Consider the following 53,695-nt stretch of genomic DNA (forward strand, 5'->3'; position numbering starts at 1 on the left):
CCACGGTGAACAGGTGGCGGACCGCCTCCAGGTCCTGGTAGGCGTAGGTGTGCGGGGCCAGGGACTGCACGCTGCCGCCGCAGGCCCGGGCCCAGGCCGAGAGAATGGTCTCCGGCGGGGTGCCCCGCTTGGCCACGGCCAGGATCTCCACCCGGTTGCAGGTGGACAGGAGCACGGCCTCGGACACGTCCGAGCCGTCGGCCACCAGGCCCATGCTGCACGCGTCGCAGTCCGCCAGGGCGTAGGATTCGCGAATCTCCACGCCCGCGGAGCGGTGGTTCAGTCCGATGAGGTGTATTGTCTGGTCCATGGGGCCCGTCAGAAGTTGTGATGCGATTTGGTGAGGAAGTTCACCCCCACGAGGGAGACCACCGAGAACACGAAGACCATCATGGCCAGGATCGCGGCCTTGCGCCCGCGCCAGCCCATGGCCAGGCGCTGGTGGAAGAGGTAGGCGTAGATGCCCCAGATGATCAGGGTCGCGATCTCCTTGGGGTCGCCGGTGATGAGCCTGCCCCACTGGAAGCGGCCCCACACGAAGCCCGCCAAGAGCCCCAGGGAGTAGAGGGGGAAGCCCCAGAGCACGGCCCATTTGTTGGTCATGTCGAAGGTGTTCAGGCTGGGCAGGTCCTTGCGGAAGCCCTCGATCTTCTCCTTGGCCTTGATTTTCTTGTCGATGTGCACGAACAGCACCCCGGCCACGAAGGCCATGGCCAACAGCGACAGGCTCACGAACAGCGAGCCGATGTGCAGGGTGAAGAACAGGACCGACAGGGTGCCCGGCAGCTTGATCACGCTCAGGGGGATGGACATGGAGGCCAGGTACAGGAGCAGCGCCAGGGGCGCGGCGGCCAGGGCCATGAACTGCAGCCTCTTGCGCCACCAGACGACCAGGAACACGCAGAGCACCACCCAGGCCAGCAGGCTGAAGTACAGCCCGCCCTGGGACAGGGTGGCCTGCTTGCTGGCCGCGAAGGCCAGGACCAGGCGCAGGGTGTGCAGGGCGAAGCCTCCGGCCGTGCATAGGCCGGCCAGGCGCATCAGGCCCTGCCTGCGGCCCACCATCCCCGAGGGGAACAGGGCCGAGGCGGCGAAATACAGCGCCACCACCGCGTACTCAATGAGATTCGTCAATTCCATCCAGCAACTCCGCCGCCTTGGGGGCGAGTTCATGGGGCAGCAACCGGGACAGCTCCCGGATCGCGGCCTCGCGGTCTCCTTGGGCCAGGAATTCCGGCGTGCGGGAGGCCGCCAGGGCGCGGAACAGCTCCGTGTTCCTCTCGGTGGGGTGCCCGAGGCCCAGTACCTCGGGTCTGATACGCTCCATCAGCTGCAAAAACAACCCGTAGTGCGGGCCGAAGTGCTCCTCCAGCTCCATGCGCGCCAGCCTGGCGGCCGCCGGGGAGGCCCCGCCCGTGGACAGGGCCACGGTGAGCGGCCCGCGCGAAAAGGACGCGGGCACGATGAAGGTGCTCTCGCCGGGCGCATCGGCCACGTTCACCAGCACCCCGGCCTCGCGCGCCAACCGGCCTACGCGCTCGTTGACCTCGCGCAGGGGGGTGCAGGCGAAGGCCAGGGCCACGCCCGCGAGGTCGCTAGGCTTAAACTCCCTTCGTTCCAGGCGTAAGTTCTCGTCTTTCAATCGTTTTTTCAGGCTTTCCTGGTCCGGGTTCGGGTCCACCACAAGCACGCTGGACGCCCCGCAGGCCAGCAGGGTGTCGATCTTGCGCAGACCCACGCCGCCCGCGCCCACCACGAGGCAGGACAGGCGCGAGAGGTCGAGAAAAGCCGGATAATGACGCATCCGGGGTACATAACAGAAGCTAACCCGCCGTGCAAAGCTCTCCGTGATGCCCCGAAGGCCGGAAACCTTGCCCAGCCCGGGCTTGTGATGTAGCTTTCCGCGAGACGATCCCCGGCAAACCCAGGTGGTTCCATGACCTCGAACTCGCGCCATCTCGTGATCCAGCTCGCCCGCTTCGGCGACCTGATGCAGACCAAGCGGCTCCTGGCCTCCCTCGCGGCCGAGCCCGGGACCGAGGTGCACCTCGTGGTGGATCGTTCCCTTACGGACCTCGCGGCCCTGGTCTATCCCGGGGTGGCCGTCCACGGCCTCACGGCCCACGCCACGGGCGGGCAGGTCGCGGCCCGGGCCGCGGCGGACAACCTGCCCGTGTTCGCCGAGCTGCGCGCCATCGGTTTCGACCGCGTTTACAATCTCAATTATTCCGGCCTGAATGTGGCCGTGGCCGGGCTCTTCGATCCCGAGCTGGTCTCGGGCTATCGTCTGGAGCGCGGTCAGGAACGGCGCGGCCTGTGGCAGGACATGGCCATGCGCGCCGTGCGCCTGCGCCGGGCGGCCGGGCTGAATCTCGTGGATTTCTGGGGCCTGTTCGCGGACCGGCCCCTGGCCCCGGGCGAGGTCAACCCCGTGGCCCGAAGGGGCGGGCGCGGGGTGGGCGTGGTCCTGGCCGGGCGGCATTCGCGGCGCTCCCTGGGCCCGCAGACCCTGATGCGCCTGGCCGCGGCCGTGCGCCAGGGCACCGGGGCCGAGAGGGTGGTGCTCCTGGGCTCCAAGGCCGAGCGCGCCCTGGCCAAGGACGCCATGGCCGACATGCCCAAGCAACTCAAGCCCATCACCGAGAACCGGGTGGGGGCCACGGACTGGGCCGGGCTCGTCGACGAGCTCACGGGCCTGGACGCCTTGCTGACCCCGGACACGGGCACCATGCATCTGGCCGCGCATCTGGGCGTGCCCGTGCAGGCGTTGTTCCTGTCCTCGGCCTGGTGCTTCGAGACCGGGCCCTACGGCCTGGGCCATCGCGTGTGGCAGGCCGCCGACGCCTGCGCCCCGTGCCTGGAGTCCGCTCCCTGCCCGCACGAGGTGCGCTGCGCCGAGGCCTTCGCCGGGCGCGACCTGATCCTGCATCTGTCCGGGAACACGGCCTTCGAGGCGCCCTCGGGGCTCACGGGCTTCGTCTCGGCCTTCGACGCCCTGGGCCTGACCTTCCGCCCGGTGCTGGGCGAGGACCCCGAGGCCGCCGCGCGCCAGGGCTTCCGCCACCTGCTGGGCGGGCTGTTCGGCCTGTCCATGCCCGGGGCCCCGGACCAGGCCTTGGCCGCCGAATTCCTGCACGAGGCCGACTGGATGCTGGACAGGGGCTTCGTCCCCGCCGCCGACCTGGACATTCTCGACGTTCCCGGGAGGGACACGCATGATTCCTGATTTTGCTGCTTCTTTGTCGTCCGCTCCTGGCGGTGCGCCCGGCGGCCCGCCTGTGCGGCCTTTGCGCGTGCTCGTGGTGCTGCCCATGTACGGCGGGTCCCTGCCCGTGGGCCGCTGGTGCGTGCGCGCCCTGGCCTCCATGGGGCACATGGCCGAGGCCTTCGAGGCCCCGGCCTTCCACCCCGCGTTCACGGCCCTGCGCGACCTGTCCGTGACCTCGGAGCGCGTGTCCCAGCTGGAGAACGGCTTCTTGCAGGTGGTCTCCCAGGCCATCCTGGCCAAGGTCGAGTCCTTCGAGCCGGATCTGGTGCTGGCCCTGGCCCAGGCGCCCCTGTCCAGCCAGGCCCTGCGCACGCTCAGGCGCGACGGCGTGGCCACTGCCATGTGGTTCGTGGAGGACTGGCGCGTGTTCACCTACTGGAAGGCCTACGCGCCCCTGTACGACTATTTCGGCATCATCCAGGAGGACCCGTTCTTCGCGGAGCTGGAGCAGGTGGGCCAGGAGAACGCCCTGTACCTGCCCATGGCCGCGGACCCCGAGTTCCACGCCCCGCGCGAACTGACCAGCGTGGAGCGGCATACCTTCGGTTCGGACCTGTCCTTCATGGGCGCGGGCTATCCCAACCGCCGCAGCGCCTTCCGCCGTCTGATCAGCTACGACTTCAAGATCTGGGGCACGGAATGGGATGGGGACCCGACCCTGGAGCGCCACCTGCAGATGCAGGGCCGGCGCATGAATTCCGAGGAATGCGTCAAGATCTTCAACGCCTCGCGCATCAACCTGAACCTGCACTCCAGCGTTCGCGGCGACGAATTGGTGCCTCGCGGGGATTTCGTGAACCCGCGCACCTTCGAACTGGCCGCCTGCGGCGCGTTCCAGCTCGTGGACCGGCGCGACCTTATGGACGACCTGTTTCATTCCGACGAGTTGGCCACCTTCACCTCCATGGCCGAGCTGACCGAGAAAATTGACTATTTCCTGGCGCATCCCGAGGAGCGCGAGGAGTATTCGCGCCGCGCGCGGGAGCGGGTGCTGGCCGAGCACACCTACGCCCACCGCATGCAGGCCCTCATCGATTTCATCGCCGCGCGCAGGCCCGGCTGGCCCGCGCCCCGGCGCAAGGCCGTGGACGCCATGCGCGATTTCCCGCCGGAGCTCAAGGAACAGGCCCTGGATCTCCTGGAGCGCCTGGGCCTGCCCGCCAACGTGGGCTTCGAGGACCTGGTGCAGGCCGTGCGCGCCCAGAGCGGCACGCTCTCGGAAGTGGAAACCGCCATCCTGTTCCTGGACGAATGGCGCAGGCAGTACGGGGGCAAGTAGAGAGAGACGGGGGGAGAAAGAATCGGGGGAAGGGGAGGCCGGGGGTGTCTTGAGGAACCACCCCCGGCCTCCCCTTCCCCCGACCCCCCATCCCCTCCATCCCCCAAACCTTTTTAAAGTTAGGGATTCCCAAGGGGGGTACCCCCTTGGGCGGGGTGTGGGGCGGAGCCCCGCATTCTTCATGGAGCAAGATATGCCCGACTTCGGACCATTGCCCGAGGATTTCCAGACCCCGTGCGCGGTGCTGGACCGGACGCGGCTGGCCGCGAACATCGCCCGCGTGGCGGATATCGCCAAGGCCCACGGCCTGCGCCTGCGCCCGCACATCAAGACCCACAAGAGCGTGGACATCGCGCGCATGCAGATGGACGCCGGGGCCGACGGGGTCACGGCCTCGCGCGTGGACGAGGCCCTGGTCTTCATGCGCGCGGGCCTGCCCAGCGTGACCGTGGCCTATCCCGTGGTGGGGCAGGGCAAGCTGGACGCGCTCCTGGACGGGGCCGAGGACTACGGCTGCGAGGTGCGGCTCTTGGCCGACTCCCTGGAGGGGGTCCGGGCCCTGGCCGCAGCCGGGGAGCGCCATTGCCGCAACCTTCCGGTGTATTTGAAGATCGATGTGGGCCTGCACCGCTGCGGCCTGGCCGAGGACGACCCGCTGCTGCCCGAGGTGGCCGGGGCCGTGCACAAGGCCCTGCATCTGACCCTGGCGGGCATCCTGTCCCACGCCGGGCATGCCTACGGTGCCGAGGAAGCGGCGGGCGCGGCCCGGGTGGCGAGCGACGAGGCCGCCATCATGGGCCGGGTCAAGGCGCTGCTCGAGGCGCGCGGCCTGCCCGTGCCCGTGGTCAGCGTGGGCTCCACGCCCACGGTGCTGGCCGCCGGGGGATTTCCGGGCATCACCGAGATCCGCCCCGGCAATTACGTGTTCATGGACCGCGCGCCCGTGCGCCTGGGCCTGGCCCGCGAGGACGAGGTGGCCCTCACCGTGCTGGCCACCGTGATCTCGCGCAACAAGGACTGGATCATCTGCGACGCGGGCTCCAAGACCCTGTCCAGCGACGGCGGCCCCCACGGCGCGCAGGCCGCGGACTTCGGCCTGGCCTACGCCCTGGGGCCCGACCTCGAACCCATGGGCGAGCCGTTGTACGTGCGCCGCCTGTCCGAGGAACACGGCTGGATCGAGCGCGCGGGCCGCGATGTGCCCGTGGGCTCGCGCGTGCGCATCCTGCCCAACCACTCCTGCGTGGTGGCCAACCTGGCCCTGGCCCGCGAGGGGCGGCTGGTGTTCGGCGGGTAGGACCGGGACGCGCGGCGCGAGGCGTCGCCACCCCACGGGCGAACGCGCAGGCGCATGAAGCCCGGCGGCGGCTTCGGCGCGCCCGGGATGCAGCCCTACAGCCCCAGGCGCTCCAGGAACCGGAGGATCAACAGATAGAGCGCCGCCAGCGCAGCCACGATGAACCAATGGTCGATTCCCAGCGCGTCCGCCAGCGTGATCTTGCCCAGATCGCCCCACAGGTACACGGTGGACTTGAGGTATGGGTACGTATGCGCGAACAGCGACGCGCCCGCCAGCATGCCGATGATGCCCGGCACGGCGTCCACGCGCCCTTCGCCCAATGCGCCCGCCGATGTGCCCGGGCAATACCCGATCAGTCCCCAGCCCAGCCCGAAAAGGATGCCGCCCAGGATGTTCGGCCCCAGCACGGTGGCCTTGATCGACAGCTTCACCACGCCAAAGTCGTTCAAAAGGTAAATGCCGACCATGGCGACGATGATGTTGGAAAGCATGAATTTCACTATGGTCATGTCCTTGAGCCGCAGGGCGCCGAGCTGCTTGTCGTAGCGCAACACGCGGGCCTTTTGGAGCAGGAAGCCGAAGACTATCCCCGTGACGATTCCGTAGGCGAGCGTCATTGTTCCGTCCTCCCGTACACGATGCGGGCCATGACGATTCCGCCGATGAAAAAGCCGCCCGCCGCAAGGAATCCGCTCACGGACATCTGGGCGAGTCCGGACAGGCCGTGGCCGCTGGGGCAGCCGCCAGCCAACCGCGCACCGTATATCGCGATCACGCCCCCGGCAAAGGCCGTCAGCGCGCGGGGAAGCCAGGCCGTGCCGAAGCGCCTGCTCCACATGTCCGGAACACTTTGCACGCGAAACGAACCATCCGTGCGCGAGGCGATGAAGGCGCCGATGGCGATGCCCACAACGAACATGAACTGCCAGTCCACGGCCAAGGCGTATTTCAGGAAATACGGGGTATCGACCAGGGCCGGGCTGATGCTTTTCTCCGCCATGCCCACGGCTTGGACGAAGGTCGTGGATGCGCCAAGATATTTGCCCGCCACCAAGACGGAAAACACGGCCAGCAAGCCGCTGAGTGCGCCCGCCAAGTACGGGCTCCAAGGCCTTTCGGGTCTGTTCATGGCATCAACCTCCTGAATGGGTTTGTTTTCACGTGGCGCATGCCCCCGGACGCATCGGGAGCGCAGAGTCTGCTTGCTTATAGCGCATCAAGCTGGTTTTGAAAATATTTTTGCACCGCAAGGCGAATGCGCGCGCATAAGTCCGGATTCCCATCCCTCCATCCCCCAACCCTTTTTGCATTGGGGTTATGGATGTTGGCCTCAGACTGTTCCAAGGTGTGCGGATGCACGGCGCAAGCAACATCCAGGACCGACGTGTATTCCAACGCTTTCGCTACACGAGGTTCTGGATTTTTTGCGGCAACGCGGCGGCGTAGCGGACGTGCGCCTTGGGGCAGCCTGAGAGGGATTCCAAAGGGGGTACCCCCCCTTGGCGGGGTGCGGGGCGGAGCCTCGCCTTTATTTGCGCGCCGTGAGAATCGTCACCATCTCGCGCATCTTTTCTTCCAGGCCGTCGATGATCTGGGCCAAGTCCTCGGGTTCGAGGCCCAGGGCCTGCCAGGCCTGCTGGTCCAGGGGCGGGGTCAGGGGGACTTCGCGGTCCGTGACGACCAGGGTCCGGGCCATGATGTCCGCCAGGTGCAGGATGCGCGCGCCGTTGCGGTGCCGGGCTTTTTCGGGGTGGTGGTGGTTGGCCACGGCCTCCACGATCTGGTAGGGGATGTCCCACTTGCGCAGGATCAGGCCCCCGAAGCGCGCGTGGTCGAAGCCCAGGACCTCGCGCTCGGCCTCGTAGGAGACCACCCCGCGCCGCCGGGCGGCCAGGATCTCCACGTGTCCCGGCAATCCCGCGGCGATGGCCAGCTTGCCCGTGTCGTGCAGCAGCCCGGCCAGGAAGTGCCGCTCCGGGTTCTCCAGGCCGCAGAGCCCGGCCAGTTCGCGGGCCAGGATGCCCGTGGCGATGGAGTGCTCCCAGTACACGTCCATGTCGAAGTTTTTGGGTGATATCTCGTTGGCCATGGCCAGGACCATGCGCCCCAGGGCCAGGGCGTGGAGCTGCGAGGTGCCGACCATGGACACGGCCCGGGGGATGGAGTCTATGGCCTGGGGAAAATTGTAGAAAGCGCTGTTGACCACGTGCAGCAGGATGGTCGACAGGCCGGGGTCCAGGGAGATGACGTCGGCCACGTCGCCGGCCGTGGAGCCGGGGTCGCCTGTGACGCGCTCCAGCTTCATGGCTACCTCGGGCATCACGGGCAGGATCACGCTCTCGGCCGCGGCCTTGATGTCCGGCTTTTCCATATCCTGGGGCGGCTGGGCGTCGGGGGGCAGGGGCCTCTCGCGGAACTGGCCGGGGCGCAGGGATATCTCCCGGGCCAGGGCCGGGATGCCCGCATCCAGGAGCAGGGCCGTGAGCGGCGCGCTCAGGTCGTGGCGGGACAGGGTGGCCTTGAGGATGCCTTCGGCTTGTTCCATGGGGTCCAGGACTGCGGGGGGCTCGGTCATGCTCTGCTCCTTGGCTGCGTGCGCGGGCGCGTGCATTGGGATTTGCATCCATCATAGCCGATTCTGTGAAGGAAGCGCAACGCAAGCCCCCGCAGAACCGGAACAGTCCGGCCCCGGTGAAAAGCCCCGCTTGGCGGGGAGAGAACGGAAAACGCCCGCGTTTCCGTCATGCGCGCATGCGCGTGCGCGGGCCGGGAAACGCCGGAAGGGCGGGGAGATATATCAGCGAAGCGATTTTTTTAAGGGCGGGGACGAAAAAACGGGCGGGGTCAGCCCTTGGAACGCAGGCTGCGCCACCAGGCTGCCAGGGCGGGCTCGCGGCCCTGGTCCTTGGCCGCGTAGAAGCGGCGGTTCCTCACCGTGTCGGGCAGGTATTGCTGGGGCGTCCACGCGTCCTCGAAGTCGTGGGGATACTTGTAGCCTTCCTTGTAGCCCCATTCCTGCTGCAGCTTGGTGGAGGCGTTGCGCAGGTGCAGGGGCACCGGGGACACGCCGTTCTGACGCACCTCGGCGGCGGCGCGGCGGTAGGCCATGTAGGTGGAATTGCTCTTGTTCGCCAGGGCTAGGTAGACCGTGGTCTCGGCCATGGGGATGAAGCCTTCGGGCATGCCCACGAATTCCACGGCCTGCTGGCAGGCCACGGCCAGGGGCAGGGCCTGGGGATCGGCCAGGCCCACGTCCTCGCTGGCCGAGAGGATCAGCCGCCGCGTCACGAAGCGCGGGTCCTCGCCGCTTTCCAGCAGACAGGCCAGATAGTACACCGCCGCGTCCGGGTCCGAGCCCCGGATGGACTTGATGAGCGCGCTGGCCAGCTCGTAGTGCGAATCCCCGTCGCGGTCCCCGCGGATGACCACGTCGGGCAGGATGGCCTTGAGATTTTCGGGTTCCTGTTTTTCCTCGGGCAGGGAGGACGCGTATTCCAGGAGGTTCAGCATGGTGCGCGCGTCGCCCTGGCTCACCGTGGCCAGCACGCCCAGGGTCTCCTCGGGCATGTCCTTGTCCAGGGCGCGCAGGCCGCGCCGGGCCACGCGCAGGAGTTCCTCGTGGGTCAGGGACCGCAGCTTGTGCACGTGCAGCCGCGACAGGAGCTGGCGCGTCACCGAGAAGGAGGGGTTCTCCGTGGTGGTGGCCAGCAGCGTGATCTCCCCGGACTCCAGGATGGGCAGGAAGAAGTCCTGCTGGGCCTTGGAAAAGCGGTGCAACTCGTCCAGGATCAGGATCTTGAGGCCTTTGATGCGCTTTCTGAGCTCGGCCAGCCCGGCCTCGGGCGCGCTGACCCGCAGGTAGGGCAGGCCGCTCTTCTTGGCCATGAGCAGGGCCAGGGTGGACTTGCCGCAGCCCGGGGGGCCGAAGAACAGCTGGCTGGGCAGGCGGTCCGTGGCGGCCACGGCCTCCTGCTTGGCCAGGACCTGCTCGTGGCCGATGAAGTCCTCGAAGGTGCGGGGCCGGATGCGGTCCGCCAGGGGCTGGTTGGCCGGGGGCGCGCCGGGGTTGCCGAAGTTCTCAAGCACGGCCGCCTCCCCACCAGAACAGGCCCAGGGCCAAGAGCGCCGCAGTCTCCCAGCGCAGCACCCCGGGGCCCAGGCTTACGGGCGCGAAACCCGCGTCCATGAGGGTCTCGGCCTCGCCCGGGGCGAACCCGCCTTCGGGCCCCAGCACGCAGACCACGTCGTCCGTGGATTCCACCCGGGCGGCCGTGAGCGGCGCTCCGGCCTCGCGGTCCTCGTGCAGCAGGTAGCGGGCCGGGGAGGCCGCGGCCTCGCGGGCCACCTCGGCCGCGCCTCCGGGCATGGTGCGCACCACGGGCAGGCGCGGGTTGCCGCATTGCTTGGCCCCGGCCAGGAGCTTGGCCTCCCAGGTCTCCTTGGGGTCGTCGGGCACGTCGCCCTGGCTGCGCGCGGCCTGCCAGAACCAGAGTTCCGTGGCCGAGAATTCCACGGCTTTTTCCAGGAGCCAGCCCCGGCGCAGGCCCTTGGTCCAGGCCAGGGCCAGGACCACGCGCGGGCGGGGCTCCGGGGCCTCGCGCAGGTCCAGGGGCGTCAGGTCCGCGCGCTGCTTGGACACGGCCTCCACGCGGAACTCCCCGTAGCGGCCGTGGCCGTCCATGCAGCGCACCACAGCGCCCGGGCCCAGGCGCAGCACGCGGGACAGGTGATGGGCCTCGGCCCCGGTCAGGGACCAGGGCTCGCCCCAGGATTCGGTTGGGATGTGAAAGGTCTTCATGCACTCTCCGGGCGGCGGGGCCGCCAGGGCCATTCCTAGCGCGGCGGCGCAAGGAGGGCAACCGTTTCCCGCCCCGACGAAAAGCGCCCCCCGGGCATCCCGGGAGGCGCTGAGTGCTTTCGTGTCGGCGGGGCGCTATAGCTTGATGCGCGCGGTGCCTTCTTTATAAAACGGCAGGTCCGCCTTCCTGGCCTCGAGCTTCTTGGGACCCTTGCCCAGCAGGAAGTCGGTCTGGTCCTTGTATTCGGCGCGCACGTAGGCCAGGGCCACGCTGTGCCCCAGGCTGGGGGCGAAGGAGCCGCTGGTCACGCGGCCCACTTCCTCGCCCGAGGGCAGGAACACGGGGTCGTCGTGGCGCGCGGCGCGGCGGCCGGGCAGGGCCAGGGGCAGCAGGGATTCGCGCTCCAGTGCGGCCTTGTCCTTGCCCACGTAGTCGGCCTTGGATTTGAGGAAGAAGCCCATGCCCGCCTCGGTGGGGGTGTGGTTCTCGTCCAGGTCCTGGCCGTACAGGGCCATGCCCATCTCCAGGCGCAGGGTGTCGCGCGCGCCCAGGCCCGCCGGCTTGACCAGGGGGTTGGCCAGGAGCTTCTCCCACAGGTGCAGGGCCTTCTCCTCGCGCACGTAGAGCTCGTAGCCCAGCTCGCCGGTGTATCCGGTGCGGCTGATGATCAGGGACTCGTCCTCGAACTCGGCCTGGCGGAAGCAGAAGTAGGGCAGGAAGCTCCAATCCTCGCCCATGAAGGAATTCAGGACCTTGCAGGCCTCGGGGCCCTGGAGGTCGATCTTGGCGGTCATCTCGGAGATGTCTTCGAAATACATGTCCTCGGGCAGGTGCGACTTGAGCCAGGCGAAGTCGCTCTTCACGCGAGCGCCGTTGACCACCATCATGTATTTGTCGTCGGCCATGCAGTAGACGATGAGGTCGTCGAGCACGCCGCCCTCGTCGTTGAGCATGAAGCCGTAGCGGCAGCGCCCCGGCCCCAGGGTCGACAGGTCGTGGGTCAGGATGCCGGACAGGGCGTCCCGGGCCTTGCCGCCGATGAGCATGAACTCGCCCATGTGGCAGATGTCGAAGAGCGAGGCCTTGCTGCGGGTATGGTGGTGTTCTTCAAGGATTCCGGTGTATTGGACAGGCATGTCCCAGCCTGCGAAGGGAACCATGCGGGCGCCGTTGGCGACGTGCCAGGCGTGCAGTGGGGTCTTGAACATGTCGGACAATAGTCTTCTCCCGAGCTTGAGTGGCGTGGGGAAAATCAACGGGCGTTGAGGGGCTTATACTGCAACAGGCAGGGGCTTGTCACCCTGTTCCGATCGGGATTTGCGGATGGATTTGAATTCGTCCACCAGGGCCACCAGACGCCCGTATTGGCGGCGCACCTCGCGGCCGTACGCGGACAGGTCCTCCTCGCGCGGGTCGAGGTATTTCCTGGTCAGGTAGGCGTCCTGGAGGATGTGCTCGGCCACGGTGACGACGTTGTCCACCAGGTCTTCGAAATAGTTCACTATCTCGAACTTGAGCTGGTGCATGATCTTGTTGGTTTCTTCCAGCATGGCCAGGTAGCCCACGGGCTTGCCGCGCAGGGTGCGGTGGGAGAGGTCCGCCAGGACCTGGGCCTTGCGCGCCTGCTGGATGTAGGAATGCTTGGCCAGCACGTCCTGGTACAGGTCCCCCTGGGCCAGGAAGGGCTCGTCCCGGTGCGGGTCGTAGAGGTAGTTGTCCAGGACTTTGACCACGTTGGAGTAGAACTCGTCGGAATAGCCGATGATCCTGCGCTGGTGCTTGGACAGCCAGGCGAACAGGAATTTCAGGCGCTTCTCGTCGGTGTCGGTGTTCTCCACGATCTCGTTGCGCTTGTACACTATGCGCCCGGTGTATTCCCCGCGCACGATGTCGTTGAGGCGCAGGAACATGTTGGTGGCGTCCTTGATCAGGTTCACCCGGGTGTTCACCGTGCCGTACAGGGGGTGGATGACCTCCTGGCGCGCAACGGACAGGGCGCGCTCCTGGCGCACGTTGTCCTTGTTGAATTTGTGCTGGCGGTAGATCACGCGCAGGATCACCACACGGTTCTTCTTGTCCACGAAGTATCGCCCCTGGCCCAGGATGCGGCGGGCTTCCTTCATGTCCGGGTCCACCTGCACCAGGGCGATCTTCTCCACCCGGGGGTAGTGCTTGGCCTTGGGATGCGAATACAGGGTGGTGATGGTGCGGTCGCTCTGGCCCAGCACGCGGACCATGAACGACTCGCCCATGCGCTGCAGCCTGCGGGCGAACAGCGCCGCGGAGGTCCGCCGCTCCGAGACGATGGGGAAGCCGTGCAGCTCCATGAGGAAGCGGTACACGAACTGGCGGTTCAGCTCGTAGCGCGCGTTGTCCGCCACCTTGAACTTGCCGGTCTTCAGGCCGAAGCGCTTGATCTCCGTGTCCAGGTCCGAGGGCAGGGAGGCGTAGACTCCCGAGAGGTGGAACTGCCCGCTCTTGTCCTTGGACAGCACGTGGGCGCGATCCATCTGCAGGAGGTAGGAGAGCACTTGCGGATAGTTCTCCAGGGCCGTCAGGTCCTGGCGGGGGAACTGTTTCCGGAAGTCCTCCTGCAGGTTCTTGGGCAGGCGGTCCAGGAAGGTCTGGCGGTTCTGGGACAGCACGTTCTGTTCCAGGGGGCAGGCGCATTCCAGGCCCATGGCCGCGTCGCCCAGGAGGTCGTGCAGGATGTCGAACTGGAAGACCTCGGAGAAGTAGTCCAGGGGCCGCTCCAGGGCGACCATGGAGAATCCCGGCAGGGATGCGTATTCGAAGGGGTCGGGGTCGAAGGACGGCAGCAGGTCGCGCGATTCCACCAGGGGGTAGTCGGGCTGCTCGAAATACGGCCGCAGCAGGCAGTGCTTGATCTGGACGCAGTCCAGGAAGCGTTTCAGCGCGGGCAGGGAGGAGATCTGGACGGGCTGGGCTTCACCGACCGCGTCGCCGCGGCCGCAATCGCGGACCGAGGAGAATGCCTGTTCCCAGGAGAAGCCCATGGCTGTGTGCCTTTGCGGGGGTAGTGGCCGAAACGGCGGCGTCAGTTCCCGACTTGTGCTGCGCCGTTGAATGCAATTATAGCCATGCCGGTGTGGAAAAACAATACAAAGTCAAGAGAAAGTATAAAATTTTGCACGCATCGTCCGCTCGCGGGCGGGGCGGCGGGCATTGTGCGCCCGAACCCGGGCGGTCCGGGCGGATATTTCGTGTTTCTGGGAGCATGGAAGCAAGGGACGCCATCGGGGCCGTGGACACCCGCCGAACGGGAGCGGGGCCGGGTGCGGTCATGGGCGCTGTTTCGCGCGCAGGTCGGGGCGGGCCGCATTGCGGGCGGGGCGAAAATCTCCGGGGCGGAAACTCTTTTCCTTTCGCTGGGCTCCGCATGGCCTGGCCTGTTGTGAAATACGATTTCGATTGCTTTCAGGGAGAGGTCCGTCTTCGGGAAGGAATGAAAACAGTTTCATGTGCTGATTGTGACGTGTGTTTGCGTATCATGGGGATGCTGATATCCAGACGGAATAAAGGTGTTCGACGCCGTTCTTCAGCGTCCTGGCCCTTTTCGTGTCATCCATTGTCCTGATGCGTCCGTTTTGATAGAAACACTATTGGCATTGCAGTATGCGCCGCGCCCAGGCCGGGACGGGTCGGACGATGGCGCGGCTGGTCCGGCCGCGGCTGCGGATACGCCCCGGGGTGCGGGCAAGGAAAAAATACTGTTCAATCCGCCCCGGCTGCGGTATTTCAATCACGGCCTCCATGGGCCCGGAAATAAGGAAGTATCTGCGCAATGGATTCCAGCAGCCTGGAAAAATTCCTCAATGTCGTCGGCAGCGTGTTCGACGCCTACTCCTCGGTCCTGTTCCTGCCCGCGCCCGACGGCGAACGCTTTCGTCTGGCGGGCGTGTTCAGCTTGGGCGACCACATCGCCGAGGACACGGTGATCCTGCCCGGCCAGGGCCTGGTGGGCTGGATTCTGCGTAACAACCGGCCCCTGCTCATCAACAACTTCGACCGCAGCAAGAGCCATCTGGGCTACTATTCCCAAGACGCCGAGAACAAGATCAAGGCCTTCATGGGCTGTCCCCTGCACGGGGGAGGGGCCCTGTGCCTGGACTCCCGGCGCACCTACAGCTTCAGCGACAAGGACCAGAAGATCCTGGACCTCTTCTCCCAGCTGGCCTGCGACATCCGCCACAACTCCCTGAGCGCCAAGGAAGGCCAGGAGGAGAAGCGCCATTACGAGGCCCTGCGCGCCCTGTGCTCCCTGCGTCGCCGCTTCCCCCGCTGGGGGGACTACCTGGCCCGCTTCCTGGACGTGGTGTCCCTGGCCACGGGTTTCTCCTACTGCTTCCTGGCCGAGCGCGACGAGTTGGGCCAGGGCTATTTCCTGGAGGGGCTGCCCGAGGCGTTCTTCCCGCCCGGCGCGGTGGCGCCCGAGCGCCTGCCCATCCGCAGCGGGCTCATCGGCTGGGTCTTCAACAACGGCCAGCCCGTGTATTCCGGGGAAAAGGACGCTTGTCCGGCGGGGCAGTCCCTGTTCGGCCGCAACCTGCCCGCGCCGCCCCTGAAGAGCCTGGTCATCGTGCCCCTGACCATCCACCGCAAAACGCGCGGGGTGCTGGTGTTGACCCACACCGACCTGGTGCCCGTGACCGACGCTCTCAAGCAGTTCGTGGCCCTGGCCGCGGACAATCTCTCCTTGTTTCTGGAGAATCTCTACCTGCGCGCCCGTTCGGAACAGCCCGGGAGCTGACCTCCCCGATTCCCGCCTTGGCTCTGTTTGCGCCGCTTCCCGTTTTTCTTGCCGCCCCGGTGCGATTGGTATATATAGACATCGATCGTTTACAAATTTTCTAGATTTTTTCTGGAACGGGCGCGGAAGCATCCGGAAAATCTGGGGGAGCTACATGTTTTTCAAGCGGTTGCTGGGAATGCTGGGCAAGGACCTGGCCATGGATTTGGGCACGGCCAACACCCTGCTGTACACTCCCAAGGACGGCATCGTGCTTAACGAGCCGTCGGTGGTGGCCATAGACGCCAAGAACGGCAAGATCATCGCCGTGGGCAAGGAGGCCAAGGATTTCCTGGGCCGCACCCCCGAGAGGATCAACGCCATCAGGCCCATGAAGGACGGCGTCATCGCCGACTTCGAGGTCACCAAGGAGATGATCTCCTTCTTCGTCAAGAAGGTCATCAGGGGCCTGTCCCTGGTCAAGCCGCGCATCGTGATCTGCGTGCCCACGGGCATCACCCAGGTGGAGAAGCGCGCGGTCATCGAGTCGGCCCTGCAGTCCGGCGCCCGCGAGGTGGACCTGGTGGAGGAGCCCATGGCCGCGGCCATCGGCGCGGGCCTGCCCGTCGCGGATCCCATCGGCAACATGGTGGTGGACATCGGCGGCGGCACCACCGAGGTGGCCGTCATCTCCCTGTCCGCCGTGGCCTACGCCGAGTCCGCCCGCGTGGCCGGCGACGAGATGAACGAGGCCATCCAACGCTATTTCCAGGACCGCTTCCAGATGCTCATCGGCGAGAACCAGGCCGAAAAGGTCAAGATGCAGCTGGGCTCGGCCACGGACCTGGGCGAGACCCTGCGCGGCGAAGTCTCCGGCAAGAACATGATCGACGGCACCCCCCGCAGGGTGGAGGTCACCGACGCCCATATCCGCGAGGCCATCAGGGAGCCCGTAACCGCCATCGTCATGGCCGTGCGCCGCGCCCTGGAGAAGACCCCGCCCGAGCTGGTGGGCGACGTGGCGCGCAACGGCCTGCTCCTGGCGGGCGGCGGTGCGCTTCTGAAGGGCCTGGACAAGCTCATCTCCCAGGAGACCAATCTCTCGGTCATCGTGGACGACGATCCCCTGACCACGGTGGTGCGCGGCACGGGCCGCACCCTTGAGGACAAGGCTTTTACCAAGGTCTACGTGAATTAGATTCCCGGGCCGGGGCGTCCGTCCTGGCAAGACCTGCAAGGGCGGCCCCGGGCCGCCTTTTTGCTGCCCGCGGAGGCTCGCATGAACGAATTCGTCACCCCCGTGCTCCTGGCCCGGACCCTGGCCGCCGTGGCCGTGGCCTCGGACCTGGTGCGCGAGGCCGCCGCGCGGCCCCGGGACGTGCATTTCAAGGGCCGCATCGACCTGGTCACGGACACGGACCTGGCCGTGGAGGCCCTGCTCAAGGAGCGCCTGGGCGAGATCCTGCCCGAGGCGGATTTCCTGGCCGAGGAGAGCGCCGACGGGCTGATCCCCGGCGAATTGACCTGGATAGTGGACCCCGTGGACGGGACCACCAATTTCGCCCACGGCCTGCCCATCTGCGCCGTGTCCGTGGGGCTCTGGCGGCGGGGGCGCGTGGAGCTGGCCGTGCTGGCCGTGCCGCTGTTGGACGAGACGTTCCACGCCGTGCGCGGGGAGGGGGCCTGGCTCAACGGCGAGCCCATCGGCGTGACCCACACCGAAGAGCCCGTCAACGCCCTGGTGGCCACGGGCTTCCCCTACACAGTGGCCCGCGACGTGGGGCCCATCGTCGAGGCCCTGGCCCGGGTGTTGCCCGCCACGCGCGGGGTGCGGCGCATGGGCGCGGCTGCAGTGGACCTGGCCTACACGGCCTGCGGCAGGCTGGACGCGTTCTATGAGATCAATTTGAAGCCCTGGGACACGGCGGCCGGGTGGCTGCTGGTGGAGGAGGCCGGGGGGCGGGTCACGCGCTTCGACGGGGTCACGCCCTACGAGCCGGGCGCCCCGGACATCCTGGCCAGCAACGGCCGGGTGCACCGGGCGGTGAGCGCCCTGGTCACGGGCGCGGAACAGGGCTAGTCCAGGGGATAGATGAGGCCCCGCTCCCAGCAGCCCACCAGGGCCGGGGTCAGGCGTTCGCGGAATTTTTCGATCAGGCCGCGCAGTTCGTCGCGGTCCATGAACATGCCGTCGGCCACCTCGTCGGGGTTGGGCGAGGGCGGCTGGTGCAGACCCGAGGCGCGGAACAGGGCCGTGAATTCCCAGCCCTCCTCCGGGCCGGGCGGGAACTGGGCGGCCAGGTCCAGGCGCGAGGCGCGTACGCGCAGCTCCTCCTCCAGTTTGCGAGCGGCCGTGTCGCGGCGCGATTCCCCTGCGCGCACGTGGCCCGTGGCCGAGATGTCCCAGCGCCCGGGGTACAGGGCCTTGTGCAGGCCGCGCTTCTGCACGTAGAGGCGGCCCTCGGCGTCGAAGGCCAGGACCATCACCGAACGGTGGGGCAGGGCCTGGCGGTGCGCCTCGGACAGGGGCATGACCCCCAGGGGCTTGTCCTGGAGGTCCACGATCTCCACGCTGGGCTGGACCGGGGATGGCGTCTTGTGGGATTGCTGTCGCATGGTGTGTGTCGGGCCTTGGGCCCGGCGGGAACTGTAGCAGAGACACATGAGCCGATCAAACAGCGAAATCTCGGGTGCCGGGGCCCTCGCGTTCGTGCGCCTGGGCCTGGACGACCTGCCCGCCCTGGTGGCCCTGGAGCGGCGATGCTTCGCCACGCCCTGGGAGGAGAAGCAGTTCCGCCTGGGGCTTGAGGGTGAGGTTTTCAAGGTCTTCGGCCTCAAGGACGGGGACGAGCTTGCGGCCTACTGCTCCTTCTACCACGTGGCCGACTCCATGGAGATCCTGAACATCGCCGTGCGCCCGGAGCGCAGGCAGGGCGGCCTGGGCACGCGGCTGTTGGGGCTGGTGCTGGACATCTGCCGCCGCCTGGGCGTGGCCTCCGCCAGCCTGGAGGTCCGCGAGACCAACACGGCGGCCAGGATCCTGTATGAGAATTTCGGATTCACCCCCTGCGGCCTGCGCAAGGGGTACTATCCCGACAACGGCGAGGACGCCGTCGTCATGCGTCTTGATCTGGATAAACCGGGACTTCCGTAGTAGGCTTCGCCAAGCGGCCCGGGGCGTCCGGGAGAATATCATTGCAAGGAGACGATCATGATCCGTTCCATTGACCAGATGGAGCTGAAGGGCAAGAAGGTCCTTATCCGGGTGGATTACAATGTGCCCCTGAAAAACGGGGTCATCATGGACGACAACCGCATCCGCGCGGCCATGCCCACGGTACAATACGCCCTGGACCAGGGCGCGGCCCTGATCCTGTGCTCGCACATGGGCAAGCCCAAGGGCCAGGTGGTGCCCGAGCTGAGCCTTAAGCCCGTGGCCGTGCGCCTGGCCGAGCTTTTGGGGCGCGAGGTCAAGATGGCCCCCAGCTGCCTGGGCCCCGAGGTGGAGGCCATGGCGGCCGCGCTCAAGCCCGGGGACATCCTGCTCCTGGAGAACTCCCGCTTCCAGCCCGGGGAGCTCAAGGGCGATGCCGCCATGGGCAAGGCCATGGCCGGGCTCTGCGACATCTACTGCTGCGACGCCTTCGGCACGGCCCACCGGGCCAACGCCACCATGGTGGACATCCCGGCCCACGCCAAGCAGAAGTGCGCGGGCTTTTTGATGATGAAGGAATACAAATATCTGGAGGAGACCCTCGCCGATCCCAAGCGGCCCTACGTGGCCATTTCCGGCGGGGCCAAGGCCTCCACGAAGATCGGCATCCTGGAGAACCTGCTGCCCAAGGTGGACAAGCTGATCCTGGGCGGGGCCATGGCCAACACCTTTTTCCTGGCCCAGGGCCACGGGGTGGGCAAGTCCCTGGCCGAGCCCGAGCAGGTGGAGCAGTGCCTGCGCATCCAGGCCGAGGCCGACCGACTGGGCGTGGATCTGCTGCTGCCCGTGGACTGCGTGCTGGCCGACTCCGCCGACGCGCAGGTGTCCTCGGGAACCGTGGACGTGGACTCCGTGCCCGACGACGCGGTGATCCTGGACGCGGGCCCCAAGTCCGTGGCGCGCTGGGCCGAGAAGCTCAAAGGGGCGGGCACCGTGGTCTGGAACGGCCCGGTGGGCCTGTTCGAGACCACGGCTTTCGCCGAGGGCTCCAAGGGCCTGGCCGAGGCCGTGGTGGCCAGCGGGGCCGTGAGCATCATCGGCGGCGGCGACACCGGGGCCTGCCTCAAGCTGGCCGGGCTCTCGGACAAGGTGACCTTCATCTCCACGGGCGGCGGATCGTTCCTGGAGTTCATGGAAGGCAAGGAATTGCCCGGATTCAAGGCTCTGGAGGAGTAGGCATGAAGAAGCTCATGGCCGCCAACTGGAAGATGTTCAAAACCGCGCCCGAGGCCCGGGCCACGGCCGCGGACCTGGCGCGCCTGTGCGCGGACCTGCCCGAGGACCGCGAAGTGCTGGTCGTCCCGCCGTTCACGGCCCTGTGGGCCGTGGCCGAGGCGTTTTCCGGCAAGCCCGGGTTCGCCCTGGGCGCGCAGAACCTGTATCCCGAGGAGCAGGGCGCGTACACCGGCGAGATCGCCCCGCGCATGCTCCTGGACGCGGGCTGCGCCTACGCCCTGGCCGGGCATTCCGAGCGCAGGCACGTTCTGGGCGAGGACGACGCCCTGGTGGGCCGCAAGACCGCCTTCGGCCTGGCCCAGGGCCTGTCCATGATCCTCTGCGTGGGCGAGAAGATCGAACAGCGCCGCGCGGGCAGGGTGGAGGACGTGCTGGCCGCGCAATTGCGCGCCGGCTTGGCCGACGTGCCTCGCGACACCGCGCCGGAGCGCCTCTGCGTGGCCTACGAGCCCGTGTGGGCCATCGGCACGGGCGAGGTGGCCGGGCCCGACGAGATCGTCCACGCCCATGGATTCTGCCGCGAGATGCTGGCCGAGATGTTCGGTCCCGCGGCCTCGGAAATGCGCATCCAGTACGGCGGAAGCGTGAAGCCGAGCAACGCCTCGGAGATCATGGGCCTTGACAATGTCGACGGTGTGCTGGTAGGAGGCGCGAGCTTGGAGGCTGACAGTTTCAGCCGCATCGTTCTGGCGGGTTGACCCGGCGGAACGTTTTCACTTTGAGGAGGAATTTCACTTGGAAGCCCTGGTCCTGACCCTGCATATAATCGCCTGCATCATTCTCGTCGTCCTGGTCCTGTTGCAATCCGGCAAGGAGGGCATGGGCGTCATCTTCGGCGGCGGCTCCAGCACCGTGTTCGGCTCCAGCGGAGCGGGCGGGCTGCTGACCAAGCTGACCGCCTTCCTGGCGGCCACCTTCCTGGTGACCTCGCTGGTCTACAACGTGCTGACCAGCTCCAGGCCCGCTGGCGATTCCATCATGACGGACGAGCCCGCCAAGGTGGAGACCCAGGCCCCGGTTGCGCCCGAGGCGCCCAAGGGCGTGGACGACCTCACCGCCGCCCCGTCCCAGGCCGCCCCGGCCTCGGACGACCTCGCCGCCGGACAGAAGGGTGGAGAGGAAAAGACCAAATAGCATATCCCTCATTCGTGCCGAAGTGGTGGAACCTGGTAGACACGCTATCTTGAGGGGGTAGTGGGAGAAATCCCGTGGGGGTTCGAGTCCCCCCTTCGGCACCATACGACCACACAGAGGGGTTCCGTCCTGACGGCGGAACCCCTCTTTTTTGTTTTCGATTTGTCCGAGGCCGCTATTTGCGGCCGCCGCCGCCACGGCCGCCTCCGCCGCCACCTCCACTGCTTCCACCACCCCGGCCTCCGCCGGCTCCGCCGCCGAGGCCGGGCCCGGCGCCTGGGCAGTTCCGCGTCCTGTCCTGGATCCGCTGGCGGTTCTGCTGCTGGGTGCGGTTTTGGATTTGTCCCTGGGTGTTGGTCTGGGGTTGTTGTTCCACTTGCTCCTGCTCCTGGGCCTCGGTCTGCGTCTGGGCCCGGGTCAGGTGGGCCGTGGGCAGGCCCAGGACGAGCCCCAGGCACACGGCGACGATGTACTGTTTCATGGCGGCCTCCCGCTTGGAATGCGTGTTTTGCTTTCGGAGTATACTCCCTGTCCGCCGCCCGGGGCAAGGGCGCGCTGAAAAGCAGGGGCCCGCGGCGTGCGTCGCGGGCCCCTTGTGTCGTCCGCATGAGGAGGGCGGACTCATGGAGGAGGATGAAGGGGTCAGGGGACCAGTTTCTGGATCCTGGCGTTGACCTCGTCGCAGAGTTCCCTGGTGTCCCTGTCCGTGGTCACGGTCTTTTCCATGGCGTCGTAAAGCAGCTCGGTGATCTTTAGGCCGTTCTTGCCCGGGAAGGCGTACCAGCCCGTCATGTAGGGCTGAAGGGAGTAGATCATGGCGATGTTGGGCCTGGCGGCCAGGAAGTCCTTGAGGGCGGTCTTGGCTTTGCCGTTGGGGGCCATGTAGCCCGTGTTCATGCCCACGACTTTGGCGCCCTGCACGCCGCACCAGAATTTCATGAATTTCCAGGCGGCTTTCTGTTGGTCCTTGTCCTTGGCCGTCATCACGACGGCATTGCCGCCCACGGGCAGCTTGCTGCCCTTGTGCAGGCCGGGAACGGGGAAGGTTTTGAAGGCGAAACGGCCGCCCACATTCTTGGCGGTGTTCTGCAGGAAGGAGCACGACGTGATCATCATGCCCAGTTTGCCCGCGCCAAAGGCGGACTGGGCGTCGTTCCAGCTGTAGTTCTTGTGCATGTTGCCCTTGGCCACCATGCCGCGCAGGGTGCCAAAGGACTTGTAGCCCACGGGGCTGTTCAGAGTCACGATCTTCTCGGAGGGGTCCATGAACGAGCCGCCGTCCGCGAACATCAGGGATTGCAGCAGCCAGAAGCCCGAAATCTGCCAGTGGTAAAACATGCCGCTGACGCCGGGAGCGGCGGCCTCCACCTTGCGGGCGTAGGTATACAGCTCATCCCAGGTCCTGGGCAGGGTCCCGGCGGTGTATCCGGCCTTTTGGGCCAGATCCATGTTGTAGTAGGCGACGGGCTGGGACACGACAAAGGGCAGGCCGTAGACCGTGTCCCCGAAGGTGCAGGTGTCGTACATGGCCTGGGTGAAGCCCTGGGCGGCCATGTCCTTGTCGGCTTCGATGAAGGCGTTCAGGGGCTGGGCGATGTGCTTGTCCGCGAGCAGGCGCACGCTGGACAGGCCCTGGAAGCTCACGTCGGGAAGCTTGTCGATCATGGCGCCGCGCAGGATCTGCTTGGTGCCGTCTTCGTAGGACTGGTACTTGGCCTGGATGTCGACCTCGATGTCCGGCTCGGCCTTTTTGAATTCGTTGATGATTTTTTCCTGCACCTTGTCGAATATGACGGGGTAGGCGTAGCCGATGGTCAGGGTGGTCTTGGCTTGGGCCGCCGCGCTTATCCCCGCAACCATGATCATGGCGCAGATGACGGCTCCCAGTTGTTTGAAGGTGTTGGGCAGTCGCACGTGATAACTCCGTTGCTGATGAGTTGCTGATTGTTTCGTTCCGGGCGGGGACCTCGCGACGCGACGCGGAGTCCCCAGGGGGCCGCCCCATGCGGCACCCCGAGGGGGACGAAAGGGTTAGGGAACCAGCTTCTGGATCCTGGCGTTGACCTCGTCGCAGAGTTCCCTGGTGTCCCTGTCCGTGGTCACGGCCTTTTCCATGGCGTCGTAGAGCAATTCGGTGATCTTCAGGCCATTCTTGCCCGGGAAGGCGTACCAGCCCGTCATGTAGGGCTGCAGGGCGTAGACCTGGGACACGTTGGGGTTGGAGTCCAGGAAGCCCTTCAGGGCCTCCTTGGCCTTGGCGTTGGGGGCCATGTAGCCGGTCTCCATGCCCACGACCTTGGCCCCCTGCACGCCGCACCAGAATTTCAGGAATTTCCAGGCGGCCTCCTGCTTTTCCTTGTCCTTGGCGAACATCACGGCCGCGTTGCCACCCACGGGCAGCTTGCTGCCCTGGTGCAGGCCGGGCACGGGGAAGGTCTTCAGGGCGAAGCGTCCGCCGATGTTCTTGGCGATGTTCTGCAGGGTGGAGCAGGAGGTGATCATCATGCCCAGGTTGCCGGCGCTGAAGGCCGACTGGGCGTCGTTCCAGCTGTAGTCCTTGCGCATGCCGCCCTTGACCACCATGTCGCGCAGGGTGGCGAAGGATTTGTAGCCCACCGGGGTGTTCAGGGTCACGGTCTTCTCGGCCTTGTCCATGAACGCGCCGCCGTCCTTGAACATCAGGGACTGCAACAGCCAGAAGCCCGTGATCTGCCAGCGGTAGAACATGCCGCTCACGCCGGGGCTGGTCTTCTCCACTTTGCGGGCGAAGGCGTAGAGCTCGTCCCAGGTCCTGGGCAGGGTGTCCTCGGTGTACCCGGCCTTTTGGGCCAGATCCATGTTGTAGTAGGCGATGGGCTGGGACACGGCGAAGGGCAGGCCGTAGACCTTCCCCTTGAAGGTGCAGGTGTCGTACATGGCCTGGGTGAAGCCCTGGGCGGCCATGCCCTTGTCGCCCTTGATGAAGGCGTCCAGGGGCTGGGCGATGCGCTTGTCCGAGAGCAGGCGCACCCGGGACAGGCCCTGGAAGGACACGTCGGGCAGGTTGCCGGTCATGGCGCCGCGCAGAACCTGCTTGGTGGCGTCCTCGTAGCTCTGGTACTTGGCCTGGATCGTGACCTCGATGTCCGGTTCTACTTTTTTGAATTCGTTGATGATCTGCTCCTGCACCTTGTCGAACACCGCCGGGTAGGCGTAGCCGATGGTCAGGGTGGTCTTGGCCTGGGCCTGGACGCTCATCCCGGCGGCCATGAGCAAGGCGCAGAGGATGGCGCCCAGGCGGTGGAGAATCGTGGTCGGTTTCATCTGAGAACTCCGTTGCTGGTGTTGTCGCTTGTGGTCCGGAGCGGTTTCGACGCGCCCCGGGGCCGAAAAACCGTTATTTCACGCCTGCCTGAATGGACACGCCCTGGATGAACTTGTCCCTGGCCGCGAGAAAGGCCGCGATGAGGGGCACGGTGATGATGCAGGCCGCCGCCATGAGCGGGCCGTAGGAGATGCCCGAGTCGTCGGTCTTGAAGTAGGAGATGCCCAGGGGCGGCGTATAGTATTTGACGTCCTGCAGGCAGATGAGCGGCCAGAAGAAGTCGTTCCAATGGGCGATGAAGGACAGGATGGCGAAGGCCGTGAGCGCGGGCAGGGCCATGGGCATCATGATGCGGGTGAGGATGGAGACCTCGCCCATGCCGTCCATGCGCGCGGCGTCCACGATGTCGTCGGGGATGGCCATGAAGAACTGGCGCATGAGGAAGATGCCCAGCACCGAGATGGTCCAGGGCATGATCAGCGCCCCGTAGGAGTCGAGCATGCCCGCGGCGTGCAGCTCCATGAACACGGGCACGGCCACGGCCTGGGGCGGGATGAGCAGGCACCAGAGCACGATGTTGAAGAGCAGGGCGCGGCCCATGAACCGGAATTTGGCCAGGGCGTAGGCGCAGGGCACGGCCACCACCACCTGGATGAGGAAGATGCAGGTGGTCACGAGGAGCCCGTTGAGCATGAAGCGGATGATGGGCTGCTTGGTGAACACCTGGTGGTAGTTGCTCCAGGCCCCCCATTCCCGGGGCAGGATGCTCAGGCCGGCGAAGATGTCCGCCTGGGTCCTCAGGGACGTGGAAAGCATGACCACGAAGGGGATGAGCATGACCATCGCCCCGGCCGTAAGCAGGGCGTGGCGCGCGATTGTCGATGTCCTCATTTGTAGTGCACCCGCCTTTCCAGCCACATGGACTGGGCCAGGACCAGGGTTCCGATGCCCGCCAGGAAGACCACGGTGATGGCCGAGGCCATATTGGTGCGGAAGAAATCGAACCCTTCCTTGTACATGGTGTAGGTCAGGACCTCGGTGGCGTCGTTGGGGCCGCCCCGGGTGAGCACGGCCACGCTCTCGAAGACCTGGAAGGAGCGCACCGCCAGCAGGATGAACACGAAGAAGGTCACGTGGCTCACCAGGGGCCAGGTCACCAGGGAGAAGCGGGACACGGCGTCGTCGGCCCCGTCCAGCTCCCCGGCCTCGTACATCTCCTTGGGGATCCCCGAGAGCCCGGCCATGAACAGGACCATGGCGAAGCCCAGGTTCTGCCAGACGCTGATGGCCGCCAGGGCGGGCAGGGCCGTGGACTCGTCACGCAGGAAGTTGGCGGGGTCCAGGCCGAACCAGTGGGCGATGCTTCCCCAGACTCCCATGTTGGGGTCCAGCACGAACTCCCAGACGATGAGCATGGCCACGGCCGTGCCCATGAAGGGCAGGAAGAAGGCGGTCTCGTACAGGCCGCGCATGGGGCCGCTGTCCATGATCAGCATGGCCAGTATGAGGCCCAGGAACAGGGTCGTGGGCACGGTCATCAGGATGTACAGGGCCGTGTTCCGCAGCGAATGCAGGAACAGGGGGTCCGAGAACAGGGCCCGGTAGTTGGCCAGGCCCACGTAGTTCATGACTTCCTCGCCCAGTTGCCAGTCCGTGAAGGACAGTGCCAGCACCGCCAGGATGGGGCCGATGAGGAAGAGGATCATCAGCGCCATGGCCGGGCCGCTCAGGAAGTAGGGCAGCAGCCGTTTATACAGCAAGTGCGGGCGCATCGTCGTCCTCCATGCATTCGGGGGCGTCGGCGTCGCAGGCGGCGGCGCGGCGGCCGTGGTTCCAGCCCTCGGCGTCGAAGATCAGGGCGCATCCTGGCTGGGGCCGGAGGGAAACCTCGCCGCCCACCCCTGGGATGGCCGCGCGGCTGTCCATGCGGCTGATGGTGCGCGTGCCGTCGGCCAGCACGCCGTGCACCAGGAAGCTGGACCCCAAGTCCTCCACGTTGGCCACCCGCGCCTTCCAGGCCCCGGGCCCCGGCTTGGAGGGCGTGAGGCGGCTGGGGCGGATGCCCAGGAAGCAGTCGCCAGCAAGCCCGGCCGGGGCGGGCCGCCGCACGCCGCAGACCTCCATGACCCCGGGCTCCGTGATCTGCCCGGGCAAGATGTTGATGCGCGGCGAGCCGATGAACTCCGCCACCTTGCGGTGCACGGGGGCGCGGTAGATGTCGCGCGGAGCGGCCACCTGCAGGATGGCCCCGTCGATCATCAGCGCCACGCGGTCGGACATGGTCATGGCCTCCTCCTGGTCGTGGGTCACGTACACGAAGGTCGCGCCCAGGCTGCGGTGCAGTTCGGCCAGTTCCGTGCGCATGTGCGCGCGCATCTTGGTGTCCAGGTTGGACAGGGGCTCGTCCATGAGGAAGACCTCGGGCTCGCGCACCATGGCCCGGCCCAGGGCCACGCGCTGGCGCTGGCCGCCCGAGAGTTGGGAGGGCCTGCGGTCCAGGAGCGCGGCGATGTCCAGGTTCTCGGCCAGGCGCGTCACGCGCTCCTCGATCTCCTTGCGCCTGGCCCGGGCGTCGCCCACGAAGCGGCCCGCCAGGGGCAGGCGCTGCAGGCGCGAGAGCCGGCGCATGACCAGGGGCACGGCCATGTTTTCGAAGACCGTGAGGTGCGGGTACAGGGCGTAGGACTGGAAGACCATGGACACGCTGCGGTCCTTGGGCCGCACGCCGTGCATGTCCTTGCCGTCGATCTCCAGGGTGCCGCTGGTCTGCTCCTCCAGGCCCGAGAGGATGCGCAACAGCGTGGACTTGCCGCAGCCCGACGAGCCCAGGAGCGAGATGAATTCCCCGTCGCGCACCGTCAGGTCGATGCCCTTGAGCACTTCCACGTTGCCGAATGATTTCCGGATGTTGGTCATGGTTATGGAAGCCATGTGTTCCTCCGATGATGAAGGGTTCTCGGTCCCCTTGCTCCGGTGCGGCGGCTCATCATGCCGTCTCCCGGGGAACGTCGGACCGCTCGCCGGGGACGGCGTGCAGAACGGCCCGATACAGGGCGTGTATGGATGCAAAGACGAAGGCGGGCGCGGGAATGGGGGGCTCCGCCTCGCCGTGGTGGCCGTCGGCCGCGCGATCGAGAGTGATCCAGCAGGCGTCCATGCCCGCCAGGCGCGCGCCCCGGATGTCCGTGGCCGGGTTGTCGCCGATCATCAGGCAGCGCTCGGGCGGCAGCCCGAAGTCGTCCATGATGCATGAAAAGGCGTAGGGGTTGGGCTTGCCCACGGAGTCGGGCTCGGCCCGGGTCATGGCCGTGATGGCCGCCACCAGCGCGCCCGTCTCCGGGCTCATGCCGCCCGCGAGGGTGGGCTGGTAGGTGTCGAGGTTGGTGGCGATGAGGCGCGAGCCCCGGCGGATCTGCTCGGCGCAGTGCTCCAGGCGCTGCATGGAGAACAGCGGGTCCCGTCCCACCACCAGGAAATCGCAGGGCGCGTCGGAGTCCGGGGGCTCGGTGGTGTGGCCCAGGAGCCGGAGCTGCTCGGCCAGGCCGTCGGCCCCGGCCACGCAGACCCGGCAGGGGCCGTGCCGCTCGCGCAGGGAGCGCCCGGTGATGGTGGAGGCCAGGTAGATGTGCTCCGCGTCAGTCTCGATGCCCATGGCGCGGAGCTTTTCGCGCTGCTCTTCCGGAGCGTGGCTGGAGTTGTTGCTGAGGAAGAACGTCTCCTTGCCCAGGGCCTGGAGCAGGCCCACAAGGTCGGCCGCGGCCTCGGCGGGCCGCTCCCCGAAGTAGACGCACCCGTCCAGGTCGAAGATGTAGGCGTCGTAGCCCGTGAGTCCATGCGCGTTCATGGCCGCCAGCTCCACAGGGACTGTTCGCTCACGGCCACGCCCGCGACCCCGGCCTGGAGCATGAGCTCCACCTCCTCCGGGAGCTTCACCAGCCCGGCGGTGAAGAAGGGCAGGTCGAATTCCGCCGAAAGCTTGTCCACCACGCCGGGCATCAGCCCGGGCATGATCTCCACGGCGTCGGGCAGGGTGGTCCTGATGTTCTTCAGGCCCGTGACGTAGGCCTGGGTGTCGATCATGAAGATCTGCAGGACGCACAAGAGGCCCAGGGACTTGGCCGTGTGCAGCAGGTAGGGCTTGGTGGAGATCATGCCGTCGGGGCGCACGGTCTCGGCCATGTAGGCGATGCCCTCGTGGTCCCGGCCCAGGCCCTTGACCAGCTCCACGTGGAAGAGGATGTGCTTGCCGCGCTCGTGGGTCCTCTTGGTCAGATCCCGGGCCTCGGACAGGGTGCCGCCCATCATGAAGATGACGCGGATTTCGCTGTCCAGGGCCGCGTCAAGGTGGGACGAGTCCCGCACCGCCGCGATGACGGGGTTGGTGCGCGTGGTGGCGAACAGGGGATGCATGGACGCTCCTTCTTCGATTGCTGAGATATATTTTTTGCAGGCCGTTCAAAAATAGTGAGATGCAAGGCGCAAGAAGAATTCAAGACCGACGCGTACTCCCCGGCGAGGGTCTGGATTTTTCGCAGCAACGCAGCAGATTGCTGTTTTTCAACGGTCTGCCCTGAAAAAGGGTTGGCTCCAGGCTTGTCCCCAGTCGCTGTCCATGACGTGGAATCGCGCGTAGGGCGTGTCCGCCTGGCTGAAGCTCCAGGACAGGGACTGGGCGCGGGCCACGGCCAGGCGCGCGCCCATGCGGCCGATGACCGTGATGCGCGCCGGGGCGGGCAGGGTGATGCGCACGGCGTCGCCGTCGCGCCCGAGGTCCGTGATGGCCGCGCCCGTGGAGCAGTAGAAGTTGCCCTCGGCCACGGCGGCCAGGATGGAGGCCGGGGTGCGCTCCTCGGCGCGGACCATGATCCAGGCCCTGCCCACGCCGTCGCCCGCGTGGGAGTCGTCGCTGGCCAAGCCGAGCATGGGGCTGTCCGCGCTGAGCAGCCGGTCCCAGAGGTGGGTGACGTCGGCTTGGCCCTCGTGGCCCTCGATGACGGCGTTGTAGATCTCCACGCAGGGAACCGCGCGGCTTAGGCGCAGGAGGTCCGCCAGGTCGTAGTGCCCTTTCTCCCAGCCCGGATGGTTGGCCACCAGGAGCACGTCCCGGCCCTGAACGGCGGCCAGCAGGGAGCCCTGGGTGCGGTGCGCCAGGCAGGATTTCAGGGTCTCGTGGTCCGGGGTGTACAGGCCCAGGTGGTGCTGGTGGGTCACGCTGTGGTCGGGCATGTGGCCGATGCGCGAGTTCCATTCCAGGCCCGGGATGAGCACCAGGCGCTCGTCCTCGGCCCGGGTCACGTGCAGGTGGTCGGAGATGGACAGGAAGTCGTGGCCCGCGTCGCGGTACAGGGCCAGCAGCTCGTCCTGGGGGATGACCGAGCAGGGGCTGGCCGGTGCGGTGTGGGCGTGCAGGTTGCCCTTGAGCCAGTGTCCGTTCGTGCATTCGTAGGGGTTGGTCCAGTTCACGGCCATGGCCGCCTCCCGTGGTTCAAAATCCATAAAAAAAGGCCCTCGGAGAAATCACGCGGGCAGGGCGCTCCCCAGGGGAGTTCGCCGCTGCACCGTCTTCGTGGGATTTCTCTAGGGCTCTTCCCTCAAAAGATAGTCAACGCGAGGCAACTATGGGCGGGTTTGATGGCGGTCGTGTGACCGGATGATTGTATTTGCATTGCGCGTCGCGGGCCTCGGGCCGACCCGCGGGCGTTCCGGCAAACGGGAAACGCGTGATGCGAAACCGGCCCCGGGGGCGGGCCATGCGGAGCGGGGCTTCGTCTACCCGGGGGAGTAGGGCTCTTGCCCGAGCGGCGGGTAGGCCTCATGGATGCCCTTGGCCACGCGCCCCAATTCCTCTTCCAGGAGATCGAGGGCTTCGCCGGAGGGGATTTCGCCGTTGGCGGCCTGTGCGTTCATCTCGCTGAAGATCCGGAACAGTTCCGTGGCTTCCAGGGTGCCAGCCACGCCCTTCAGGGCGTGGAGTCTGGAACGGGCCAGTTGCAGGTCCCCGTCGGTCAGGAGCGCCCGCAATTCCAGCCGGGCCTCGTCGCACTGCTCGGCGAACTTGCGCATCGTGCGTTCGAACACGTCCCGCCTGTCGCGTACCCGCAGCAGGGCCTTGCCCACGTCGATGCCGGGCAGATGGTCGACCTCGACGGCGGCTTTGGCCTGCGGCGGGGCTTCCCCGGCATTTTCGCCGGGGCCGTCCGCAGCGCGCCGGATCCATTGGCGCAGGGTCCGCAGCAGCTTTGCGGGATCGATGGGCTTGGTGACGTGGTCGTTCATGCCCGCCTTGAGGCTCTTTTCGCGGTCCCCCACCAGGGCGTGGGCCGTCATGGCGATGATGGGCAGCTCCCGGAACCCGGGGTCGGCGCGGATGCGGCGCGTGGCTTCGAATCCGTCCATTTCGGGCATCTGGATGTCCATGAGCACGGCGTCGAAGGGCTTCGCGGCCAGACGCTCCAGGGCTTCGCGCCCGTTGCCCGCCCTGGTCACGCGCAGGCCCTCGTTCTCCAGGATGGTTTGGGCCACTTCCTGGTTGATTATGTTGTCCTCCACCAGCAGGATCTCGGCGCCGGCCAGGTCGGGATACCGGAGGACCGCATTGCCCGGCGCTGGCGCGGCGGGTCCTTCGTTCCGGAAGACGCTCGCCACGGTGTCGAAAAGGGTTGAACGGCTGTAGGGCTTGTAGAGCACCCTGTCCAGCGCGCCGGTGGTGTCCTCCGTCCGGGGATCGAAATCGCTGGAGGCGACGAGAATGATCCTGGGCTGGTTGGCGATGGATTCGTCGTTGCGAATGGATTTCGCCAGTTCGAGGCCTCCCTTGTCCGGCGTATGCGCGTCCACGAACACCAGGCCGAAGGGGGCGTCCTTGTCGCAGGCCCTGAGCAGCTCCATGCCCTTGCGTTCGTCGAGCCTGGCCAGGACCTCGAAGGTGAAGGAATCCAGGATGCAGGTCAGAATGTCGCGGAAGGATTCGCTGCCGCCCACCACGAGGACGCGCATGCCCCGCAGCCCGTCGGGATAGGCGTACCCGGCGTCCTGGGGGCCCATCTGCAGGCCGAAAGGCACGGTGAACAGGAATTCGCTGCCCTCTCCCGCTGCGCTGTCCAGGCGGATGGACCCGCCCATGAGCTCCACCAGGCGCTGGCAAATGGCCAGCCCCAGGCCCGTGCCGCCATGCTGCCTGGTCACGGAGGTGTCCACCTGGCTGAAGGGCTTGAAGAGTCGTTGGGCCTGATCGGGGCTGATGCCGATGCCCGTGTCCTTGACCGAGAAAGTGACGCGCGTGGAGGCGTCGTCCTGGTGCTCCGCCCGCGCCGAGAGGATGACCTGTCCCGAGTCCGTGAACTTCAGGGCGTTGCCCAGGAGGTTCAGCAGAATCTGTTTCAGGCGGTGGGGGTCGCCCACCAGGCGGTTCGGCACATCGCTTCGCACGAACAGCAGCAGCTCCAGCCCCTTTTCCTCGGCCTGCAGCCCCAGCACCCCGATGACGTCGTTGAGCACGTCGTCCAGCACGAAGGGGGTCTGCTCCAGTTCCAGCATCCGGGCCTCGATCTTGGAGAAGTCGAGGATGTCGTTGATGATGTTCAAGAGCGTTCTGGCCGAGATGTCGATCTTGGACAGGTAGTCCCGCTGTTTGTCGGTCAGCCTCGTGTTCATGGCCAGATGCGTCATGCCGATGACGGCGTTCATGGGGGTGCGGATTTCGTGGCTCATGCGGGCCAGGAAATCGCTCTTGGCCCTGTTGGCGTCGTCGGCGGCCAGCCGGGCCTCTTCCAGCTTGCGGCGGCCGCGTTCGCGCAGGAGCAGCAGTTTCGCCCGGGTGAGCGCCACGAACAGAATGACCATCAGGGCGGAGACGAACAGGGTCGCCTGTTTGACCAGCGAGGCCTGCACCGGGGCGCGCATCACCTCCCGGGGCACCATGTGGACGAGCTTCCAGACGCGCGGCGCGCCGCTGACCCGGGACGGGGATTCGGCCGGGGGCGCCACTTTCACGGTGGCGAAGGTGTACAGGCCTTCGTCGGCGTCGACCTGGCCGGAGTCGGCGGCCTGGATGTCCGTCCACGTCGAGGGATGGCGCGCGGCGAAGCTCAGGTCTTCGCCGCCCGGGTACATGAAGCCCCATTCCAGGGTTTTCTCCAGCCCCAGGAGCCAGTGTCCGTCTGAGTTGAGCAGCATGGGCATGCCCCGGGCATCCTCAATGTGCCTGGTGATGTCGTCCAACAGCACCTGCCCCAGGTAGTTGAGGATCACGATTCCCAGGTGCTCGCCCTGGGCCGAGTACACGGCCATGGAAACCCGGATCATGGGTTTGAGGGGCAGTTCTATCTTGCCGTTCTCGATGTTCAGGTCAAAGGGGGAGACGTAGATCTCGCCGGGGCCGAGCTTCATGGATTCCGTGAAGTAGTAGCGTCCGGATTTGTTCTGCAGCTCGTCCTCGGGGACGCCCCCCGGCGCGCCGTAGTTGTAGTTCACCCGCAGGAGCTCCATGCCGTCCCGGCCAAGGATTCTCACCTGGTCGAAGATTTTCCGGATGCGGCACAGGGAGGTGAAGATTTCCACGAGCTCGTCGCGCGATGCGCGGCTGCCGGTCCGCAGGAAGCGGACGACTTCCGGGCTGCTGGCCGCCAACTGCAGATCCCCGAACATGTTCGCGAGCTTCAGGGCCATGCCCTTGGCCACGAGGTTCGTATGCAGGCGTTCGTCCAGCCGGATGGACGACAGGGCCGTAGCCGCCTCGTTGCGGTACAAAAGATGGATTCCGCCCCATGCCGCTGCGCCTAAGACCAGAAACGTGAGGACGAAACTGATCAGGGCGTGTCGTTTTTCGCTGTGCGTGTTCATGCCGTTCTGTTCCCGGATAGGGGTGGATCATAGGCATAACACGATTGTATCGATCAGGGAATATGTATGGCTGGTTTGAGAGCCTTCTTTTCGCGCCTGCGGACGTTTTTTGACGCGGGGGGGGAGACGGAAAGGGGAGAGGGGCGGCGGATCAGTAGATCTTGCGCTTGGAGAAACTCGATCCCAGCACCGAGAAGGTGTTCTCCACGATGAACAGGGCGCGCTCGTCGTGGGAGAAGGTGATCTCCTCCAGCTTCTTGAGCTGGATGTTGTTGACCACGGTCATGAGCACGTTTTTTTCCTTGCGGGTGTAGGCCCCGAACCCGCGCAGGAACGTGGCGCTCTGGCGCATCACGCCCATGATTTCCTGGCTGATGTCCTCGGCCGCGTCGGAGATGATGAAGACCACCTTGCGCTGGCTGAACAGGGACAGGGTGTTCTCCATGACCACGGCGGTGATGAAGACCATGATCAGGGAAGCCACCACCAGGTCCAGGGACAGGTACAGGGCGCTGGCCGCGAACAGCAGGGCGTTGAACACCAGATAGACCTTGCCGATACCGATGTTGAAGCGCTGGAACAGGTATACGGCCAGCACGTCCAGGCCGCCGTTGGAGCCGAGCGACCTGAGCACCACGCCGCAGCCGAAGCCGTTGACCACCCCGCAGGCCACGCTGGCGTACAGCTGGTTTTGCAGGGGAATGTGCAGGTCCACGGCCTGGTAGAAGACCGTGGCCGCGACGGTGGCGTAGGCGCTGTACCAGACGAAGCGCCTGCTGACCTTGAACCAGGCGAACACGAACAGGGGCACGCTGAGCAGAAAGTACAGCCAGCCCGGGTCCAGGACGCCCGTGGCGTAGTAGATGAGCGAGCCCAGGCCGAACACGCCCCCGGGCACGAACTGCTGGGGCACGGCCAGGCTGCGCATGGCCACGGAGATGAACAGGGAGCCCGCCGTGATGAGCAGGAGGTTCCACCAGACCTTGTAGGTGCAGTCCAGGCTGAAGGTCGGCCCCTTACCCAGGGGATGGGGGTTGCGGGATGAGTCGCTTGTACCAGACATTCATGCTCTCCAGCTTGCCGCTGATCTGCGTATTGTTCATGAGCGTGCCGCCCAGGTCGTATCCGGCCCTGGCGAACACAGCGTTCATGCCCGGGCTCTCGGCGCGGGCGATTGTGTAGGCCGAGACCAAGCCCAGGGCCGTCGTCCTCTCTTCCATGCGCGCCAGGAGCTTGCCCGCCGCGCCCCGGCCCCGTTCCTCGGGCAGGGTGGCGAAGTCCGTCATCTCCGCGCAGAGCCAGTCCGCGTCCACCTCGGCCGAGGCCGCGGCGGTTATCCGGCCGCCGCGCTCAAGGCCGAAGAACATCGTGCCCGAGGCCATGGCCTCGCGCAGGTAGCCCGGGTCGGAGATGGAGAAGGGATACGTTTTGAAGACGGTTTTGTACAGCCCGGCCAGGGCCGGGGCGTGTTCCGGGCCCAGGGGGGCGATTTCCCTTGGGGCCGGGTCCGGGGCGTCGGATTCGGCCTTGGCCCGGGCGATGCGCAGGGCCTTGGCCAGGGGTTCCCTGTCCTTGAGGGCGGCGCGCCCGCCGTCCAGGAAGCGGCTCATGAAATGCCCGTCCTCGCGGCCCCGGTACAGCCCGGGCACCAGGGCCTCGTCCGCAAAGCCCCGCGCCGCGAAGGCCGGGGCCTGGGAACCCTGCACCCGGGCGAAGAGCTTGGAGTAGCCCTTGTCCCGGCCGAGACGCAGCATGCGCTCCACCAGCCCCGGCATGTCGTCCGGGGCCAACTTCATGAGATAAACCCTGTCGTTGGCCGGCCCGTGCTGGATCAGGGACCGGCCGATGGTGGTCACCGCATCAGGCAGCATCGTCGCGCCGCTCCATGCGTTGGTTGTTCTCCGGGGTCAGGCTGGTGGTGTCGTCCCAGTCCGAGAGCAGTTTTTCGATGCCGATGGCCTGCTCCTCGGCGTCCTCCTCCTTGAGGGTCAGGTTGCATTTGGAGCACTGGCGGTCGCAGTAGGTGGCCTCGTAGGAGTCCGGCTCCGAGTAGGTGGTGATGACGCCCTCGTAGTTGCGCAGGACCACCTTGTTCACCCCGCGCGAGACCACGTAGTTGGGCATCACCGGGATCTTGCCGCCGCCTCCGGGGGCGTCGATGACGTAGGTGGGTACGGCGAAGCCGCTGGTGTGCCCGCGCAGGCTCTCCAGGATCTCGATGCCCTTGTTCACGGGCGTGCGGAAATGCGTCAGCCCCTCGGAGAGGTCGCACTGGTACAGGTAGTAGGGCCGCACGCGGTTCTGGACCAGCTTCTGGTTCAGGGTCTTGATCAGCCTGGGGCAGTCGTTGACCCCGGCCAGGAGCACGCTCTGGTTGCCCAGGGGGATGCCCGCGTCGGCCAGCCGGGCCAGGGCGCGGCGCGAGGAGGCCGTGATCTCGCGCGGATGGTTGAAATGGGTGTTGATCCACAGGGGATGGTGCGTTTTGAGCATCTCCACCAGGTCGTCGGTGATGCGGTAGGGCAGGACCACGGGCGTGCGCGTGCCGATGCGCACCACCTCCACGTGGGGGATGCGTTCCACCTGGGTCAGCAGCCAGTCCAGGCGCTTGTCGGAGAGCAGGAAGGGGTCCCCGCCCGAAAGCAGCACGTCGCGCACCTGCGGGGTCGTGCGGATGTATTCCAGGCCCGCCTCCAGGTCCGCGCGCGAGGGGATGGAATCCACGTCGCCCACCTTGCGCTTGCGCGTGCAGTGGCGGCAGTACATGGCGCAGGTGTTGCTGACGTGGAACAGCACCCGGTCGGGGTAGCGGTGGGTGATGCCCGGGGCCGGGCTGTCCTCGTCCTCGTGCAGGGGGTCGGCCATGTCGTGGCTGCCGATCTTGAGCTCGTCCGGGTTGGGGAAGGATTGCATGAACACGGGATCGTTGGCGTAGTCGTTCACGTCGATGAGGGACAGGTAGTAGGGCGTGACGGACATGGGGAAGGTGCGCAGTGTCTGGCGGCAGGCTTTGCGCATGTGGTCCGAAAGGGTGATGCCCAGGACCTTTTCCATGCCTTCCACGGTCTTCACCGCGTGGCGCACGTGCCATTTCCAGTCCGTCCAGTCGGAGCGGTCCGCCGAGGATTCGACGCTGGCGGCCAGCTCCTGTTGATGCTCGTTGAAAATCTGCAAAATCATTCCTTGGTTACAGGATGCGACTCAGGAACTCTTGGGTCCGTTCCTGGGTCGGGGACTCGAACATGGCCTCGGGCGCGGATTGCTCCACGATCAGCCCCTCGTCCATATAGGCAACGGAATCGGCCACCTCGCGGGCAAAGCCCATTTCGTGGGTGACCACCATCATGGTCATGCCGTCCTTGGCCAGGTCGCGCATGACCTCCAGCACCTCGCCCACGAGTTCGGGGTCCAGGGCGCTGGTGGGCTCGTCGAAAAGCATTACCTCAGGCTCCATGGCCAGGGCGCGGGCGATGGCCACGCGTTGCTTCTGGCCGCCGGACAAGGTCTCGGGATAGGCCTCGGCCTTGTCCGCGAGGCCCACCTTGTCCAGGTAGTGGCGGCCCAGCTCGCGGGCTGTTTTCTTCGGCATCTTTCGCACCTGGGTTGGGCCCTCGATGACGTTGCCCAGCACCGTCATGTGCGGAAAGAGGTTGAAGTGCTGGAAGACCATGCCCACGCGGGCGCGCAGGGCGTTGATGAAGCGCTCGTTGTCGCGAACGCGCTGGCCCGAGATGCGGATTTCCCCGTCCTGGAAGGTTTCCAGGTGGTTCACGCAACGCAAGAGCGTGCTCTTGCCCGATCCGCTGGCGCCGATGACCACCACCACATCCGAGGGCAGGACGTCCAGATCGATGCCCTTGAGGACGTGATTATCGCCGAACCATTTGTTAAGATTGGATATTTTTATAACAGGATTGTCGGACATATCTGCCTCCTAGGCTTGGCTGACGTCCAGGCGCCGTTCCAGGCGGCTGAACAGCCAGCTGAACAGGGCCGTGTAGAACAGATAGAACAGGGCCGCGATGCAGAGCATCTCCATCATCAGATAGTTGGACGAGGCCAGTTGCTGGGACTTGAGCAGTAGCTCGTTGATGGTGATGGTGCTGGCCAGGGACGAATCCTTGAGGGCGATGATGAACTGGTTGCCCAGGGGGGGCACCGCGCGCTTCAGGGCCTGGGGCAGGATGATGCGCACCATGGCCCGGGCGTGGGGCATGCCCAGGCTGCGCGCGGCCTCCATCTGCCCCGGGGCGATGGACACGATGGCCCCGCGGAAGACTTCCGCGATGTACGCCCCGTTGTGCACGCCGAGCGCAAGCACCGCCGAGGTCAGGGCGCTGAATCCGGCCAGGCCGCGCAGGCCGAAATAGAGGAACAAGAGCTGCAGCAACAGCGGCGTGCCCCGGATGACGTAGATGTAGGCCCGGGCGGGCAGGTTCAGGATGCGCTTGTCCGAGATGCGCATGAACGCGGTGCCCAGGCCGAGGCCCACGCCCAGCAGGATGCCCAGGGCCGTGACCTTGAGGGTCATCCAGGCCGCGGGCAGGAAATAGGGCAGGAACTTCGGCAGGGCAGCAAAGTCGAAATACATGGCAGTGTCCGCTGTAAGGGGGGAGGAACGGGCGCGGCCGCGCGGCCGCGCCCGGAGAGGCGCTACTTGGTCGTGATGTCCGTCTTCAGCCATTTCTGGCTCAGGCGCGAGAGGGTGCCGTCCTCGTGCATGGCCGTGAGGGTCTTGTTCACTTCGGCCAGCAAGGTCTCGTCGGCCTTGTTGAAGGCCACGGCGATGTCCTCGCTACGCAGGGGGGTGCCCTGCATCCGGATCTGGAACTTGCCGGAGTTCATGGCGTTCACGCCCACCACGCGGTCGGTGATCACACCGTCCACCACGCCGTTGCCCAGTTCCATAAGGGTCTGGGTGTCGTCCTTGTACAGGCGCACCTCGCCCGCGCCGAGGTTCTCGGCGTCCTGGGCGAAGGTGGTGCCCGTGACCACGCCGATGGTGGCGCCTTTGACGTCGCCCGGGGCGGCGTAGCCCGCGTCGGCCCGGACCATGAGCTGCGCACCGGAATAGTAGTAGGGGGTGGAGAAGTTCACGACCTTGAGGCGCTGTTCGGTCACGGCCATGCTGCCCAGGATGCCGTCGTAGGCGCCAGAGCGCAGGCCTTCGATGATTCCGCTCCATTCCGTGGTCACGGGTTTCAGGTTCACGCCCAGGCGTGTGGCCACTTCCCGGGCCACGTCCACGTCGAATCCCACCAGTTCGTTCTTGTCGTTGAAGAAGTTGAAGGGCGGATAGCCGCCGCTCATGGCGAAGCTGATCTCGCCGGCCTTCTTGACCCGCGAGAGGGAATCCGTTTTTTCCTCGTTGCAGCCTGCGAGGGCCAGGGCGACGATCACGACAAAGAACAACGGCATCATCCGTTTGAGATACATGGGCACTCCTTGGATTCGGATTGATGGGGTCCGGGCCCGGACCGTGCGGCGACCGACGCACGGCATGTCCGGCGCTGGGGGCCTTGGTGGGGCCGGATCTGCGGCAAGGATATGGTTGAACTGCTCGCCGCATGTAATTTTCTTGAGGTGTATATGAAGAGATGACAAATAAGTCAAGTTTTTCGTATATTGTAATTTTATTTTGAAACACACGAAACAAAAGAAATCAATTCATGTATTTTTGATTCATATTTTGCATTTCTATTTTGCATCTATTGTGCTTATAATGCAAAAGATGCGATATTGTTCAATGACGCACTTTTTGTTGTATATCATGTGATTGTTTCACGGAGTATTTTTCATTGTCATTATGCGTCGGCTGCATGGCTGGCATCTGCTGAGCATGAACGGCTCAGGGTGAACCGGGAAGCGGGGGGGACAAGGATATATTTTTCTCTGAAAATTTCCTGTATCCTGCATATTACTGCTAAAATCGGCGTCCTTGGTTCTGTATTGTTTCACGCGGGAAACAATGGAGAGTTCAAAGCTGCGGATGGCGGCGGAGGGCGAGACATTCGCCTGGGAGAAGTGTTTTCCGCGCAAAGGGTTAAGGAGTCGCCTCCTTTTGCCGATGAAGTCCGGCGTGCCCGAACGCGCTGGCGAATTATTCATGACAGAAACCGCGTCGTAGGGTATGGCTCTGCCGGACTCGTCAAGGGGGGGGCGAGGCCGGTAACTTTTCGTGCAGCATCCTCGCCAGGGGGCGCCGGGGATGTATTGCCTTAAACATCAAGCTGATATCAATTATTCCCTGCTCCGTTACGCGCCTTGAAGAAGGTGCTGGTCGAGTTTTTGTTTGAGCGGCCGTCGGGAGATGCTATGCTGATCCCGATACGCTCGTCTTGTCGCGAAGCATTCGGGGAGAGAGAGTTTGGATATGGAGAACGCGGAAGTGCAGCTGACCAGGAGCGCGGGGCTGACCATCGCCCTGGATTCCAGCGGGACCGTGGAGGGCTTCAAGAGCCTTCTGGATGCCGTGGGCCGGGACCCCGGCGTCAGGGGGGTGCTGGTCCTGGCCTGCCAGGAGAACGGCTTCACCCCCGTGCAGCTGGACCCGGTGCTGCGCGCCGCCCCCGTCGAGATCTTCGGCGGGGTGTTCCCCGGCATCGTGCACGGCGTGCGGAGCATGACGCGGGGCACGATCATGGTGGGCATACGCTGCCCGCTCACGTCGCGCCTTGTGCCTGGCCAGACCTCGGGCGGGGTGGACTTCGATTTGGTCCTGGACGAGTTCGGCCTGGAGCTCAAGGGCCACAGGACCATGCTGGTCTTCGTGGACGGGAAATGCTCCCGCATTTCCGAGTTCATGGAGAGCCTGTTCGTAATTTTCGGTTTGGAATTCAACTACCTGGGTGGTGGAGCGGGCATCATGGCGGACCCGTCCGGAAACCGGGGCCCGTCCTTCTGCATCCTGACCAGCCAGGGTATGGCCGTGGACACCATCCAGCTGGTGGCCTTGGACATGGACAGCCGCATCGGCGTGGGCCACGGCTGGCGAAAGCTGGCTGGTCCCTTCATGGTCACCGCGACGCGGGGCGCCCGTATCCTGAGCCTGGACTGGCGGCCCGCCGGAGACGTCTTCCGGGAGGTGGTGAACGGGTATCTGGGGCGTGGCGTGGAGCCGGAATCCTTGCTTCCCCTGGTGCCGCATTTTCCCCTGGGCATCGAGAAGTTCCAGGCGGAGCACATCGTCCGCGAGATCGTAGCCGTGGACGGCGACGATCTCGTGTTCAGCGTGGATATCCCCGAAGGCGCCTTCGTGCACATCATGACCGGCGACCAGCAGTCCTTGATCCGGGCCGCGGGCGAGGCCTACGACCTGGCCTGCGGCGGGGAGGGCGCGGCCTGCGGCGACAAGGTGGTCCTGGTTATGGACTGCTGCACCCGGTGGCAGTTCCTGCGCCAGGGATTCGAGCAGGAACTGGAGCTCCTGAACCGCGACGGCTTGCCCCTGGTGGGGGCCCTGAGCCAGGGCGAGATAGCCAACAGCGGACGGGATTCCCTGGAATTCCTCAATAAGACCTGCGTGGTGGGGATGGTCGGGGACTGATGCTGTATTCGTCCGAGTTGTTCCAGGTTTTGTACGAGTGCCTCGTGGCGATCGGGGGCAGCGTGGATTTGCCCGTGATGCTCAGGGCCGCGCTGGCCACCGTGCTCAGGAAGTTCAACTGCACGGCCGGGGCCGTGCTGCTTCTTCCGTCGGGCCGGGGCGGAAGGTCCGAGATTGCGACGGTCTTTTCCATCCCCCGCAACGTCGATCGCGTGGAGGACTACCGGGAGGCGCGCGCCCTGCTGCGCAAGGGGTTGGACGAGGAGGGCCTCGAGGGGGTGCGGGCCCGTCTGCCCCTGTGCGGCGAGATTGGCGACGGGCGGCAGTACATGATCATGGACCTGCCCGACGTGGGCTTCGCCATCCTGCTCAAGAGCGATTGCTGCCTGACGCGGCACGTCGTTCAGGCCCTGCGGCCCGTGTTCGTCAAGCTGGCCAGCAGCTGCAAGGCCTGCCAGCAGTATCAGGAGTTGGAGCGCCACCGCGAGGACCTGGAGGACATGGTCTGGCAGAAATCCAGGGAACTCGTGCTGCGCAACGAGGAATTGGCCCTGGAGGTGGAGGTGCGCAAGCGCACGGAGCTGGCCCTGGAAAAGCTGAACCTGGAGCTGGAGCGCCTGGCCAGCGTGGACGGCCTGACCCAGGTGGCCAACCGCCGCCTTTTCGACCAGCGCCTGGAGGACGAGTGGCGGCGTCTGGTCCGCCAGGGCGAGCCCCTGTCCCTGATCATGTGCGATGTGGACTATTTCAAGAACTACAACGACACCTACGGTCACATCGCCGGGGACGACTGCCTGCGGCGGGTGGCCAGGGCCGTGGCCTCCACGGCCAGGCGGCCCGCGGACCTCGCGGCCCGGTACGGGGGCGAGGAGTTCGTGGTCCTCTTGCCGGGCACGAACCTGGACGGAGCCGCGATCCTGGCCAACGACATCCAGGCCGCCGTGGCCGCTCTGGACATTCCCCATTCGGCGTCCATGGCCGGCGCGCGGGTCACCCTGAGTATCGGCGTGTCCAGCACCGTGCCGGTGAATTTCGGTAATCCCGAGCAGCTGGTGAGCGATGCGGACAAGGCCCTGTACGAGGCCAAGAACGAGGGGCGCAATCGCGTCGTGCTCCAGGACGCCTAGCCCCGGGTTTGCGCCCCGAACGCAGAACGCCCGCGCGGCCTGGCCGCGCGGGCGTTCTGCGTTCGGGAGGGGCGTCCCGGGCGCATTCAGGCCTCGACCCTGTTGCGTCCGGCCTGCTTGGCCCGGTACAGGGCCTGGTCCGCGTGCTTGATCACTGTGTCGGCGTCCATGCCCGGTCCGAATTCCGCGATGCCGAAGCTGAGGGTGATGGTGGTGGCCTCCCCGTCGTGGTCCACGGGGTGGTTGGCCACCACGCGCCGCAGGCGGTCCGCCGTCTGGAAGGCCTGGGAGAGTTCCTCCCCCGGCGTCACGATGAGGAATTCTTCTCCGCCCCAGCGGCCCAGGCGGTCCACCTCGCGGATTTGCGCGGAGAGCAAGCCGATGGCGTGGACGATGGCCCTGTCGCCCGCGTCGTGGCCGTAGCGGTCGTTGATGGCCTTGAAGTGGTCGATGTCGCAGAGGATCACGCTGAAGGGCTGGCCCAGGCGCTTGTGGCGCTCCGCCTCGTGCTGCACGATCTCCTCAATGCGCCGTCTGTTGAGGACGCCCGTAAGGTGGTCCCGGGTGGCCAGGCGGCGCATTTTCTTCAGAAGTTCGTCTTTTTCCCGTGCGCCGTCCTGGGACATCTGGAACAGCTTGCTGCTGATCATCAACTCGATGGAATAGATGAGGATGATGCACAGCAGCATGGTCAGCATGAGCATCGCCGCGTCCACGAAATTGTTGTCGTAGAAGTCGACGATCCGGCGGCCCGAATAGGCGGTGTAGGTGCGCGCCACGTACAGGGCCGTGAACAGCAGGAACGTGACGCCCACGTGGAAGGCGTGCCTGCGGTCGTCGGCGGAGGCCTGGTGCATGATCATGTAGACCACGTGCAGGAACACGGGGATGAGCATGCCGGCGAAGACGATGGTCCGCATGCGGATGTCCGGCTGTTCGTAGGTGTAGAAGCAGTAGAGGGCAGTGAAGAGGATGATGACGGCGGCGTAGACCTTCCTGGGGACCGCGACGTTCAGGAATTTCCCCATGCCGAAGGCGAAGAGCGTCACGCCGCCGAACATGAGCATGTTGGCCAGGATCACGGAGGCGAAAGCGGGAATCACACCGCGCAGTAGGGCCAGGGTCGCGCCCGTGGATTGGCAGAGATAGTCGGCCATGAACAGGCCCGTGCCCGCGAAGGTGCCCCTGGTCCTGCGCCAGGTCTGGAACAGGAGATAGGTGCAGACGTAATGGACGAGGACGAACGTGAGCACGATCGTCTTCATGTCGAACTGGGGCAAGGCGCGACTCCCTGTGCGGCGGTGCGTTGGCGAAAGAGGTTGGGACGCGGGGCTTTTCAAGCGTTGCCGCCCGCTGCCAGGGTGCCGTCTACCAGAAGAGGCTTCTTGAAGGCAAATGGAGTCTGTCGTTTGGGGAAAATATCGCCCAGGCGTTTCCTGGTATATAAATATGATTTTCGGATCGATAGGTCCGGCGTACGTCACGCGGCCTGGGGCTCCGAGGGGCGGGCCAAGGCGAGGCCGGGTAAGGAGGGGCAGGGGCTCGGTCCGGCTTGACGGCGCGGGCAGGGCTGCCTAGATAGATGCTGACGCGCCTGGAGCACCCTGACAGACGCCGGTTCGCCCGGCTTGAGATTGCCAGACCTGTCCTCCGGCGCGTCCTTAATGAGTGGACGGCATCCCTGCCCGAGGGTATCCACCGCACAGCTCTGCTGGTTCATCACCCTGGGCAATTGCAGCCCAGACAGTTCTCTGACCCACGCAGGGCTTTTCTTTTTTCAAGGCGCCCGCCTCCGTCTCTTCCAAAAAGGGGGAGGGGGATGGCGCGGCGCAAGTATTCCCGGTCCAGCGAGGTTGTGATGCTCCCCGTGGTTGTCGACATAAAGATCGATCCCGATCGTATCAATTCCCCGGGCGCCATTCGCAAGGCGGCCCTTGAGAAAGCCGGTCTGCCAGACGAGGCGGGCATCTCCGCCCGCGTCAGGCGGCGTTCCATCGACGGCCGTTCCAGGCGGCCGCAGTTCGTGCTCCAAGTGGTCGTGGGCGACCCCGAGTCGGTGGAGCCCCGGGAGTCCCCGTTCAGGCCCGCCCCCCTGGGCGATGGCCGCGTCGTCATCGTGGGCGCGGGCCCGGCGGGGTATTTCGCCGCCCTCACGCTCTTGGAAAACGGCATCCGGCCCATCGTGCTGGAGCGGGGCAAGGACGTGGCCGCGCGCCGCAAGGACCTGAAGAAGATCTATACCGAAGGGCTGATCGACCCGGATTCCAACTACTGCTTCGGCGAGGGCGGGGCCGGTACGTATTCCGACGGCAAGCTCTACACCCGGGCCACGAAGCGCGGCAACGTGGGCCGGATTCTGGACCTGTTCATCGCCCACGGCGCACCCGCGGACATCCGCATCGACGCCCACCCGCATCTCGGCTCCAACATGCTGCCGAGGATCGTGCGCCGGATGCGCGACGACATCGTCGCCTGCGGCGGCGAGATCCATTTCGGGACGCGCGTGGACGATTTCCTCATCGAGGACGGCCGCATGGTCGGCGTCGTGGCCGACGGGTCGCAGAAGATCCTTGCGGATGCGGTGATTCTGGCCACGGGCCACTCGGCCAGGGACGTCTTCCGCGCCCTGGCGGCCCGAAACGTCGCCGTGGAGGCGAAGCCTTTCGCCCTGGGGGTGCGCATCGAGCATCCCCAGCCGCTCATCGACAGGATATTCTACCACCAGTCCCCGAGGCACGAGAATCTGCCCCCGGCGAGCTACCGCATCGCGACCCAGGTGGACGGGCGCGGCGTCTTTTCCTTCTGCATGTGCCCGGGCGGCTATGTGGTCCCGGCCTCCACGGCTCCCGGCGAGCTGGTGCTCAACGGCATGAGCCTGGCCGCGCGCAACGCCCCCTTCGCCAACGCGGGGCTGGTGGCGGAAATCCGCCTCGACGACGTGGGCGCGGGCGACGATCCGGTCCGCGCCCTGCGGTTCCAGGCCGAGGTGGAGAAACGCATGTTCCTGGCGGGAGACGGCAGGACCCAGGCGGCCCCGGCCCAGCGGGCGGGCGATTTCGTGGCGGGCAGGCTGTCCGCCTCACTGCCCGAGACGTCATATATTCCCGGCGTCTATTCGGCGCCGGTCCATGAGCTGCTGCCGTCGATGGTCGCCGCGAGCCTGCGCAAGGCCCTGCCCCTGCTGGGGCGCAAATTCAGGGGCTTCGATTCCAACGAGGCCAAGGTCCTGGCCGTGGAGTCGCGCACCAGCTCGCCGGTGAGCATCCCCCGCGACCCGGAGACCCTGGAACACGTCGGCATCAAGGGCCTCTTCCCCTGCGGGGAGGGCGCTGGATACGCCGGGGGCATCGTTTCGGCCGCCATGGACGGGGAAAAGGCCGCGCTGGCCGTGGCGCGCTTCCTTGGCGGCGGCAACTGATTTTCGGCTCCGCCCTGGGAGCGCTTTGCAGTTCAGCAGAAAAGCCCCGGCGAGCCGGGGCTTTTCTGCGAAGATGCGCAAAGAGGACTCCCGCTACATCATCGCCGTCAACCTTCGATCCAGCAGATTCGTGAAATTCTGTTTTTCCTTGGGGCCGAAGGGGGGAGGGCCTCCGGCGATCATGCCGGCCGAGCGAAGCTCTTCCTTCAGGTTGCGGACCGCGAGGGTGGATTGGATATTGTCCTCGGTGTAGTGATCCCCGCGCGGCGTCAGCACCTCGCACCCTTTTTCGATGACCTCGGCGGCCAGGGGGATGTCGGCCGTGATGACGAGATCGCCGGGCTGAATCGATCCCGCAATGTGGTCATCCGCGACATTGAACCCCTGCGCCACCTGCACGGTCTGGATGAACGTCGAATTCGGCGCCTGCAAATAGCTGTTCGCCACCAGGGTCAGCGAAACCCTTCGCCGCTCCGCAACCTTGAAAAGCACTTCCTTGACCGCCTTGGGGCAGGCGTCGGCATCAACCCATATCTGCATTCTCAACTCCGGATTCCTCGCCCCGAGAGGCTGTGTGGTCGCGGGAAAGCAACTGCCCGCCGCGCGATACCGACTACCTGTTGTCCGAGGGGGAGTGAAGCTTTTTCATGACAGGAACCCGGACGCGGTCTTTCCGGCACGGGCGCACGCCTGCGCACACGAGGGTTTTATTCGGCGCGGAAGTCATATACTGTCTCCCCCGCATAACGCATTGTTCGAATCCTGAATACGATGAGGACCGCATGTCATTGAAAGTGAGCAAGCGCAGGCCCCTGGTCGCCCAGTCCGAAATCCGGAACATGACGCTGGAGTGCGCCAGGGTGGGCGGGGTGAACCTGGCCCAGGGCGTGTGCGACCTGCCCGTTCCGCAGATGGTCATGGACGGCGTGGCCGAGGCCATGGCCGACGGCTACAACATCTATACCCGCTTCGACGGGCTGCCCCGGCTTCGCCAGGCCATCGCCGCCAAGCAGAAGCAGTACACCGGCATGGACGTGGACCCCGAGGGCCAGGTGATCGCCTCGGCCGGGGCCACGGGCGCGTTCTACGCCGCCTGTCTGGCCCTGCTCGACGAGAGGGACGAGGTCGTGGTTTTCGAGCCGTACTACGGCTATCACATCGTGACCATGGTCAGCCAGGGCATCAAGCCCGTGTACGTCACCCTGGAGCAGCCGGACTGGAGTTTCGCGGCCCAGGATCTGGAAAGGGCGGTCACGGACAAGACGCGCGCCATTCTCGTGAACACCCCGTCCAACCCGGCGGGCAAGGTCTTCAGCCATGAAGAGCTGAAGATCATCGCCGATTTCGCCGAATCGCACGATCTCTTCGTGTTCACCGACGAGATCTACGAGCATTTCGTGTTCGACGGCGCGAAGCACATCTCCCCGGCCACGCTGCCCGGCATGGCCAAGCGGACCATCACCATTTCCGGCCTGTCCAAGGTCTTCGCCGTCACCGGCTGGCGGCTGGGATACGCCATCTGCGATCCGCAGTGGGCGCTGCCCGTGGGGCATTTCAACGACCTCGTCTATGTCTGCGCGCCCTCGCCGCTGCAGATCGGCGCGGCCAAGGGCCTGGAGGAGCTCGGCCCGGAGTACTACCAGGGCGTGTCCGACGACCATCAGATGAAGCGGGACCGGTTCTGCGACACCCTGCGGGAGATCGGCCTCACGCCGCACGTCCCGGCGGGCTCGTACTACACGCTGGCCGACGTGACTTCGCTGCCCGGCGACACGGCCAAGGAGCGCGCCCTGTATCTGCTGGAAAAGACCGGCGTGGCCTGCGTGCCCGGCTCGGCCTTCTATTCCGGCCCGGTGGGCGAAACCATGGTCCGGTTCTGCTTCGCCAAGGAGATGCCGATTCTCAAGGACGCCATGAATAGGCTGAGGCGGCTCGCCTGAGAAGAAACAGGTAGGAGCTTCAAATGGCCGGGATACGACTCGGCCAGACCAGAAGGCAAAAAAAGCCCCGGGTGACCGGGGCTTTTTTATGATGCGTCTTGCGACGTCATATGCGTAAGGGGGGCAATCCTATTGTTTCTTTATCTGTTTGAATTAATAGAATATATATGATTTTGAAATAAGCTTTTCCTTCAAAAGTTACCCCTAGAAAGGGTAGGGTGACGATCCCTTGAACCATGCCTCTTTACGCGTATTGCTCGCTGACCTGCTCCCAATTTATGGACCACTCGTAATGGGGCAATCCGCTCGCTCAAGGGTTCGGCCTGCCGGCTGGTTGCCGCCTGGGTAGGCGGCGGGAGCCGGAGGCGACCAGAGCCCAGCCCGTGAGGTCCGCCTCCTGCCTCCTGCCTCTTGCCCATGGCCCGCAGCACCTCGTTGTGCCTGTGTCGCGAGTCTCTCATTGTGCCGAAAAGCAAACAGACTTGCAGATATCAATTCTCGCCATTTTTTTACGCCTCTGCTATCCGGTCCCCAAGCGGAGGAGAACGGAATGCGCAGGTTATTCATCCTTCTCGTTGTGGTGATGCTGGCCGGGTGTGCGAGCCACTCACAACGCCTTGAGATATCAAGCGGTAACGGTAAATCGTGGGTGCATATCGTCGGGACAGATATAAAGCTTCCATTGCCGAAAAAATTTTCTGCCGCAAAGCCTGAACAAGGGCTGTTTGTCATCCATGGCAAAGACGGATCGACTCATGCACTCATGGCTGTTGCAAGACACGAATACGATAACATAGTATTTGACGAGATGAAGACAAACCAGAGATTGTTGAAAACAACAGGTGAATCTTACTGCTCTATGGGTCAGCCAATGCGGCTTGATTCTTGCTCTATTCTTGATAATGGTGTTGTTTTATTTCGATGCACAAGGCAATTTCCAAGCAACTCTAAAAGCATTGCCTTGTTTAGTAGCCCGTCCAATGAAAAATGCAGGATCTACGCAGTGGGCTATCTCCATATCTCTGGCAGTTCTCCCTCTCAAGACTTGTCGTTTATTTTTCAACGCATGGTTGAAAGGGCAACATCGAAATAATTTGGAGGCAACTTTTTTCTGATGTTCCCACTGTCAGGTGATAACTAAATCAGCACAACAAATGAATACATACCTCGTCATTCGCTACTGCTGCGGGCCAAGCGAATGACACTGCCAGAACCAATCGTTCATGGAAGAGGGCGCGGAAGGAGCCGAAGGCTGATGCCCTCGTTTTCGATTCAGACCCCTATGGACAGAATTCCTCTCGGCTAGGATTGTGTCCATTCTGTCCATTGTATCCATGGGCATGGAATTAACGAAAAGGGCGACCGAAGCCGCCCTGTTGCTAAATTTGGACACTAAATCTTGGAAGGGCCAGCTTGGCGAGCTGCCGTGTGAGCCGCCGATATCCCCGATGGACGAGGAGGCGCCGGGCGGGCATGGCTAGCCGTCTTGCCCCACGCGCCCGATGATATTCGCTATGCCGTCCATGGTTACCTCGATGGCCTGGCCCATGGCCAGGGCCGCGGCATGGTCCTCTCGGTCCGCGTCCGCCAGCCCGGAATCCACCACGGCTTGCCTGGTTTCGCGGTCAAAGCCTGTTCCGCTGACCGCGCTGGTGGAGGTCTTGAGCCTGTCCGGAGCGTCGTCGTTTCTGACAATAAACTCGCGGGAGGCGATGGATGCACGCTGCTCGAGGCGGCCATTTTCAAAGCTCTCGTCCGTGTGCTCGCTGCGGCGCAGCACGGCCGGGGAATCGTTTTCCGTAAGACCTCCGCCCGCGCGGAAGGTGAGCCCCGTGGGGCCCGGGTTTTGGATGGCGGATTCCTTGTCCACTTGGCGGGCCACCATGTCCCCGTCGCGGTAGACCTCGTTCTTCCAGGCCATCCTGTAGGTTTTGTCGCCTGTGCCCCGTTCGGCGGCCTTGTCCGCCGTATTGTAGGTGCCGGCCCTGGCGTCCTGCTCCAGGGGCGCGCCGAAGTGGTCCGCCTCGGTGGCCGCCTCGCGCAGGCCCTGCCCCAGGAGGTCCACGGCCGAGCGAGGGGTGGTGGAGGCGTATTCCCCTTCCTCCAGACGCAGGGTTTCCAACATCGAGGGCTGGTTCGCCAGCCGCTTGCGTTTCCCTTCCTTCATGTTCAGGGAACCCTGGCTGCGTTCGACCAGATCGCCCTTGTCATACCAGGCCACGCTGACGCTTTGGGTCTGTTGGCCGTCGTTGTTCGCGTTGCCGTCCTGGTGGGAGTCGCTGAAGGCCGCCTCGCGCAGCAGATCGCCGTCCTGATCGTAGGAGGTCATCTGGATTTCGAGGCTGGTGTCCTGGGCGAGGCTCCTGGTGTTGTTGGAGTCCATGCCGCCGAACTTGTCGGCGCTACGGTTGGTCAGGTTGGTGTAGTCGTTCTTCTGGTTGATATGCACGTCCTGGCTCAGACGGCCGTTGGCGTATTCCTGGATATTGGCGGAGTAGCGGACCCGTTGCGTGTCCATGGTGATCTGCCCCATGAGGCCCTCCAGGGTATCGGGCTGGGCGGTCATCCCTGATTCCACTGCGGTCTGGGCGCTGAGCGTCCCGTTGGCCATGAGGTTTTCCACATTGGACTTTCCGGACAGGTTGTCGGAACCGAATCCGGCGTAATCGCTTTCCAGCGTCATGCTGTCGCTCATTTGGCGGACCAGCTCGCCGTCGTCGAACCATTGGATGCTGCGGCTCATGTGCGCCGAGGATGTCGTGTCCATGGCCTCGTCCAGGCCGGACAGCGCGGTGTGGATGGTCTGGCTGACCTCGCCGTTCTCGCCGTATATCTCCGTGTCCAGGACCACGCCATCGTCGTTGAGCGTTCCTTCGACCTTCTTGACCAGCTTGTCGCCCTCGTATTCCTCCAGCGTCATGTGGTCGCCGTCGAGGGTCACCACCTGCTTGTTGCCGTTGGCCAGGGTCGTGGTGCCCGTCGCGAGTTTGAAATGCTTGTACCAGGGGCTTTCCCTGGATTCTTGGGCTTTCTGGAGTTTGTCGCGAGCCTGTTCCAAGGCTTTTTGGGCTTGCTCGGAGATATCCAGCGTAAAGTCCGGTCCGATGCCGGCGGCGGCGTCGCCCCGGCCCTGACCCTCGGAGGGCTGGACCTGCTGGGGCTGGTCATCGGGCCAGAGCGGGGACGTTGACTGTGAAGAAAAGGAATCGATGCTGTTGGACATGACGACGCTCCTCGGGTTCAAGACACGGCGCGGGCATGCGCGCCAGGCATATCTTCCCGTATCGGCCGATATTGATATGACTTAATTTGCGTCCAGGATTGGAATGGGGGGCGGTTCCCCGGGTTCGCTCCGCAAGCCGGGGAGAGCTTCAGGCGCGGCCTGGATAGGGGGGGCAAGAAAGGGCGGCCAAAGCCGCCCCGTGGTTGATTTGTGGTCAGGCTTGACCGCCTGATGTAGACGGCAGAAAAACAAAAGCCCCGGATTCCCGGGGCTTTTCGTCCTAAATCGGACTTTATCAGAGGCGGGGACAATCACATTGTCTTTCTATCAGCTTGAATTAAAAGGATATACCCGACTTTAAAATCTGCTGTTACCCCAAAAGTTACCCCAGAAAGGGTAGGGTGACGATCCCCTGGATCATGCCCTTTACGCGTACTGCTCGCAGATGGTCATCGGCCTTCCCGGGGCACGAAGATCATTTCGACCTCCAAGTAGGCTTGCGGGCTGCGACGAAAATTCCTTGGGCCAGGCGATGAGCTTATCAGGAAAAGGAGCCAGAGACCATCGAGCCTGTTATGCTGCTTGTCTTCTAGCTTTGCGTTGTGGACGGTCTGTTAGTGTGGGAAGGCATACCAAAGGGAATCGCCCCAGTCTGTTTCGCTGACGGTTGCCCTGTGCTTATAGGTTCTGGTTTTGCGATGACTTTTGCGTCATTTTAGCCTTAATAGAGTGTTGACAAAATGCTTTATATAACGCAATGATTATATAATTACAAACAAAAACCTTTGCCACTATTGCGGAGCAAACTGCATGAAAACGAAGTCATACGTACGCTTCCTCAATCGTTTTGCTCATTTTGATGCAGACATCGAACTTGCCGATGTGGTCAGTATTTCGAATGATCGCGGCATATTGAACAAAAACGCGGGGGAAATGCTTTTTGATGCCGTAGACGTGCATCGACATCCTAGGCTCGCAGGGCGAGATGCCAGTCCCCACAACAGGAAAATTGCCATCGGACATCTTAAGGTCACCTTATACTCATCATTCATCAAAGATATATATGAAGATATGACTATGTACTTTCGCGAAGTGCTGGAGGCTGCCGCCAAGAAAGGCATAAGTCCAAACAGATTGACTGGGGAATGCAATTCAACATTCAAGGTAAATGATATTTTATTGGCTGGCAATTGGGACAATGTCGTCAAAATGATTTCTGAAGCAATTTTTCGTCAAATTGAGAACAAAAAAAGCACAAAAGAGCTGATCGCTCAGATGAATGCCAAGTTAAATCTCGGTGTAGCGCAAGAAAAAATTGATGCTGCACTTCCATTTTTAGAGATAAGGCACCTTTTAGTGCACGCTGATGGAATAGCTGATCAAAAATTCTGCAGCTCATTTCCCCGCTTCGGTGCCACCGCCGGTCACCCCATCCATCTTGGCCACAACGAAATCCAAAATGCCCGAACCACGATCAGCGCTCTAATTAATGCCTTTGACCAAGCAATTGTCGCTAATGGTCTAGTTGATCCAGCAGAGCTTCAGCCCTAGCATAAGCGGTCCATTTTTAGATGTGCGGTCACGCACATGATAGTATATGCACGGTGGACTCGGGGCACTTCGTCTCGCCTCCCCTCTCGGGCCATCTCCGTCGCTAAATTTGGATGCTCCAACGCCCAGCGGGGCTAGGCTCATTCACCCTAGCATGGCGCTCCAGAACCAATCGTCCATGGAGGAGGGCGCGGAAGGAGCCGAAGCCTGATGCCCTCGTTTTCGATTCAGCCCCCTATGGACACATTGGACAGAATGGACAGAATTACCCTTGGCCTGGATTGTGTCCATATTGTCCATTGTGTCCATAGCAATGGAGCCAACGAAAAAGGGCGACCGAAGCCGCCCCGTTGTTAATTGGTTTCCAGGCTTGGCCGCCTGAAGTCAACAGAGAGTCGGAGAACTCCATTCAACGCCCAGGGCGATCCGACAGACCTTTGGGCTGAACGATGAACTTGCCGGGGGCCTGGGCCACGCCAAGTCCAGCGTCCTTCCATGCGTCACCCCTGGCGCTGTCATTCCAGCGGACGCGGAATCCTGGTTCATCGTCACCAGCAAGGATCAACCCGGAAAGGCTAGCCAAGCGCTCTTGGGCGGACGACACGGCGTTATCGTATCTGCCCTTCACGTCCACCACCTGACCGTCATGGGAGATGGTCACTTGGACGGGGCTTATGATGCGGGAATCGATCCCGGAGAAGTCCAGGAACTCTTTGAACTTGCCGCCATGGGCCAAGAACTTGAAGGCGTTCCAGATGCCCTTGAGCTGGCGGGCTTTGCGGTAAAGGCGGGGCTCGGCAATCCAGCGAACGTTGTCTTCATCCGTGTCTTCGACTACAAACTGCGAAGCCATGATCGTACCTCCTTCGAAGGTCGGTTGTGGTTAGGCTCGGTTCGGTGTTGGTAGCACCGGGCCGGGCCGTTTCAGGGCCTATTCCTCCGCACGCTCTTCCGAATCCTCCTTTGCCCCTGCTTCCTGCTTGGCAATTAGCTCTTCCATGGCTTGGACGAAGATGTCCTTGAAGGTCAGATCGGCCTCCATGGCGGCAAGCTTGAAGCGCTTGCGGGTGGTAGGGGTGTGCTGAGATGGTTATCACCTGACAGTAGGCCATGAAATGAGCGTGGTCATGCCGCCCTTGGTTGGGGTACGGCTGGAGTTGAAAAGACTTCACCGAAACCTCGACCAGGAGAACGTCATGACCACGAGGAAGAAGGTAGCACGAAGGAAGCTGAGTCTGCTAGAGCTTGCCACGGAGCTGGGCAACGTGAGCCGGGCCTGCCAGGTGATGGGCTATTCGCGGCAACAGTTCTACGAGATCAGGCGCAACTTCCAGACGCATGGGTCGCAAGGGCTGCTGGACCGGCTGCCCGGCCCCAGGGGCCCGCATCCCAACCGTGTGGGCGAAGAGATTGAGGCGGCGATCATGGCCTACAGCCTGGAGTTTCCCACGCACGGGGCCTTGCGGGTTGCGCAGCAGCTCGTGCTTCGCGGGGTGCAGGTCAGTTCGGGCGGCGTCCGGGGCGTATGGAGCCGCCACAGCCTGCTCACGCGCCATGAGCGGCTTCTGCGGCTGGAGCAGTCGGTGCGCGGCCGGGACATCAAGCTCAGCGACGACCAGATCCGGGCCCTGGAGCGCTTCAGCCCGGAGTTCCGCGACCGGCACATCGAGACGCGCCACACGGGCGATCTGGTGGCCGTGGACACGTTCTTCGTGGGCACGCTCAAGGGCGTGGGCAAGGTGTACTTGCAGTCGGTCATCGACTG

At 64.8% G+C, this 53,695-nt stretch carries 48 protein-coding genes and 1 tRNA gene (1 of these 49 cut by a window edge); 18 read left to right on the plus strand and 31 right to left on the minus strand.

Going from position 1 to position 53,695, the window contains the following annotated elements:
* The 3 genes in view from hemA to ACYYG1_RS06180 are tightly spaced (at most 8 nt apart) and all read right to left on the minus strand, a layout consistent with a single transcriptional unit that may run on beyond the window.
* Positions 1-310, minus strand: partial view of a glutamyl-tRNA reductase gene (hemA, locus tag ACYYG1_RS06170; protein ID WP_461209415.1) — the beginning only. The gene continues 1,052 nt to the left of window position 1, outside the view; only the first 310 of its 1,362 coding nucleotides appear in the window; its start codon is at positions 308-310; its stop codon lies off the left edge, out of view.
* An 8-nt stretch (positions 311-318) separates the two neighbouring features.
* Positions 319-1,140: a cytochrome c biogenesis protein CcsA gene (ccsA, locus tag ACYYG1_RS06175; RefSeq protein ID WP_461209416.1), complete on the minus strand. Its 822-nt coding sequence runs from the start codon at positions 1,138-1,140 to the stop codon at positions 319-321.
* Complete coding sequence (locus ACYYG1_RS06180; RefSeq protein ID WP_461209417.1) at positions 1,118-1,804, minus strand: precorrin-2 dehydrogenase/sirohydrochlorin ferrochelatase family protein; 687 nt, start codon at positions 1,802-1,804, stop codon at positions 1,118-1,120. The genes ccsA and ACYYG1_RS06180 overlap by 23 nt, the downstream gene beginning before the upstream one ends.
* A 132-nt stretch (positions 1,805-1,936) precedes the next feature.
* On the opposite strand from ACYYG1_RS06180, the gene ACYYG1_RS06185 reads away from it, so the two are divergent.
* From ACYYG1_RS06185 to ACYYG1_RS06195, 3 genes are all read left to right on the plus strand, one after another.
* Entirely contained in the window at positions 1,937-3,226 is a 1,290-nt protein-coding gene (locus ACYYG1_RS06185; protein WP_461209418.1) for a glycosyltransferase family 9 protein, read from the plus strand.
* A gap of 85 nt (positions 3,227-3,311) precedes the next feature.
* Entirely contained in the window at positions 3,312-4,547 is a 1,236-nt protein-coding gene (locus ACYYG1_RS06190; protein WP_461209462.1) for a CgeB family protein, read from the plus strand.
* Positions 4,548-4,740: 193 nt separating this feature from the next.
* Positions 4,741-5,844 carry an alanine racemase gene (locus tag ACYYG1_RS06195; protein WP_461209419.1) on the plus strand — a complete coding sequence of 368 codons (1,104 nt, stop codon included), beginning with the start codon at positions 4,741-4,743 and terminating at the stop codon, positions 5,842-5,844.
* Positions 5,845-5,939: 95 nt separating this feature from the next.
* On the opposite strand, the gene ACYYG1_RS06200 is transcribed toward ACYYG1_RS06195, so the two are convergent.
* From ACYYG1_RS06200 to ACYYG1_RS06230, 7 genes are all read right to left on the minus strand, one after another.
* Positions 5,940-6,464, minus strand: coding sequence for a DUF6691 family protein (locus tag ACYYG1_RS06200; RefSeq protein ID WP_461209420.1), 525 nt, complete (start codon positions 6,462-6,464; stop codon positions 5,940-5,942).
* Positions 6,461-6,976 (minus strand): YeeE/YedE thiosulfate transporter family protein, encoded by a 516-nt coding sequence (locus ACYYG1_RS06205; protein ID WP_461209421.1) that lies wholly within the window; start codon positions 6,974-6,976, stop codon positions 6,461-6,463. Before ACYYG1_RS06205 ends, ACYYG1_RS06200 begins: the two co-directional genes overlap by 4 nt.
* Before the next feature lie 399 nt (positions 6,977-7,375).
* Positions 7,376-8,422 (minus strand): HDOD domain-containing protein, encoded by a 1,047-nt coding sequence (locus ACYYG1_RS06210; protein WP_461209422.1) that lies wholly within the window; start codon positions 8,420-8,422, stop codon positions 7,376-7,378.
* A 269-nt stretch (positions 8,423-8,691) separates the two neighbouring features.
* Positions 8,692-9,933, minus strand: a complete 1,242-nt coding sequence (locus ACYYG1_RS06215; protein WP_461209423.1) for a replication-associated recombination protein A — start codon at positions 9,931-9,933, stop codon at positions 8,692-8,694.
* Entirely contained in the window at positions 9,926-10,645 is a 720-nt protein-coding gene (locus ACYYG1_RS06220) for a 16S rRNA (uracil(1498)-N(3))-methyltransferase (protein ID WP_461209424.1), read from the minus strand. Before ACYYG1_RS06220 ends, ACYYG1_RS06215 begins: the two co-directional genes overlap by 8 nt.
* Before the next feature lie 135 nt (positions 10,646-10,780).
* Positions 10,781-11,854, minus strand: a complete 1,074-nt coding sequence (gcvT, locus tag ACYYG1_RS06225; RefSeq protein ID WP_461209425.1) for a glycine cleavage system aminomethyltransferase GcvT — start codon at positions 11,852-11,854, stop codon at positions 10,781-10,783.
* Positions 11,855-11,917: 63 nt separating this feature from the next.
* Positions 11,918-13,663 carry a hypothetical protein gene (locus ACYYG1_RS06230; RefSeq protein ID WP_461209426.1) on the minus strand — a complete coding sequence of 582 codons (1,746 nt, stop codon included), beginning with the start codon at positions 13,661-13,663 and terminating at the stop codon, positions 11,918-11,920.
* 788 nt (positions 13,664-14,451) lie between these two features.
* Between ACYYG1_RS06230 and ACYYG1_RS06235 the strand changes: the two genes are divergently transcribed.
* The 3 genes from ACYYG1_RS06235 to ACYYG1_RS06245 all read left to right on the plus strand — a co-directional run bounded on the left by ACYYG1_RS06235 (position 14,452) and on the right by ACYYG1_RS06245 (position 17,476).
* Complete coding sequence (locus ACYYG1_RS06235) at positions 14,452-15,417, plus strand: GAF domain-containing protein (RefSeq protein ID WP_461209427.1); 966 nt, start codon at positions 14,452-14,454, stop codon at positions 15,415-15,417.
* 154 nt (positions 15,418-15,571) lie between these two features.
* Positions 15,572-16,594, plus strand: a complete 1,023-nt coding sequence (gene mreB / locus ACYYG1_RS06240) for a rod shape-determining protein (protein WP_461209428.1) — start codon at positions 15,572-15,574, stop codon at positions 16,592-16,594.
* Positions 16,595-16,675: 81 nt separating this feature from the next.
* Entirely contained in the window at positions 16,676-17,476 is an 801-nt protein-coding gene (locus ACYYG1_RS06245; RefSeq protein WP_461209429.1) for an inositol monophosphatase family protein, read from the plus strand.
* On the opposite strand, the gene ACYYG1_RS06250 is transcribed toward ACYYG1_RS06245, so the two are convergent.
* A complete protein-coding gene (locus ACYYG1_RS06250; protein ID WP_461209430.1) occupies positions 17,473-18,012 on the minus strand; it encodes an NUDIX hydrolase in 540 nt (179 codons plus the stop codon). The two genes, ACYYG1_RS06245 and ACYYG1_RS06250, sit on opposite strands and share 4 nt — an antisense overlap.
* Positions 18,013-18,058: 46 nt before the next feature.
* Between ACYYG1_RS06250 and rimI the strand changes: the two genes are divergently transcribed.
* From rimI to ACYYG1_RS06275, 5 genes are all read left to right on the plus strand, one after another.
* Entirely contained in the window at positions 18,059-18,550 is a 492-nt protein-coding gene (rimI, locus tag ACYYG1_RS06255) for a ribosomal protein S18-alanine N-acetyltransferase (RefSeq protein ID WP_461209431.1), read from the plus strand.
* A gap of 54 nt (positions 18,551-18,604) precedes the next feature.
* A complete protein-coding gene (locus tag ACYYG1_RS06260) occupies positions 18,605-19,786 on the plus strand; it encodes a phosphoglycerate kinase (protein ID WP_461209463.1) in 1,182 nt (393 codons plus the stop codon).
* A gap of 2 nt (positions 19,787-19,788) precedes the next feature.
* On the plus strand, positions 19,789-20,544 hold the full coding sequence (tpiA, locus tag ACYYG1_RS06265) for a triose-phosphate isomerase (RefSeq protein WP_461209432.1): 756 nt from the start codon (positions 19,789-19,791) through the stop codon (positions 20,542-20,544).
* Between the two features lie 37 nt (positions 20,545-20,581).
* The gene (secG, locus tag ACYYG1_RS06270; RefSeq protein ID WP_461209433.1) at positions 20,582-20,980 is read left to right on the plus strand and encodes a preprotein translocase subunit SecG; all 399 of its coding nucleotides are present in this window, start codon (positions 20,582-20,584) and stop codon (positions 20,978-20,980) included.
* Positions 20,981-20,996: 16 nt separating this feature from the next.
* A tRNA-Leu gene (locus ACYYG1_RS06275) sits at positions 20,997-21,084 on the plus strand.
* Positions 21,085-21,155: 71 nt separating this feature from the next.
* Here the strand turns inward: ACYYG1_RS06275 and ACYYG1_RS06280 are convergent.
* The 16 genes from ACYYG1_RS06280 to ACYYG1_RS06355 all read right to left on the minus strand — a co-directional run bounded on the left by ACYYG1_RS06280 (position 21,156) and on the right by ACYYG1_RS06355 (position 38,561).
* Entirely contained in the window at positions 21,156-21,461 is a 306-nt protein-coding gene (locus ACYYG1_RS06280; RefSeq protein ID WP_461209434.1) for a hypothetical protein, read from the minus strand.
* Between the two features lie 161 nt (positions 21,462-21,622).
* Complete coding sequence (locus ACYYG1_RS06285; RefSeq protein WP_461209435.1) at positions 21,623-22,894, minus strand: ABC transporter substrate-binding protein; 1,272 nt, start codon at positions 22,892-22,894, stop codon at positions 21,623-21,625.
* A 117-nt stretch (positions 22,895-23,011) separates the two neighbouring features.
* Complete coding sequence (locus tag ACYYG1_RS06290; protein ID WP_461209436.1) at positions 23,012-24,283, minus strand: ABC transporter substrate-binding protein; 1,272 nt, start codon at positions 24,281-24,283, stop codon at positions 23,012-23,014.
* A 73-nt stretch (positions 24,284-24,356) separates the two neighbouring features.
* Complete coding sequence (locus ACYYG1_RS06295) at positions 24,357-25,175, minus strand: carbohydrate ABC transporter permease (protein ID WP_461209437.1); 819 nt, start codon at positions 25,173-25,175, stop codon at positions 24,357-24,359.
* On the minus strand, positions 25,172-26,056 hold the full coding sequence (locus tag ACYYG1_RS06300) for a carbohydrate ABC transporter permease (protein WP_461209438.1): 885 nt from the start codon (positions 26,054-26,056) through the stop codon (positions 25,172-25,174). Before ACYYG1_RS06300 ends, ACYYG1_RS06295 begins: the two co-directional genes overlap by 4 nt.
* Positions 26,034-27,215 (minus strand): ABC transporter ATP-binding protein, encoded by a 1,182-nt coding sequence (locus ACYYG1_RS06305; RefSeq protein ID WP_461209439.1) that lies wholly within the window; start codon positions 27,213-27,215, stop codon positions 26,034-26,036. Before ACYYG1_RS06305 ends, ACYYG1_RS06300 begins: the two co-directional genes overlap by 23 nt.
* A gap of 55 nt (positions 27,216-27,270) precedes the next feature.
* Positions 27,271-28,128 (minus strand): HAD-IIA family hydrolase, encoded by an 858-nt coding sequence (locus ACYYG1_RS06310; RefSeq protein ID WP_461209440.1) that lies wholly within the window; start codon positions 28,126-28,128, stop codon positions 27,271-27,273.
* A complete protein-coding gene (locus ACYYG1_RS06315) occupies positions 28,125-28,694 on the minus strand; it encodes a glycerol-3-phosphate responsive antiterminator (protein ID WP_461209441.1) in 570 nt (189 codons plus the stop codon). Before ACYYG1_RS06315 ends, ACYYG1_RS06310 begins: the two co-directional genes overlap by 4 nt.
* Positions 28,695-28,841: 147 nt before the next feature.
* Positions 28,842-29,753, minus strand: a complete 912-nt coding sequence (locus tag ACYYG1_RS06320; protein ID WP_461209442.1) for a CehA/McbA family metallohydrolase domain-containing protein — start codon at positions 29,751-29,753, stop codon at positions 28,842-28,844.
* A gap of 300 nt (positions 29,754-30,053) precedes the next feature.
* On the minus strand, positions 30,054-33,125 hold the full coding sequence (locus tag ACYYG1_RS06325; RefSeq protein ID WP_461209443.1) for a response regulator: 3,072 nt from the start codon (positions 33,123-33,125) through the stop codon (positions 30,054-30,056).
* A gap of 151 nt (positions 33,126-33,276) precedes the next feature.
* A complete protein-coding gene (locus ACYYG1_RS06330) occupies positions 33,277-34,188 on the minus strand; it encodes a YitT family protein (RefSeq protein WP_461209444.1) in 912 nt (303 codons plus the stop codon).
* Positions 34,142-34,996 (minus strand): putative beta-lysine N-acetyltransferase, encoded by an 855-nt coding sequence (gene ablB, locus ACYYG1_RS06335; protein ID WP_461209445.1) that lies wholly within the window; start codon positions 34,994-34,996, stop codon positions 34,142-34,144. The genes ACYYG1_RS06330 and ablB overlap by 47 nt, the downstream gene beginning before the upstream one ends.
* Positions 34,986-36,299, minus strand: coding sequence for a lysine 2,3-aminomutase (kamA, locus tag ACYYG1_RS06340; protein WP_461209446.1), 1,314 nt, complete (start codon positions 36,297-36,299; stop codon positions 34,986-34,988). Before kamA ends, ablB begins: the two co-directional genes overlap by 11 nt.
* A 13-nt stretch (positions 36,300-36,312) precedes the next feature.
* On the minus strand, positions 36,313-37,050 hold the full coding sequence (locus ACYYG1_RS06345) for an amino acid ABC transporter ATP-binding protein (protein WP_461209447.1): 738 nt from the start codon (positions 37,048-37,050) through the stop codon (positions 36,313-36,315).
* 9 nt (positions 37,051-37,059) lie between these two features.
* Entirely contained in the window at positions 37,060-37,716 is a 657-nt protein-coding gene (locus ACYYG1_RS06350; RefSeq protein ID WP_461209448.1) for an amino acid ABC transporter permease, read from the minus strand.
* Positions 37,717-37,778: 62 nt separating this feature from the next.
* Positions 37,779-38,561 (minus strand): ABC transporter substrate-binding protein, encoded by a 783-nt coding sequence (locus ACYYG1_RS06355; RefSeq protein ID WP_461209449.1) that lies wholly within the window; start codon positions 38,559-38,561, stop codon positions 37,779-37,781.
* A 937-nt stretch (positions 38,562-39,498) separates the two neighbouring features.
* Here ACYYG1_RS06355 and ACYYG1_RS06360 point away from each other — a divergent pair.
* On the plus strand, positions 39,499-40,671 hold the full coding sequence (locus ACYYG1_RS06360; protein ID WP_461209450.1) for an FIST signal transduction protein: 1,173 nt from the start codon (positions 39,499-39,501) through the stop codon (positions 40,669-40,671).
* Positions 40,671-41,798 carry a GGDEF domain-containing protein gene (locus tag ACYYG1_RS06365; protein ID WP_461209451.1) on the plus strand — a complete coding sequence of 376 codons (1,128 nt, stop codon included), beginning with the start codon at positions 40,671-40,673 and terminating at the stop codon, positions 41,796-41,798. The genes ACYYG1_RS06360 and ACYYG1_RS06365 overlap by 1 nt, the downstream gene beginning before the upstream one ends.
* Positions 41,799-41,884: 86 nt before the next feature.
* Here ACYYG1_RS06365 and ACYYG1_RS06370 read toward each other — a convergent pair whose 3' ends face one another.
* Complete coding sequence (locus ACYYG1_RS06370) at positions 41,885-43,078, minus strand: GGDEF domain-containing protein (RefSeq protein ID WP_461209452.1); 1,194 nt, start codon at positions 43,076-43,078, stop codon at positions 41,885-41,887.
* A gap of 539 nt (positions 43,079-43,617) precedes the next feature.
* On the opposite strand from ACYYG1_RS06370, the gene ACYYG1_RS06375 reads away from it, so the two are divergent.
* Complete coding sequence (locus ACYYG1_RS06375; protein WP_461209453.1) at positions 43,618-45,216, plus strand: NAD(P)/FAD-dependent oxidoreductase; 1,599 nt, start codon at positions 43,618-43,620, stop codon at positions 45,214-45,216.
* A gap of 93 nt (positions 45,217-45,309) precedes the next feature.
* On the opposite strand, the gene ACYYG1_RS06380 is transcribed toward ACYYG1_RS06375, so the two are convergent.
* Complete coding sequence (locus ACYYG1_RS06380) at positions 45,310-45,756, minus strand: YaiI/YqxD family protein (RefSeq protein ID WP_461209454.1); 447 nt, start codon at positions 45,754-45,756, stop codon at positions 45,310-45,312.
* A gap of 242 nt (positions 45,757-45,998) precedes the next feature.
* Here ACYYG1_RS06380 and ACYYG1_RS06385 point away from each other — a divergent pair, with 242 nt between their 5' ends.
* Together ACYYG1_RS06385 and ACYYG1_RS06390 are read left to right on the plus strand one after the other, a co-directional pair.
* Positions 45,999-47,156 (plus strand): pyridoxal phosphate-dependent aminotransferase, encoded by a 1,158-nt coding sequence (locus tag ACYYG1_RS06385; protein WP_461209455.1) that lies wholly within the window; start codon positions 45,999-46,001, stop codon positions 47,154-47,156.
* A gap of 550 nt (positions 47,157-47,706) precedes the next feature.
* Positions 47,707-48,249, plus strand: a complete 543-nt coding sequence (locus tag ACYYG1_RS06390) for a YajG family lipoprotein (protein WP_461209456.1) — start codon at positions 47,707-47,709, stop codon at positions 48,247-48,249.
* A 384-nt stretch (positions 48,250-48,633) separates the two neighbouring features.
* Here ACYYG1_RS06390 and ACYYG1_RS06395 read toward each other — a convergent pair whose 3' ends face one another.
* On the minus strand, positions 48,634-50,379 hold the full coding sequence (locus ACYYG1_RS06395) for a hypothetical protein (protein WP_461209457.1): 1,746 nt from the start codon (positions 50,377-50,379) through the stop codon (positions 48,634-48,636).
* Positions 50,380-51,189: 810 nt separating this feature from the next.
* On the opposite strand from ACYYG1_RS06395, the gene ACYYG1_RS06400 reads away from it, so the two are divergent.
* Positions 51,190-51,930: a hypothetical protein gene (locus ACYYG1_RS06400; protein WP_461209458.1), complete on the plus strand. Its 741-nt coding sequence runs from the start codon at positions 51,190-51,192 to the stop codon at positions 51,928-51,930.
* 409 nt (positions 51,931-52,339) lie between these two features.
* On the opposite strand, the gene ACYYG1_RS06405 is transcribed toward ACYYG1_RS06400, so the two are convergent.
* The gene (locus ACYYG1_RS06405; protein ID WP_461209459.1) at positions 52,340-52,783 is read right to left on the minus strand and encodes a hypothetical protein; all 444 of its coding nucleotides are present in this window, start codon (positions 52,781-52,783) and stop codon (positions 52,340-52,342) included.
* 343 nt (positions 52,784-53,126) lie between these two features.
* Here ACYYG1_RS06405 and ACYYG1_RS06410 point away from each other — a divergent pair.
* A partial coding sequence (locus ACYYG1_RS06410) for a helix-turn-helix domain-containing protein (RefSeq protein WP_461209460.1) occupies positions 53,127-53,695 on the plus strand: 569 nt, incomplete at its 3' end.

It is taken from the genome of Desulfocurvus sp. DL1XJH-121, from assembly GCF_054819825.1.

Coding starts and splice junctions, on each gene's coding strand:
- ACYYG1_RS06310 (WP_461209440.1), bottom strand. CDS start 28,128: ATGAACGCGCATGGACTCACGGGCTACGACGCCTACATCTTCGACCTG.
- ACYYG1_RS06190 (WP_461209462.1), top strand. CDS start 3,312: ATGTACGGCGGGTCCCTGCCCGTGGGCCGCTGGTGCGTGCGCGCCCTG.
- gcvT (WP_461209425.1), bottom strand. CDS start 11,854: ATGTTCAAGACCCCACTGCACGCCTGGCACGTCGCCAACGGCGCCCGC.
- ACYYG1_RS06360 (WP_461209450.1), top strand. CDS start 39,499: ATGGAGAACGCGGAAGTGCAGCTGACCAGGAGCGCGGGGCTGACCATC.
- ACYYG1_RS06205 (WP_461209421.1), bottom strand. CDS start 6,976: ATGAACAGACCCGAAAGGCCTTGGAGCCCGTACTTGGCGGGCGCACTC.
- ACYYG1_RS06365 (WP_461209451.1), top strand. CDS start 40,671: ATGCTGTATTCGTCCGAGTTGTTCCAGGTTTTGTACGAGTGCCTCGTG.
- ACYYG1_RS06315 (WP_461209441.1), bottom strand. CDS start 28,694: ATGCATCCCCTGTTCGCCACCACGCGCACCAACCCCGTCATCGCGGCG.
- ACYYG1_RS06195 (WP_461209419.1), top strand. CDS start 4,741: ATGCCCGACTTCGGACCATTGCCCGAGGATTTCCAGACCCCGTGCGCG.
- ACYYG1_RS06375 (WP_461209453.1), top strand. CDS start 43,618: ATGGCGCGGCGCAAGTATTCCCGGTCCAGCGAGGTTGTGATGCTCCCC.
- ACYYG1_RS06290 (WP_461209436.1), bottom strand. CDS start 24,283: ATGAAACCGACCACGATTCTCCACCGCCTGGGCGCCATCCTCTGCGCC.
- rimI (WP_461209431.1), top strand. CDS start 18,059: ATGAGCCGATCAAACAGCGAAATCTCGGGTGCCGGGGCCCTCGCGTTC.
- ACYYG1_RS06355 (WP_461209449.1), bottom strand. CDS start 38,561: ATGTATCTCAAACGGATGATGCCGTTGTTCTTTGTCGTGATCGTCGCC.
- ACYYG1_RS06245 (WP_461209429.1), top strand. CDS start 16,676: ATGAACGAATTCGTCACCCCCGTGCTCCTGGCCCGGACCCTGGCCGCC.
- ablB (WP_461209445.1), bottom strand. CDS start 34,996: ATGCTGCCTGATGCGGTGACCACCATCGGCCGGTCCCTGATCCAGCAC.
- ACYYG1_RS06400 (WP_461209458.1), top strand. CDS start 51,190: ATGAAAACGAAGTCATACGTACGCTTCCTCAATCGTTTTGCTCATTTT.
- ACYYG1_RS06345 (WP_461209447.1), bottom strand. CDS start 37,050: ATGTCCGACAATCCTGTTATAAAAATATCCAATCTTAACAAATGGTTC.
- ACYYG1_RS06250 (WP_461209430.1), bottom strand. CDS start 18,012: ATGCGACAGCAATCCCACAAGACGCCATCCCCGGTCCAGCCCAGCGTG.
- ACYYG1_RS06405 (WP_461209459.1), bottom strand. CDS start 52,783: ATGGCTTCGCAGTTTGTAGTCGAAGACACGGATGAAGACAACGTTCGC.
- ACYYG1_RS06325 (WP_461209443.1), bottom strand. CDS start 33,125: ATGAACACGCACAGCGAAAAACGACACGCCCTGATCAGTTTCGTCCTC.
- tpiA (WP_461209432.1), top strand. CDS start 19,789: ATGAAGAAGCTCATGGCCGCCAACTGGAAGATGTTCAAAACCGCGCCC.
- ACYYG1_RS06210 (WP_461209422.1), bottom strand. CDS start 8,422: ATGACCGAGCCCCCCGCAGTCCTGGACCCCATGGAACAAGCCGAAGGC.
- ACYYG1_RS06220 (WP_461209424.1), bottom strand. CDS start 10,645: ATGAAGACCTTTCACATCCCAACCGAATCCTGGGGCGAGCCCTGGTCC.
- ACYYG1_RS06330 (WP_461209444.1), bottom strand. CDS start 34,188: ATGTCTGGTACAAGCGACTCATCCCGCAACCCCCATCCCCTGGGTAAG.
- ACYYG1_RS06380 (WP_461209454.1), bottom strand. CDS start 45,756: ATGCAGATATGGGTTGATGCCGACGCCTGCCCCAAGGCGGTCAAGGAA.
- ccsA (WP_461209416.1), bottom strand. CDS start 1,140: ATGGAATTGACGAATCTCATTGAGTACGCGGTGGTGGCGCTGTATTTC.
- ACYYG1_RS06320 (WP_461209442.1), bottom strand. CDS start 29,753: ATGGCCGTGAACTGGACCAACCCCTACGAATGCACGAACGGACACTGG.
- ACYYG1_RS06230 (WP_461209426.1), bottom strand. CDS start 13,663: ATGGGCTTCTCCTGGGAACAGGCATTCTCCTCGGTCCGCGATTGCGGC.
- ACYYG1_RS06305 (WP_461209439.1), bottom strand. CDS start 27,215: ATGGCTTCCATAACCATGACCAACATCCGGAAATCATTCGGCAACGTG.
- mreB (WP_461209428.1), top strand. CDS start 15,572: ATGTTTTTCAAGCGGTTGCTGGGAATGCTGGGCAAGGACCTGGCCATG.
- ACYYG1_RS06390 (WP_461209456.1), top strand. CDS start 47,707: ATGCGCAGGTTATTCATCCTTCTCGTTGTGGTGATGCTGGCCGGGTGT.
- ACYYG1_RS06185 (WP_461209418.1), top strand. CDS start 1,937: ATGACCTCGAACTCGCGCCATCTCGTGATCCAGCTCGCCCGCTTCGGC.
- ACYYG1_RS06235 (WP_461209427.1), top strand. CDS start 14,452: ATGGATTCCAGCAGCCTGGAAAAATTCCTCAATGTCGTCGGCAGCGTG.
- ACYYG1_RS06300 (WP_461209438.1), bottom strand. CDS start 26,056: ATGCGCCCGCACTTGCTGTATAAACGGCTGCTGCCCTACTTCCTGAGC.
- ACYYG1_RS06395 (WP_461209457.1), bottom strand. CDS start 50,379: ATGTCCAACAGCATCGATTCCTTTTCTTCACAGTCAACGTCCCCGCTC.
- ACYYG1_RS06280 (WP_461209434.1), bottom strand. CDS start 21,461: ATGAAACAGTACATCGTCGCCGTGTGCCTGGGGCTCGTCCTGGGCCTG.
- ACYYG1_RS06350 (WP_461209448.1), bottom strand. CDS start 37,716: ATGTATTTCGACTTTGCTGCCCTGCCGAAGTTCCTGCCCTATTTCCTG.
- ACYYG1_RS06385 (WP_461209455.1), top strand. CDS start 45,999: ATGTCATTGAAAGTGAGCAAGCGCAGGCCCCTGGTCGCCCAGTCCGAA.
- ACYYG1_RS06200 (WP_461209420.1), bottom strand. CDS start 6,464: ATGACGCTCGCCTACGGAATCGTCACGGGGATAGTCTTCGGCTTCCTG.
- ACYYG1_RS06180 (WP_461209417.1), bottom strand. CDS start 1,804: ATGCGTCATTATCCGGCTTTTCTCGACCTCTCGCGCCTGTCCTGCCTC.
- ACYYG1_RS06295 (WP_461209437.1), bottom strand. CDS start 25,175: ATGAGGACATCGACAATCGCGCGCCACGCCCTGCTTACGGCCGGGGCG.